Here is a 57,671-nt window from a genome sequence, read left to right on the forward strand (position 1 = left end):
CGCCACCGAACTTCTTGGACAGCACGGTCGCGATTGCAGCCGTCAGCGTGGTCTTGCCGTGGTCGACGTGACCGATCGTGCCCACGTTCACGTGCGGCTTGGTCCGTTCAAACTTGCCTTTTGCCATTTCTATTCTCCGAAAAGAGCGGATCGCCAGTCTGTTGGTTTAGCGTTTCCGTAGCACCCGTGGTTCCCGCCGACTGGCGAAGCGGGCGGGCCGCTACGAAGACGATTCTTTAGAAGCGGATCAGTTCTTGCCGCGCGCCAGGATGATGGCGTCGGCAACGTTCTTGGGCGCTTCGGCGTAGTGCTTGAACTCCATCGTGTAGGTCGCGCGGCCTTGCGTGGCCGAGCGCAGCGACGTGGAGTAGCCGAACATTTCGCTCAGCGGGACTTCGGCCTTGATGACCTTGCCGCCGCCGACCATGTCGTCCATGCCCTGCACCATGCCGCGACGGCTGGACAGGTCGCCCATGACGGTACCGGCGTAGTCTTCCGGCGTCTCGACTTCCACGGCCATCATCGGCTCGAGGATGACGGGGCTGGCGCGACGCATGGCTTCCTTGAAGCCCATGGAGGCGGCCATCTTGAACGCGTTTTCGTTCGAGTCCACGTCGTGGTACGAACCGAAGGTCAGCGTCGCCTTGACGTCGACGACCGGGAAGCCGGCCAGCACGCCGTTCGGCAGCGTGTCGATGATGCCCTTTTCCACGGCCGGGATGTATTCGCGAGGAACCACACCGCCCTTGATGGCGTCGACGAACTCGAAGCCCTTGCCCGGCTCTTGCGGCTCGAGCGTCAGCACCACGTGACCGTACTGGCCCTTACCACCGGACTGGCGAACGAACTTGCCTTCGACGTCGGTCGCGGTCTTGCGGATGGTTTCGCGGTAGGCCACCTGCGGCTTGCCAACGTTGGCTTCCACACCGAACTCGCGCTTCATGCGGTCGACGATGATTTCCAGGTGCAGCTCGCCCATGCCGGAGATGATGGTCTGGCCGGACTCTTCGTCGGTACGCAGACGGAAGGACGGGTCTTCCGCAGCCAGGCGACCCAGCGCCAGGCCCATCTTTTCCTGGTCGGCCTTGGTCTTGGGCTCGACGGCCTGCGAGATCACGGGCTCAGGGAAGATCATCTTTTCCAGCGTGATGACGCTTTCGGGGTCGCACAGGGTTTCGCCCGTGGTGACGTCCTTCAGGCCCACGCAGGCGGCGATGTCGCCGGCCAGAATTTCCTTGATTTCTTCACGCTGGTTGGCGTGCATCTGCAGGATCCGGCCGATGCGCTCCTTCTTGCCGCGAATCGGGTTGTAGACGGTCGCGCCCGACTGCAGCACGCCCGAATACACGCGAACGAAAGTCAGCTGGCCGACATAGGGGTCGGTCATCAGCTTGAAGGCCAGCGCCGAGAACTTCTCCTCGTCGGTACGCTGACGCGTGATCGGCTGGTCGTCTTCGTCCGTGCCCGAGACCGGCGGGATGTCCAGCGGCGACGGCAGGAAGTCGATGACGGCGTCCAGCATGCGCTGCACGCCCTTGTTCTTGAACGCGGTGCCGCACAGCATCGGCTGGATTTCCGTCGCGATGGTGCGCTGACGGATGGCAACCTTGATTTCCTCCTCGGTCAGGTCGCCCGTCTCGAGGTACTTGTTCATCAGTTCTTCGGTGGCTTCGGCGGCGGCCTCGACCATCTTCTCGCGCCATTCCTGGGCCACTTCGACCAGGTCAGCGGGGATGTCTTCGAAGGTGAACTTCATGCCCTGGGACGCTTCGTCCCAGATGATGGCCTTCATCTTGAAGAGGTCCACCACGCCCTTGAAGTTTTCCTCGGCGCCGATGGGAATGACCACGGGCACGGGGTTGGCCTTCAGGCGGGTCTTCATCTGGTCCACGACCTTGAAGAAGTTCGCGCCGGTGCGGTCCATCTTGTTGACGAACGCGAGGCGGGGCACCTTGTACTTGTTGGCCTGGCGCCAGACGGTTTCCGACTGGGGCTGCACGCCACCCACGGCGCAGTACACCATGCAGGCGCCGTCCAGCACGCGCATGGAACGCTCCACCTCGATGGTGAAGTCCACGTGTCCGGGGGTGTCGATGATGTTGAAGCGGTGCTCGGGGTAGGACATGTCCATGCCCTTCCAGAAGCAGGTCGTGGCAGCCGACGTGATCGTGATGCCGCGCTCCTGCTCCTGCTCCATCCAGTCCATCGTGGCGGCGCCGTCGTGCACTTCACCGATCTTGTGGTTCACACCGGTGTAGTAGAGGATGCGCTCGGTCGTGGTGGTCTTGCCGGCATCGATGTGCGCGGAGATACCGATGTTGCGGTAGCGCTCGATGGGGGTTTTGCGGGCCATGGTTTGCTCCAGAAGGCAGGAGCCGCCAGCGGGTTGGTAGAAACCCGAGGCGGCCGAAAGACGATGAGTTTAGAAGCGGAAGTGCGAGAACGCCTTGTTGGCTTCTGCCATGCGGTGAACTTCGTCGCGCTTCTTCATCGCGCCGCCGCGGCCTTCAGCGGCCTCCAGCAGTTCATTGGCCAGGCGTTGGGCCATCGACTTCTCACCGCGCTTGCGAGCGGATTCCTTCAACCAGCGCATGGCGAGAGCCATCCGGCGGACGGGGCGAACTTCCACGGGAACTTGGTAGTTCGCACCGCCGACACGGCGGGACTTCACTTCAACCATGGGCTTCACGTTGTTCAGGGCGACCATGAACACTTCCAGCGGGTCCTTGCCGATCTTCTTCTCGACCTGCTCCAGGGCACCGTAGATGATGCGCTCGGCAACAGCCTTCTTGCCCGATTCCATGATGACGTTCATGAACTTGGACAGATCGACGGAACCGAACTTGGGATCCGGCAGGATTTCGCGCTTGGGTACTTCGCGACGACGTGGCATGGCACTCTTCCTTTTTCTTCAGTTGGAGACGGCTTGATTGCCTGACTCCGCTGGACAACCACCGACATCTGGGGTTTATCCACTTACTCGGTCCACTGTGAATCAGCGACCGCAACAACGCTGGGTCAGCTACAAAGCTGAGCCCGAACAGACGATTTACTTCTTCGGACGCTTGGCACCGTACTTGGAACGGGCCTGCTTGCGGTCCTTGACGCCTTGCAGGTCAAGGGAGCCACGGACGATGTGGTAACGCACACCGGGCAGGTCCTTCACCCGGCCGCCGCGCACCAGCACGACGCTGTGCTCTTGCAGGTTGTGGCCTTCACCGCCGATGTAGGAGATGACCTCGAAACCGTTGGTCAGGCGCACCTTGGCGACCTTACGCAGAGCCGAGTTCGGCTTCTTCGGCGTGGTGGTGTAGACGCGGGTGCAGACACCGCGGCGCTGCGGGCAGTTCTGCATCGCAGGCGACTTGGACTTCGTGACTTCGGCTTCACGGCCTTGGCGCACGAGTTGATTGATGGTTGGCATAAAACGACTTGTTCCCGTTTGAAGTCAGTGAACTTCGCTTTTCAGGCGCGCAGCAATGCAGCGCCCAAAAGGCGAAGAGCCGGCGATTGTAGGCTGCGCAGGTCCAAACGGGCAAGCCCTGGGCTTTTCGGTCGGCTGGCGCGGCCGGGCTCAGCCGGGCAGGGCTACCGCCGGAGCGACCCAGCGAGCGGGGCTGACGATGGTCAGCCCCATGGGCCGCGCGCGCCGGGCCAGCGCCAGCACGGCACGGTCTCGGGAGAACAGATAGGTTGCGCCGATGGCCAGCGCGAGGTCGATGAAGCGCTGGTCGTCCCGGTCCCGGCAGACCAGGCCGTGCGGCGGCAGCCGTGGCGTGTCGACCACGCGGCAGCGCGCGGCGATGGCGGCATCGATGGCGGCGACGTCGGGCTGGTAGCGCGCCAGCGCGTCGCGGCCCAGCACGTGGCGCAGCTCGTCGAGCCCGCCGGGCTCGGCCACCCATTCCAGCGCGCCTTCGCGGATCTGGGTGGCCAGCGGCTGGATGGCGGGGTCGTCGAACAGCAGCCAGTCGAGCACGATCTGCGTGTCCAGCACGGCGCGCGCCGTCATGACGTCACCACCTGGGTCTCGAACCAGAGCGCCCCGTAGGAGTCGCGGCAGTCGCCGCTGCGGCACAGCGGCGCGCCGATGATGGCGGCGCTGGTGTCGCCGGTGATGGGCAGCCAGCCGTAGTTCTTGGCGCTGTGCTGGCCGAAGCGGGAGAAATCGCGCGGGTAGCGCGACAGCAGCAGCAGGAACGACCAGGTGCCGGCCGGCGCGGACGGCGCCAGCGCCACGCCCTTGGGCATGTCGATCTTCTGCCCGGCCTTGACCTGGTTGGACTCGAAGCCGTAGCTCGGGAAGATCAGGTTCAGCGCGCCCTCCTGGTCGAGGAACAGCAGGTAGGCGTAGGACTCGGTGCTGGGCGTGAAGCTGAAGGTCAGGCTGTCGCGGTCGACGACCAGCCGGGGGCTGGACAGCTGCAGCTGGGCCGTGACGGCCGGGTCGCGCTGTTCGTAGATCTCGCGCAGGCGCGCGGCCAGCGCGTCGCGCGGACTGGCGGCGGGCGCGGGGGCCTGCGCCGGCACGGGCGCCGGCGCCGCGGCTGCCGGCGGCAGCGCGGCCGAGGCGGCCAGGTCGGGGGCGGCGTCGCTGCGCCGCGCGCGGCTGGGCGACAGCACGGCGTACAGGCCGCCGCCCACCGCGGCCAGGCCGGCCACGCCGGCGGCGGCCACCCACAGGCGCCGGCCGGAGGCACCGGCGGGCGCCGGCAGCACGGCCGGGGCGGGTTGCGGCGCCGCGGCCGGCCGGGCGCCAGCAGCGGGCGGCGGTGCGGACCGGGCGGCGGAGGCCGTCGGCGCGGGCGCCGGCACACCGCCGTCCAGCCCGATCTGGCGCCGGAACTCGTCGATGTTCTGCGTGCGGTCCTCGGGCCTGACGCTCAGGCCGGCCATGACGGCCTGCAGCAGCCGCTGGCTGTGGCGCCCGGCCGGCAGCGAGGCCATGGACGTCAGCGGCACCAGCGTGTCGTTGAGCATGCGGCCCACGGCCGGCGGCGGCGTCTTGCCGGCGATGGCGTAGTACAGCACCGCGCACAGCGCGTAGATGTCGGTCCACGGGCCCTGGCGCATGTCGGGCACTTCGGCGTACTGCTCCAGCGGCGCGTAGCCGGGCTTCAGGATGACCGTCAGCGCCTGGGTCATGTCGCCGATGACACGCCGCGCGGCGCCGAAGTCCAGCAGCAGCGGCCGCCCGCTGCCGGCCAGCAGCATGATGTTGTCGGGCGCGATGTCGCGGTGGTACCACTGCTCGCCGTGCACGACGCGCAGCGCCTCGGTCAGCGGGTCCAGCATGGCCATCAGCCAGGCCTCGCTGGGCAGGCCGTTGGCCATCAGCTCGTCCTTGAGCGTGCGGCCCTCGTAGAACGGCATGGCCATGTAGGCGGTGCCGTGCGCCTCCCAGTAGCGGTAGACCTTGACCAGCGATGGGTGGTCGAACTGCGCCAGCGTCTTGGCTTCCTTGATGAAGCTCTTCAGGCCCAGCTCGAAGGTCTCACGGTAGCGCTCGGACTTGACGTAGACCTGGGTGCTGCTGCCGGCCCGCGAAGCCAGCGACGAGGGCATGTATTCCTTGACCGCGACGCGCCGCTCCAGCATGGAGTCCCAGGCCAGGTAGACGATGCCGAAGCCGCCCTCCCCCAGCACGCGCTGCAGCTCGAACTCGCCCAGCCGCGTGCCCGGCGGCAACGCATTGCCACCGGCGCCGCTGGGCAGCGTCGCGGCGGGTGCGGGCGCCTGCACAGGCGGTGGTGGTGGCGGAGGCGGAGGCGGCGGAGGTGTACTGGCACGCGGCTCGAAGACCGTGCGGTCGTCGCGCGGCTCGTAGACGGTGCGGTCCTCGCGCGGCTCCAGCCGGGTGGCGTCGGCGGCGGCGGGCAGGTGCGGGCGGCCGCCCGGCACGATGCGGGTCTTGTCTTCTTCGTCGGGCGACAAGGGGTCGGCGGGGGTCATTGCCCGGAGCTTAACGGCAGGTCGGCCGCGGCCAGCCCCTGCAGGCCGAACAGCCGGCCCGGCAGGTCGTCGCCCAGCACGCCCGGCGTGCTCAGCAGGCAGGGCCGCCAGGCCTCGGTGTGCGACCACCAGAACGCCTGCCCGGCCTGCTGCGCCAGCCAGGCCCGCCGCGCGAGCGCGTCCAGGCCCGTCACGAGGTCGGCCGCCGGCCAGTCGGCGGCGAGATCGCCCTCGACGGCCGCCACTTCAGGCACGACGGGCCAGGCGGCCAGCGGCACCTCGGCCAGCGCCGCCTGCAGCGCGTCGGGCTGCCATTCCTCGTCCAGCGCCTGGAAGCCCAGCGCCTCCAGCGCGGCCAGCCGCTCCAGCAGCTCGCCCAGCGGCTGCGCCGGCAGGCTGCCCGGCGGCAGGCCCACGGCCAGCAGCAGCGGGAAGTAGCGCCCCACGGCGTCGACCGACGGCAGCAGCACGCCGGCGCAGTCCTGCCCGGCCAGTGCGCCGGGGCCGCTGCCGGCGGGCCAGACGAAGCGCCAGGCCGGGCTGTCCAGGTAGGCCTGCAGCCAGCCGGCGGCGTCGTCGGCGCGGCGCCGGGCCAGCCACTGGCTCAGGGCCTCGTCGAAGGCGGCCTGCACGTCGGGCGGCAGGCCGCGGCCGACGAAATCGGCCTGGGCCGGCAGCTTGCCGAAGAAGCCCAGCCAGCGCGCCGGCGTCGTCATGCGGCCACCGTCACAGCGCACCGGGGCAGCGGAACTGCTGCATCTCGCGCAGGCGGAAAGGGTTGAAGACGGTGCTGGCCGTCACCTCGAAGCGGGCGCGCTTGCCGTCCAGGTTCACGGTGACCGAGAACTTCTCGGGCTGCGCGCCGGGCTGCACCTCGAAGCGGTCGAACATGCGGAACAGCGCCCACGGCCCCTCGAAGCTGGCCACCGCGCCGCCCAGGCTGAGCTTGAGCGTGGACGCCACGCGGCTGCTGGGCCAGCTCAGCGGCGCCGAGCTGCCGGCGCCGGCAAAGCGGCTGACCTGGCCGTCCCAGTCCAGCGTCACCTCCTTGACGCCGTCCGACACCTCCGCGAGGCGCATGTCCAGCCGGAAGCCGGGCGTCTTACCGCCGCTGCGGAAGAACACCTCGCGGATGCGCGCCGCACGCTGGAAGTCGGCCAGCGCCGCGGCGGCGGCCGGCTTGGCGCCGTCGGACAGCGGGCGGTAGCTCCACGGCGTGGTGCCGGTGTCCACCAGCGCGGCCAGGCGGCGGTCGAAGAACTCCTGCAGCTGCCCGCCCTGGCCGAACAGCTGGGCGAAGTCCTCCACCGGCACGTCGCCCTGGGCGCCGGCCGCGAACGGGTAGCGGCCGGCCACGCTGCGCTGGCAGAACTCGGTGATGGGCTTGAGGTCGCTGGTCAGCGTCTGGCGCTCGGCGTTGCGGCTCTGCGCCACGCCGGCGTCGGCCAGCGCCTCCAGCATGGAGCGGATGGGCTCGGGGTTGAGCCCGGCCTCGGCCTTGAGCCGCTCGGCCGTGCCGGTGGGCGGCGGCGGCGACTTGCTCTTCTGCGCAGCCTCCACGGCGGCCAGCTGCACATAGACCTCGTTGAACTTCTTCTGCACCTCGTCCAGCGGCGGCGGCGTGCCCTCGACGAGGCGGCGCAGCGGCGCGAAGTGGTCGTCGACGAACTGCTCGGGCTTGGCCGTCGGGCCGCTGGGCGCGGCGTCGCCGGCGCCGATCAGCGCGGCGATCTCCTTCTTGGCGCTGGCGGCCTTCTCGTCGATCTTCTGCGCCAGGCTGGCCGCCGGGCCGCCGGAGTCGACCAGCGAGGTCTCCTTGGCGGCCGCGCGCACGTAGCGCATCAGCGGCGAGTCCGGCGCCGCCAGCGTGCGCGCGATCTGCACGTTGCGCTCCAGCCCGCCCATGCGCACCAGGCGCACGTCGGCCAGGTAGGCGTCCCAGACCTTGATGTAGTCCTCCAGGTAGAGCCGGCGCACGGCCTGCGACACGGCGTCCTGCCCGCCCACGCCGCCTGGCAAGGCCAGCCGCGAGCGCTCCGGCGGCAGGCCCAGCACCCAGACCTCCTCGGCCTGCAGCTGCGTGCCGGCGCGGGCCAGCGCGGCCTTGAAGCCCTTGTGATAGCCGTCGCGGGTGAACAGCCCCGGCACGCCCTTGGTCAGCGGCTCGCCGCTGGCGCGCTCGAACACCTGGGCGGCCGTGGAGCCGGCCGCGCTGACGACGCTGAAGTCGGGGATGTCCGCGCCCATGCGCTGGCGCTTGAGGCGGCCGTACAGGCGCACCTCGGTCGGGATCTGCGCCAGCATGTCGCGCACCGAGCCCACCAGCGCCGCGTCGCTGGCGGGCGGCTGCAGCGGCGCGCCCAGCGCCAGCAGCGCGTCCAGATGCGCCTCCAGCTGCTGGCGCTGCTCGGCGGACAGCTGGCGGCCCTGGTTCTGCTCCCAGTCCAGCGCGATCCAGGCCTTCAGCGTGTCGGCGTCGAAGCGCTGCGGCGTGCGCAGCACCAGGTAGGCCTTGAGCGCCTCGTAGGCGAACTCCAGGTTGCTGCGGCTGGCGCTGCGCAGCAGCTCGTCGGTGCGCTGCGCCACGCGGGGCAGCAGCGCGTTCTGCAGCACGCGCTCGTAGGCGATGCGGGCGCCGGCGTCCAGCTTGTCGCCCTGGTACAGGCCCAGGCCGTGGCTCAGCGGCGGGTCCCGCAGCGACCAGCCCTGCGGCTGGGCCGCGTCGCGCAGCGCGTTGAGCGCATTCAGCAACCCGCCCAGGTCGGCACTGCCGGGCGGCGGCACGGCGGCCAGCGCCTGGCGCAGCGCCGGCAGCTTGTCGTCCACTGCCAGCGCGTAGCTCTTGTTGCGCAGCGCGCTGACGGTCCAGCCGGCCACCAGGCCCACGCCCACCAGCCCCAGCGCCGCGAAGCTGCCGGTGCGCAGCAGGCGCCGGGTGGCCTCGGCACGGCGGTTCAGGCCGGCAAGGCCCGCCTCGGCAAACACCACGTCGCGCAGCACGCGCAGCAGGAAGAAGCTCTTGGGCGTGCCGGCCAGCGCCGGCAGCGGGCGCTCCACGCCGTAGCTGCGCGCCAGCGCACCCATGACGCGGTCGATGGGCGTGCCCTCCTGCGTGCCGCTGGCGAAATAGACACCGCGCAGCAGCATGCGCTCCTCGAAGCCGCCGCCGCCGTCGAACACCTGGCCCAGCGTCTCCATCAACAGGCTGCGCACGCCGTCGAACTGCTGCGGGAACGCGAAGATGGCCGCGCGCCGCAGCGGCTGCGCTTCGGTCTGCATGACCGGCACGACCTGCGCCTGCAGCCGCTGCGTCAGCGCGCCGATGCCGGCGTTGACGGCGCTCAGCGCCGCGGCCACCTTGGCCTGTGGGTCCAGGTCCACCGTGAAGCCCAGCGCCTGCTCGCGCTCGTCGCGGCCCAGCTGGCCGAAGGTCTCGTTGAAGCCGGCGATCAGGTCGGCCTTGGTGACCAGCACGTACACCGGCAGCCGCAGGCCCAGCTGCTCGTTGAGCTCCTGCAGCCGCGCGCGCAGGTGGGCGGCATGGGCGGCGCGGGCGGCCTCGTTGCGCTGCAGCAGCTCAGGCACGCTGAGCGTCAGCAGCACGCCGTTGAGCGGCCGGCGCGGCCGGTGGCGGCGCAGCAGCTTCAGGAAGTTCAGCCAGCCGGCGGCGTCCGCGGCCGCGTCGGACTGCTGCGTCGTGTAGCGGCCCGCGGTGTCGATGAGCACGGCCTGCTCGGTGAACCACCAGTCGCAGTTGCGCGTGCCGCCCACGCCCTGCACCGCGCCCTGCCCCAGCTTGGCGGCGAGCGGGAACGTCAGGCCGGAATGCTGCAGCGCCGTCGTCTTGCCCGAGCCAGGTGCGCCGATGAACATGTACCAGGGCAGGTCGTAGACCGACTGCCCGCGGTCCAGCCAGCTGCGGCCCGGGCGCTGGCGCAGCAGCTTGAGGGCCTCCTCGAAGCGCTGCTTCAGCACCGCCAGCTCGGCGGCGTCGGCGGCCGGCGTGGCGGCGGGCGCGGCCGGCTCCTGGGCGGCGGCCAGCGCGCGCTCGGCCTTGCGGGCCTGCCAGGCGCGCCAGCCCTCACGGCCGGCGAAGAAGGCGACGACGCCGAGGATGAGCAGCAGCCGCAGCCACGCGGGCGCCAGCGGCCGGACGTCGGCGATGGCCACCAGCGGGCCTATCCACCAGATGACGGCGCTCAGGCACAGCAGGCCCAGCACCATCAGCGTGAGGCGATGTCGGAAGAACCGGATCAGGGGTTGCATCAAAAACCTCTCAGCTCAGGACGCGGCCGGGACGAACAGCGTCACCTCGACGCGCCGGTTGCGGGCGCGGCCGGCGGGGGCTTCGTTGGTGTCGACGGGCTCGGCATCGGCCCGCCCCTCGGCGCGCACGCGGCCGGCGGCCAGCTTGGCGTCCAGCACCGCCTTGACGGCCTGGGCCCGCGCCTGCGACAGGTGCCAGTTGGACGGGAACTGCAGCGAGCGGATGGGCTGGCTGTCGGTGTGGCCCGTCACGAGCACCGGGCCGGGCACGTCGTTCAGCGCCTCGGTGATGCGGTCCAGCAGCGGGCGCACCCGGCTGGCGACGTCGGCACTGCCGGGGTCGAAGAAGCCGTCGCCCTTGATCGTGATGATGGAGCGGTCGGCCAGGTCGCGCACCTCCACCAGGCCCTGCGAGATCTCCGCGGCCAGGAAGGTCGCCAGCCGCGGCTTGGGGGCCGGCGGCGGGGGCGCAGGCGGCGTCGCGGCAGCCACCTTGGGCACGTCCAGCGCGCGCAGGTCGTCGAAGACCGGGTCGGAATTGGCGTTGGTCGCGAAGCGGAACACCGCGAACAGCAGCAGCAGCAGCCCCGCCACCACCGCGGCCACCACCCACACGGGCCAGCCGCCACGCAGCACCTGCGCCGCGCCGGCGGCGGGCTGCCAGTGGGCGCTCAGGTCCTTGCCGGGCGCCACGTCGGGCTGCGCCAGCTTCTCGGCCAGGCGCTGGCGCACCGTGTCGAGCTGGCCGCGACCGTCGGGCAGCAGCCGGTAGCGCCCCTCGAAGCCGAAGGCCAGCGTGACGTACATCAGCTCCAGCAGCGCCCGGTTGCCGCGCACGTCCTCAGCCAGCTTGGACATCAGCAGGAACACCTTCTCGCCGCCGAAGGTCTCGTTGTGGAACTCCACCAGCAGGCTCTGCCCGGCCCACACGCCGGAGCCGCCCCAGGGCGTGCTGGAGGCCGATTCGTCCAGCAGCGTGCACAGCACATAGCGCGCCGCGATGACCTGCTCGTTGGGCACGCTGGCCGCGCGGGCACGGGCCTCGAACTGCCGGATGCCGTCCGCCAGCCCCTGGCGCAGCGCGCGCGGGTTGGCATGGCTGACGGTGTTGCGGATGACCGGCGCCGCGTTCAGCAGCGGCGCGGCAGCGGCCAGCAGCGGCTCCAGCCCGGCCTGCATGACGGCGTCCAGCGCCAGCGGCTCGGCCGCCGACTCCGGCAACGGGGCCCGGGCCGCGCCGCCACGCGCCATGCGCCCGGCCGACGGCTTGATGACGGTCTTCTCCGACGAATCGTCGGGCAACCCATCCTGGTTTGACATCTCTGCTCCCCCGAATCAGGCCAGTCGCGCACGTTCGCGCGGGCCGGATGCTAATGACCCCGGATGACCTACTGGCCGCGGATCGCCCAGAACTCCAGCTCCAGCCCCGGGAAGTCGCCGGCGATGTGCATGGCCAGGCCGCCCGAGCTTTCCAGCAGCTTCCACATCTCGTTGTGGCGCGTCTCCAGCTCGAAGTACGTGTAGCCGGCGTGGTACGGGATCTGGCGCGGCGCCACCGGCAGCGCCCGCAGCGCGACGCCCGGCAGCTGCAGGTTGACGAGGTCGCGGATGCGCTCGACCGGGCCGATCTTGATCTGGTTCGGGAAGCGCGAGCGCAGGATCTCGCCCGGCAGCTGCGCCGCCACGGCCAGCACGAAGCTGGCCGTGCGCTGCAGTTCCACGTCCGGGATCAGCGCCACGCGCACGCCGTAGTTGCGGTCCTGCAGCTCGATGGGCAGCACATTGCGCTCCAGCACATCCGACAGCGCCTGGCGCAGCTCGTCCATCACGCCGCGCAGCGTCAGCGCCAGGTCGTCGTGCACATAGTCGCTGAACGCCGGCGGCCGGCGCTTGCCGCGGAACGTGGCCAGGTCGCCCGCCAGGCCCAGCAGCGCCTCGTAGAGCCGCTCGGGGTGCAGCAGCGTCAGCCGCGTCAGGTGCGCGAACACCGGCTCCCAGCGGTTGACCGTCTGGAGCAGCAGGAAATCGGCGATCTCGCCCAGCCCCGCGCGCCCCGGCTGCGCCATCAGCGCCGCCAGCGCCTCGCCGCGCTGGTGCAGCAGCCCCAGGATCTCGCGGACATAGCCCTCCGGCACGCCATGCGCCGGCGCATGCAACAGCGGCGGGATGTACTGCGCGTCCAGCACGACGCGGTTGTCGGCCTGGCGCTCGATGACGCGCACCACGCCCAGCGTCGCGAACGCCTCGCCGGCGTCGCGCTCGCGCATCAGCCGCAGCTGCAGCCGCCCCAGCTGCACCGGCGCGGCGCGGCCCATGGTGTTGCCGTCCTTGACCTCGGCCTCCGCCACGCGAAAGCGCGGCCCCGGCGCGGGCGGCTCGTCCTCGGCATCGGTTTCGGCCAGGCCCTCGCGCTGCAGCGGCAGCGCCAGCACGAACAGCTCGGAGCGCGCATCGGCCGGCACGTCGATGGCCGCCGGCAGCGGGTCGTCCCCCGGCATGACGAAGGGCGTGCCGTCCGGCATCAGCCCGCTCGCGGCTCGCAGCGCCAGCTTGCCCATGGCCAGCGCCGCCTGGTCCACCTCCAGCGCCCGGAAGCCCCAGCCGTAGCCCGCCTGGGCCGTCTGCCGCTGGCGCATCTGCCAGTGCAGATGCCGGTCGTGCTGCTGGAAGTGCTGTGGCTGGAGAAACATCCCCTCCGACCAGACCACCCTGTTGTTCCACGTCATGGATAGTTGTCCCGCAAGTAAGCGCTCGAAGACGGCAGGTGCGGCCTCCCCTCACGGCCACCCCGACATGACACATCAATCACTGGCCGGCTTCGCCCCCAAAATCGGGGATGACCAACCTTGCATCCGGGCCCGTGGGTGCGAAAATCCGTGAAATGCTGCGCGCTCAGTGTAACGACGCGTCAGCCATCCGCAGTTGCTGTACGCCGCCGGTTCAGGACGGCTTTTGGGGGTTGGAAATGGTCAAGAACATCCGCACTTTCGCGATCACGGGCGTCGTCGCTGCGCTCGCTCTGGCCGGCAGCACGGCAGCGTGGGCGCAAGCCGCCGGCACCGAGGCCCGCGTGGTCGACGTCGGCAGTGGCGTGGTGGACGCCGAGACCATCAAGGAAGGCCTGTTCCCGCTGGAACATTGCGAGGAGCTGCGCAAGAACGGCTTCAAGTGCATGGGCGTGAAGCCCACCGTCACGTTCTCGCTGCCGGCCGTCGCGTTCGCTTTCGGCTCGGCCGTGCTGCCGCAGTCGCTGATGCGCCAACTGGACGTCTTCGCCGAAGTGCTGAGCGCCAACCGCACGCTGCCCTACACGATCCGCATCGTCGGCCACGCCGATGCCTCCGGCACCGAGGAAGGCAACCGCGTGCTGTCGCAGCGCCGCGCCGAGGAAGTGCGCCGCTATCTGGTGTCCAAGGGCGCCGATGGCGGCAAGCTGGACGTGGCGGGCGTGGGATCCAAGGACCTGCTGAAGCCCGACACGCCCACGTCTGCCGACAACCGCCGTGTGACGCTGGGCCGCTGAGAGGTTCTCCGCCAGCCGCGCGCACCGCTCAGCGCGGTGCCGGGCTGGCCCACAGCGTGATCGCGCTGTAGTTGTCGTGCCGCGGCTTGGCGGCCACGGCGGCCAGCAACTGCTGCTCCAGCCCGTCCAGCCACTCCTGCGGGTTGTCGGCGTCCTGCAGGCTCTGCTGCAGGATCTCGGGCGACAGGTATTCCCAGAACCCGTCGGTGCACAGCAGGAATGCATCACCCACCTCGATGCGCCAGGGCACAGCCGCCACGCCGGCCACCAGATCCTCGGGGGCGGAACCCAGCGCGCAGTAGAGCTCGCTACGCTGCGGATGGCCGTCGACCTCGTCTTGCTGCAGCTGGCCGGCGTCTATCAGCGCCTGCACGGTGCTGTGATCCAACGTGCGCTGGGCCAGCTGGCCGTAGCGGAACAGGTACAGCCGCGAGTCGCCCACGTGGCCCCAGGTCGCCGCCATCGTGGCCATGTCGACGAACAGCCCCACGACGGTGGTGTGCATCTGCGCCTGCCCCGGCGCGTCGGCGCGGCGGCGGCGGATCTCCTCGCTGGCCGCGCGCAGCGCCGGCTCGATGCCGCCCAGTTCGTCCAGTTCGCCGCGCGCGTAGCGCTCGATGAGGTATTGCACGGCCAGCCGCGAGGCGACGTCGCCGCCGCCGTGGCCGCCGGCGCCGTCGGCGACGACGCAGGCCAGCCGGTGGCCGTCATTCCAGTGGGCGCAGGCATCCTCGTTGCTGCTGCGCCCGCCGACCCGGCTCAGGATGCCGAGTTCGAACTGGATGGGACGGCCCTCAGGCTCCGAGGCTTCGGTCACGGCGCGCTCCGGTGCAACTCATCGATGTACTGTTCGTAGGCGCGCAGGAAGGCGCGGCCGAAGAGTTCCTGGAAATCATCCGACGCTTCGCCGCGCAGTTGCTGGAAGAGTTCGTTGAACAGCTCCCACAGGCGCGCCTTGCGGCTGGCCGGCAGCAGGCTGGCCAGCATGCCGGGCGGGCTGAGGCGGGACTCCAGTTGCGCCGGCTCGAAGCGGGCCAGCACGCCTTCCAACGCCGCCTTCATGCCGGCCATGACACCGAACTGGTGCGCGCGCAAGTCCTCGAAGGCATCTCGCATCGCCGGCAGCGGCGGCATGAAGCCGCGCACGGGCTGGCCCAGCAGGTGGCGCAGCGCGACATCGGCACTGGGCGAGAACTTGAGCGGGTTGTTCTCGGCGGCAGCGATGATGGTGACCTCGGCGCGGACCTCGCGCTTGAGGGCGGCGCGCGCCACCAGCAGGTCGATGCTGCCCTGCACCGACTCGCGCACCAGGCCGCCCAGCAGTTCCATCAGCACGGGGCTGAGCTGCAGGTCCAGCGACTCGTCCACGCCCAGGCCGCGGCGCAGCGCGGCGAGCAGTTCCGCGCCGCCCTCAACCGACGCGGGCACGCGCGCGACGGGCGCCTCGACTGGCCGGGCGGCCTCGGGCGTCGACGGCGCTGCCGGCGCCCGAGGCACCACCGGCCGGACGATGGTGCGCACGCCGCTGGCGCTGGCGTCGTCGCCCCAGGCCAGGCCCAGGTCGGCCGGCGGCGAAGCCGGCTGCACCGCGGCGGGATGCATGCGCGCTGCCGGGGCGGTGCGCGGCAGGGGCATGGGCGAGTAGAGATCGGAGCCGCGGTCCGCCTCGCTGGCGTCCGGCACTGGCGCCGCCAGCCCAAAGGCCCGCAGCGGGTCGGCGTCGGCCATGGTGTTGGGCGCGGACACGGGGCCGGACAGGGGCGAGCCGAACAGCGGGTCCCGCCCGCCGCCCGCGGGCGACAGGCCGAACAGGCCGTCCAGCGAGGCCTCAGCGCGCCCGAGGGACGCAGCGCCGGCCTGGCGCGGCTGCGGCGCCGGCGCGCCGGGCGGGGCGAAGGGGTCCCAGTCGTCCGGGATCTGCCCACCGGCCGGCGGTCCGGATGCGGCCGGTGCCCGCGGCGCGGGAGCACTCCACGGGGCGGCCGCAGCGGGAGGCGGTGGGGGTGCGAAGGGGTTGGCGAACGGGTCGCGCGCGCCGCCGGCGCCCGCGGCGGCGCCGAACAGCGCGGCGAAGGGGTCGTCGCGCGGCGCCGGCGGCGGTGGGGCCTGCACGGCCGCATCGACACGCAGCAGGTAGGCACCGATCTGCAGTTCCTCGCCGCCCTGCACCACGGCTTCCTGCCCGGGGGCGAGCAGGTTGCCGTTGATGGCAACCGGGTTGCTGCCGCGGTCGATCAGCAGGAACTGCCCGGCCCGGCACACCACCTCGACGTGGACCCGCGAGATGGTCTTCTCGGGGTCGGGCAGCACCAGCGCGTTGGTGTTGGCGCGGCCGACGGTACCTCCGGCGGGCCCGAAGCTGGCGGACAGGGGCGCACCCGCATACGGGGCGCCGTTGAACTGGGTGACGGTGAGCGTGATCATTCAAACCAGCGAAGTGGGTCGCGGCGGGCCCGGCGACCGGACAGGGGGAAGCCCCGTGGAATGATCGCACGCAGGCCCGACGACCCGATCACGGAATGACGTGCGTGGTCTGCCCCGCGGACGTGATCTCGATGACACCGGCCCACATGCACATGAGCTTGCAGTCGTTGTTCAGCGCGGGCGCGTTGTCGAGCAGGACGGTCGCCGACCCCGGCACCCATGGCGCGGGCGTGTTGGGGATGCAGGGCATGGGGGTCAGCGTGCCCATCGCGGCGGCGGTAGCCGCCGCGACGGTCGGGTTGGCCAGGCTCTTGCACATGCCAAAGGGCAGGACGTTGACCATGGGCTGGTGATCCATGATGTTGGCCGCCGGCTGGTTGCCGGACATCGTCATGTGCACGGGCAGCACGACCAGCATGCTGGGCGCCATGCCCATGGAGCACTTGAGCTGTGCGGTGTTGACGACTTGCAGGGGCATGGTGAATCTCTCCTGGGCGCCAGCCTACTCCGCAACGGGCAGGCCTTGTGCCTTCATTTGCTGGCGCATCTGCGCGGGAGGCGTGGCGGGGAAGCGCGCGCCGCGCTTGGACATCGCTTCCTTCAGCCGACCGAACTTGGTTGCCATCTCGGTTCCTGCGGCCAGATCCTCCAGCGCCAGCTGGACCGCCCAGGGCGGGGTGACACCCCGGCGCGTGGGCAGCGACACCTCCGCGCCCCGCTCGACGAGGTAGAGCGCCAGGTCAGGCTGCATCGAGGCGATCGCCTCGGACAGCGCGGTGCCGCCGATGCTGTCGCGCTGGTTGATGTCGGCACCCCGATCCAGCAGCAGCTTGACGTGCGCGGGCGTGCCTGACATGACTGCACGCTGCAGCATCGGCTTTTCGTTGGCGCGGGTGTGGTTGGGTGACAGGCCCCCATCGAGCAGGGCCGTGAGCAGCTGGAGCTCGCGCGACTCGAAGGCCGCGCCCAGCGGCGTTCCCAGCCCCTCGACCGGCTGCTCATCGGGCTTGGCGCCAAGCGCCACCAGCACCGTCACGCCCGCAAAGTTCTTGTTCGCGATGGCAAACCACAGCAGCGTCATGCGCTTGTTGCCCGGAACGTCCAGCGGCAGACCCTGCGCCAGTTGACGCACGCGTGCGAAGTCGTGGGCCTGCAGCGCCCGGGCGATGTCGAGGTAGCGGTCGGAGAAGATCTGTTCTGCGGTGGGGGTCATACGGAATCCGGTCAGGGAGAGCGCAGCCAGCGAGGCCCAGAAACAACGTCCGAGCCACGACCTACGGCTCGGCCGTGCAGCAGGTGAAGTGGTGGTGCTCATTGCATGATGGGGATACCCGTGGCTTTGGCGAGCTTGGCCTGATCCTCGCTCTTCTGGGACTCGATGCCTGCGATGACCTGATCCATGCCATGCCGGGCGACAGGGTTTCCGCCCGTGCTGGGCAAGGGGCGCCGCTCGCCCACAGCATCGTGCATACCGGCTGACAACCCCATCTTCGCCAACGCGCCGATGAGCGCGCCCACTGGCCCGCCGGCAAGAAAACCGACGCCTGCCGCCGCCAGCGTTCCCTTGAAACCTTGCTCCTGGAGTCCGGTCAGCACTTCGCCATCGACCTGGTAGGCCGTGATGGGCGGCGACAACATCTTGCCGCCGTACTTTGCAACCGTGTCCGGGTGCAGCCCGGCGGAATTGAACGTGGTGCCCACGCTGCCGCTGGCATTGGCCGCCGCCGATGCCATGCCGCCCCCCAGTGAGTGCCCGGTGATTTCGACATCGGCACCGCCCCCGCGCAGCTTCCGTCCAATGGTGACAGCCTGTTTGTAGTAAGGCGACTCCATGTTCAGCCCCTGCCTCACGTTGTTGCTCCAGTCCTCGCCACTGGTGGGTGTCGTGCCCTTGAACGCCACGACGGGCTTGAGGTCTTCCCCGAACACACCGGGTTGAGGCTCATAGACCTGGGCGCGGAACTCGGATCGCTCGATGCGGAGATCCTCAGGGGTGAGGTCGTACTTGGCGAGCGCAGTGGGGTTGTCGCTGATGTTGGTCCATCCCTCCGGTGCAGGCGGCGTCACCAGCTTGCCGTCAGGGCCTTTGACCGGATAGACATTGCTGGCCAGCTGCGCCTTCTCCACCGAATTGATGTTCTCGGCAAACCGCGTCGTCGCCTGATTCAGCTCGTCGCGCTCCTTGCCGGGCGGCATGCCGGCGAGCTTGTCCTGCGACGCCTTGATCTGGCGCTTGCGATTGGCGCGCCGCTCGGCCTTGGTGGACTTGCACGGCTGCACGGGCTTGTCGCCGCCATTGCAGCTGGCATCGATGTCGTCCTTGGCGGCCTGGTAGTCCCCGCCGCTCGCGCCGCCGCCCTGCGCGTTGTGCGCCTGGGCTTTCTTCAGCGCGTCGCTCACGCGCCGGCCTTCGCGGACTGCTGGCGCCGTTCCAGCAGCGCGGTGATGGCCTGATCCAGGAAGCCCTCCTTCTGCAACGCGGACCAGTCGTCGCGCGCCAGCGTGGGCTTCATGCGCGGCTCGATCTCGTCCGGGTACTGGCCCAGCATCAGCGAGCCGACGCTGTACTTGACGACCAGCCGCTCGCCGTCCATGTGCCAAGGCCTGAGCCGGCGGCGCACGGTCTCGACGTGTTCCTGCAGCTCCGCCAGCGTCAGCGCCTGCTGAACGTCGGTGCCGAGCAGGCCGGCACAGTGCTTCTGCAACTGCTCGGCGACGAGCCGCGTCATGCGGCTGACGGCGATGTGAGCAAGCTGGCGGTTGCTGACGGACAGCATCGGCGTCACGCCTGCGCCATCGCCACCGTGGCCACGCGCGCCCACTGCCCCATCGCATCGCGGTAGACCAGCGCCTCGAACGGCGCGAAGACCGGGCCGGTCAGTTCGGTGAGGCCGGCGCGCTGCAGGTCGTCGACGACGCGCGGGTCGTAGTAGCGGAAGAACAGCGGCTTGCCGTCGGCCGAGTAGACGACGTTGTACTTGCGCAGGTGGCGGTGCAGCACCGCGAAGTCGGGTGTGGTGCCCGGCTCGCCCGGTTCCGCCGGCGCCAGCCTGGGCACCAGCAGCATTGCGAGCTGCGCGTCCAGCAGTTCCTCCACGCGCGCAGCGGTCGCGGCGTCGGCCTTCACGATGCGGCCGAGGTAGCCGGCGGTGTCGGCCAGTTCGTCGCCCAGGTCGCCGGTCACCAGGCTTTGCAGGCGGTCGAACAGATCCTGCGGGATGGCGGAAAAGCCCTGCTCGAAGCCGGCGCAGTCCAGCAACAGGTAGACGGGCCGTTCCGCGCCGACCTGCAGCGCGCCCCAGAGTTCGATGAAGCGTTGCATGCGCGCTCAGCCTTCGCAGATTTCGCAGAAGGGCGCCGACTTGGCGCGGGCCGACTTCAGCGCCGCGGCCTTGGGGCTGACCTTGCGGGCCTCGGCCTTCGTGACTTTGATGGCCTTGTCGGTGCCGCCCTTGGAGTCGCGCGCCTTGTCGGCGGCGTCAGGCTTGCCGGGCGAGGCGCCGCTGCCCGAGCCGGCCGAGCCGCCCGAGTTCACCATCACCATGCTGCCCTTGATGAAGACGCCGCCGGGGTTGATGTCGATGAAGTTGCCGCCGACCTTGAGCGAGATCTGCGTGCCGCTCTCGATGATGACCGTGGTGCCGGACTTCAGGTGGATCTCGTTGCCGGCCTGGACGGCGAACTTCGGTCCGGTCTTGACCTCCCAGTTCTGCGTCACGGCCAGGTGGTAGTTGCCGCCCACCTTGTTGACGTCGTCGCCGGTGATGTCGGTGTGCACGTTGGCGCCGTGCTTGGCCTTGGTGTCCTTGGTGACCTGCAGGTGGCTCTCGCCGCCGACGTACTCGGTGCGGTTGTTCTTGGAGAACAGCGTCTGGTCCTTCTCGGCGTGCAGGTAGACCTCTTCCTTGCCCTTGTTGTCCTCGAAGCTGAATTCGTTGAAGTTGGAAGCGCCGCCGCCCTTGGTGCTGCGGCTCTTGAAGCCCCAGCGGGTCTTCTCGGCAGGCAGCGAGAACGGCGGGCGGTTGGTGCCGTTGTAGAGGCTGCCGGTCACCAGCGGCCGGTCCGGGTCGCCCTCCAGGAACTCGACGATGACCTCCTGGCCCACGCGCGGCAGCGACAGCGCGCCGTAGGCGTTGCCGGCCCAGATCTGCGCGACGCGGATCCAGCACGAGTCCTTGTCCTTGCCGTCGCCCAGGCGGTCCCAGTGGAAGTGCACCTTGATGCGGCCGTGCTCGTCGACGTGGATCTCGTCGCCAGCCGGGCCGACGACGAAGGCCGTCTGCGGGCCCTGCACGATGGGCCGCGGCGTGACGCGGGCCGGGCGGAATGGCCGGCGTGCCGGCATGGCCTGGAAGCTGCAATGAAAGCTCAGCCCGGCCGCGCCTTCGCTGGCGTCACCGGTGTCGTCCTCGCCGTGGATCTGCGTGCCGGTGACCAGCCAGTCCTGGCCGTTCTGGTCGCTGCGCGGATGGTCCTTGATCTTGAACTCGCAGCCGGTGACGATGCCGCGCACGTTGGCGCTGCCCTGCACGATCTCGTGGCCGGCCTGCAGCTCCTCCAGCCGCGCGCGGGCGTAGCGCTTGCCGTCGCCGCCGGTCTCGTACTCGCCGGGGTAGTCGTACATCTCGCCGCCGCTGGCCGCATGCTTGAACTGCTGGCGGTGCACGCTGTGCAGGTCGTCGCTGGGGCGCAGGAAGTTGAAGTCGCGCAGCGTGTACGAGGCCGGCTCGATGCGCTGCGTGAACTGCCAGCTGGACACCGCCTCCTCCTCGACGCCGCCCTGGTGCGACGGGTTGAACTGCAGCGTCTCGAACCCGGGGAACGGCTTGTGGGCGCTGGGGCTGTCCACCAGCGTCAGCGTGTGCTTGTCGGCCTCGTGCGTGAAGAAGAAGGTGATGCCCTCCTGCTCCATCAGCCGCATGACGAAGTTCAGGTCGGTCTCGCGGTACTGCACGCAGTATTCGCGCGGCGCGTAGCTGCCGGTCAGGCTGAGCTTGAACTGCGCATCGCCGTAGTTGGCGAAGACCTTCTTGATGATGTCCGGGATGCTCTCGGCCTGGAACATGCGGCAGTCGCTGTTGCGCGACAGCAGCCAGGTCCAGGGGCGCAGCACCAGGCGGTAGTGGTGGAAGCGGCTGTTCTCGCGCTGGCCTTCGTACAGGAACTCGGCCACATGACCATTGAAGTGGCGCTCGCCACCAGCCGGCAGCTCGACGGCCACGTTGGCCAGCTCGCCGAGGATCTTGGCCGGGTCCAGGTCGGGACGCAGGCTGACGGCCTCGACGACGTACTCGAAGCCGGCGCTCAGCGCCTCCTGCCCGCTGAAGGCGCGAAAGCGCAGGTCGGTGCCGAAGACGGTGTCGAGCGAATAGACCGTGCCGGTCTGCGAGGTAAGGGTGGCCATGGCGTAGTGTGCGGCGTGGGCTCGTCGAAAGTCTATGGCCCGGCCCGTCAGCGGGGGGTGTCCTCGGCCGGTCGGAAGGCCTCGACGACCAGGCCCGCGACGGGCCGCCCGGCCTCGGTGCGCAGGTCCACGGGGTCGAGCCGGATGCCCACGTAGCCCAGCTCGGCCAGGCAGCGGCGCACATAGGCCGCCGAGTGGGCGTAGCGGCCGTGGCCCATCAGGCGCCAGTCCTCGCCGGAGGCTGCGTCCAGCGCTTCCACGGTGAACAGCAGCAGGCCCGGCGGGCGCAGCGTCTGTCGCGCCGCGGCGAGCACGGCGCGCAGGTCACCGAAGTAACACAGTGTGTCCGCCGACAGCACAACGTCCCAGCGCGGCGGCGTGGCGGCGAGGAACTCGGTCAGCTCGCACTTGTAGAGGCCGTCGTAGACCCGCTTCTGCGCCGCCGACTGCAGCATGCGCGCCGACAGGTCCACGCCCTCCAGCCGCACCGCCCAGGGCCTGATGAGCGGTCCGCACAGGCCGGTGCCGCAGCCGGCGTCCAGCACGCTGAGCGACGCATCGGGCTCGCCGCAGCGCCGCGCGAGCGCGTCGCGCAGCAGCTCGGGTGCGCGGTAGGTCAGCGACGCCAGCTTGCTCTCGAAGCTGTCGGCAAAGCTGTCGAAGGTGGCCTCGACGTAGGCGTCGTCGGCCCGCTCGGGCACGTCGTCCCCCGTGCAGGCGGCCAGGTGGTGGCGGGCGGTGGCGCTGTCGGGCTCGGCGGCCAGCCAGTCGCGGAAGATCTGCGCGGCCTTGTCGCGCTCGCCCAGCAGCAGGTGCGCCGAGGCCAGCATGCGCCGCGTGCTGGGGCTCAGCGGCAGCACCAGCAGCGCACGGCAGAAGTGCGCCACGGCCTCGGGCACGCGGCCCTGGTCCAGACGCAGGTTGCCCAGGTTGTTGTGGACGTCGGGGTTCTCGGGGTCGATGTCCAGCGCGCGCAGGTAGGCCTGCTCGGCCTCGGCGTCGCGGCGCTGGGCGCGGCGCAGCACGCCGAGGTTGTTGAAGACCTCGACGTTGCCGGGCTCCAGCGCCACGCAGTGCTCATAGGCGGTGCCGGCCTCGTCGAAGCGGCGCTGCGCCAGCAGCACGTTGCCGAGGTTGTTCCAGCCGCCGGCGCGCGGCGCGATCTCCAGGCTGCGGCGCAGCAACGCGATGGCGCGGGCGCTGTCGCCGCGCTGGTGGCTGGCGATGCCCAGGAAGGCCAGCGCGTCGGGCTGGTCGGGCGCTTCGGCCAGCACGCGCTCGTACAGCGCCACGGCCGGGTCGAGCTGGCCCAGCTGGTGCAGGCGCGACGCGAACGCCAGCGTCTCGGGCAGGCTCAGGCCCTCGGGGAGTTCGAAGTCCGCCTCGTCGAGCTCGGGCGCGGCGGCGGTCGGGGGCATCGGGGTGTCAGGCATCGGAGAGCGGGTCGAGGAGCCGGTCTTCGGTGATGAAGGACATGGCGGCTCCTTGTGCAGATGACGCGGGAGTAGCGGTCAGTCGAACGCGTAGGCCAGGTTGCCGTCGGCCACGCTGACGGCGATGCGCTTGACCTCGACGCCCGACACCATGCGGTTGAGCAGCTCACGCGCGATGCTGGGCAGCATGGTGTTGGTCAGGATCGCGTCGATCATGCGCCCGCCGGACTCGCTCTCGGTGCAGCGGCTCACCACAAGTTTGATGACCTCGTCGCCGTACTCGAACGGCACCTTGTGGCGCGCCTCGACGCGCTTCCTGATGCGCTCGATCTGCAGCTTGACGATGCGACCCAACATCTCGTCGGACAGCGGGTAGTACGGGATGGTCACGAGCCGGCCCAGCAGCGCCGGCGGGAAGATCTTCAGCAGCGGCTCGCGCAGCGCCTTGGCCAGGCCCTCGGCGTCGGGCATCAGGTCGGGGTCCTTGCACAGGCCGGCGATGAGGTCCGTGCCGGCGTTGGTGGTCAGCAGGATCAGCGTGTTCTTGAAGTCGATCTGGCGGCCCTCGCCGTCCTCCATCCAGCCCTTGTCGAAGACCTGGAAAAACAGCTCGTGCACGTCGGGGTGGGCCTTCTCGACCTCGTCCAGCAGCACCACCGAGTAGGGCTTGCGCCGCACCGCCTCGGTCAGCACGCCGCCCTCGCCGTAGCCCACGTAGCCGGGGGGCGCGCCCTTGAGCGACGAGACCGTGTGGGCCTCCTGGTACTCGCTCATGTTGATGGTGATGAGGTTGTGCTCGCCGCCGTACAGCGTCTCGGCCAGCGCCAGCGCGGTCTCGGTCTTGCCGACGCCCGACGTGCCGGCCAGCATGAACACGCCGATGGGCTTGCTGGGGTTGTCCAGCCCCACGCGCGAGGTCTGCACGCGCTTGGCGATCATCTCCATCGCATGATCCTGGCCGATGACGCGCTCGGCCAGCAGCCTGGGCAGCTGCAGCACGGTCTCGATCTCGTCGGCGTTCATGCGGCCGACCGGGATGCCGGTCCAGTCCGCCACAACGGCGGCCACGGCCTGCTGGTCCACGGTGGGCAAGATCAGCGGCTGCTCGCCCTGCACCTGGGCCAGCTCGGCCTGCGTGGCGGCCAGGTCGCGCTGGGCCTGGGCCAGCGCATCCTCGTCTGTCAGGCGCTCGGCGCCGCTGAGCTGCTGGCGCAGTGCCAGCAGCTGCTGGACCAGGCCCTTCTCCTTCTCCCACTGCGCGTTCAGCCGCGCCAGGCGGGCGCGCTCGTCATCGAGCAGCTGCTGCACGGCGGCCTGGCGCTCGCGGGTGTCGATGCCCAGCTCGGCCTCGCGGCCGATGATGCCCAGTTCGGTCTCCAGCGACTCGATGCGCCGGCTGCTGTCGTCCACCTCGGCCGGCGTCGCGTGCAGGCTGACGGCCACGCGGGCGCAGGCAGTGTCCAGCAGGCTGACGGACTTGTCGGGCAGCTGGCGCGCAGGGATGTAGCGGTGCGAGAACTTGACCGCGGCCTCCAGCGCCTCGTCCAGGATCAGCACCTTGTGGTGCTTCTCCATCGTCGCGGCGACGCCGCGCATCATCAGCAGCGCCTTGGTCTCGCTGGGCTCGTCGACCAGCACGGTCTGGAAGCGCCGCGTCAGCGCGGGGTCCTTCTCGATGTGCTTCTTGTACTCGGCCCAGGTGGTGGCGCCGATGGTGCGCAGCTGGCCGCGCGCCAGCGCCGGCTTGAGCAGGTTGGCCGCGTCGCCCGTGCCGGCGGCGCCGCCGGCGCCCACCAGCGTGTGGGTCTCGTCGATGAACAGGATGATGGGCTTCTCGCTGGCCTGCACCTCGTCGATGACGGCGCGCAGGCGCTGCTCGAACTCGCCCTTCATGCTGGCGCCGGCCTGCAGCAGGCCCACGTCCAGCGCGCGCAGCTCGACGTCCTTCAGCGCCGGCGGCACGTCGCCGCGCACGATGCGCTGCGCGAAGCCCTCGACGACGGCCGTCTTGCCCACGCCGGCCTCGCCCACCAGGATGGGGTTGTTCTGGCGGCGGCGCATCAGGATGTCGACGACCTGACGGATCTCCTCGTCGCGGCCGACGATGGGGTCCATCGTCGCGGAGCGGGCCTGCGCGGTCAGGTCGGTGGTGAAGCGCTTGAGCGCCTCCTGCTTGCCCATCGCCGCGGGCGCGATGGCGCCGCTGGCCTCGCCCGGCTCGCCAGCGGCGGCGCTGCTGGCCACCGCATTCTGCTCGGACGAGCCGGCCACCAGGTCGCGCAGCTTGGCGGCGAGATCGTCACCGGCGATGCGCTCGAACTGCCGCGAGATGGCGAACAGCGCATTGCGCAGGTAGGTGGTCTTGAGCATGCCCAGCAGCAGGTAGCCGGTGCGCACGACGTTGTCGCCGTACATCAGCGAGCCGTAGACCCAGCCCCGCTCGATGGCGTTGCTGATGTTGTCGGAGATGTCGGAGATGGCCGTGGCGCCGCGCGGCAGGCGGTCCAGCGCGGCGGTGATGTCCTTGGCCAGCACGGCGTTGTCGATGCCGTAGTGCTTGAACAGCACGGGCCAGTCGCTGTCGGGCGACTGCACGATCTGCGCGATCCAGTGCTCCAGCTCGACGAACGGGTTGCCGCGCAGCTTGCAGAACACGGTGGCGCCCTCCACGGCCTTGTACGCCATGGGGTTGAGCTTGCCGAACAGGGACAGGCGACTGATCTCACTCATGCTGATCTCCCGAATCAGTGGGTTGGTGTTCTGTGGGCGGCGGCGGGCCGCCTGGCACGGCGCATCAGCGCCTCGGGCTCGACGCGCACGTCGGCGCATTCGCTGCGCGGCGTGGCGCGCTGCAGCCACGTGGAGCGGCCCAGCCGGTGGCCGCCGCCCAGGCGCGCGGTCGGCACCTCCTGCGGCAGCAGGCGCAGCGTCAGCCGCCAGCCCAGCATGTCGTTCACGTAGTCGCGCACGATGGACTGCAGCTCGGCCAGCTCCTGCGCCTGGTTGAGCAGGCTCTCGAAGCGCTCGAACCGGATCGGGCCGATGACGATGCCGAACTGGTGCTGCACGTCCCAGACGCTGCGCCCCAGCACGACGCCGGCGCCGAGCTGCTGGCCGCGGTCGGGCCAGCGCTTGAGCTGGCTGCGCTCGTCGCGCGGCAGCGCCAGCCAGGTGCCGACGAACTCCTCGATCTGCACCGGCACGCGGAAATAGGTGGCCAGCACGGCCTGCAGCCCGTCGGCGTTGCGCGCCTGCTGCGCGAAGCGGCCGGCGAAGAACAGCCGCAGGTGCGCCGGCGTCGCGTTCGCCGGCGCCGCGCCGGGCGCGCCGAAGCCGGCCAGCGAGGCGGCATAGGTTGCGAAGCGGTCGTCCTGCGGCCGGTCCAGCTGCACCGTGGGCTGGGCCTGCGCCCAGGCCCGGTAGAACAGCAGCAGCAGCCGGTGATGAAAGACGTTGGCGAAGGCGGTGAGCGTGGTGTCGCCCTTGCCCTGGCGCTCGTGCGCGTAGTCGCTGAGGTGGGCGGGCAGGCTGCCGTGCGGGCCGAACAGGCCGAAGAAGCGCACGTCCAGCCGCGGCGCCGTGGCGCGCGGGTCGCGCACCAGGCCGACGAGGTCGGACGGCGCGAAGCTCATGGACGGCGGCTGGCCCAGCCGGATGGGCTCGTCCGCCGGCCGGGCCGCCTGGCCCAGCGGCGGGTTGGGCGCGTTCAGCGCATCAATGCGGCGCAGCGCCGCGTAGAAGTTGTAGGCCCAGGGCTGGTCGGCCAGCCGCTGCAGCAGCGCCTGCAGCTCGGCCGGGCGCGCGCCGGGCACCGGCCCCTTGCGTGCCTGCACGGCCGGCGTGGCCGCGCCCGGCGGGTGCTCGGCGCCGTCGGGCGGCAGGTCGTCGGTCACAGCACCGCTCCCCGGCCCCAGCGCAGCGTGTCGCGCATCAGCTCGCCGCGCGAACTGGAGGTCAGCACGGTCTGCACCGCGGTGTTGATGGACGCGTAGCGCCGGAAGAAGCGCCCCAGCACGCAGCCCAGCAGGTAGGCGCTGCCACCCTGGAAGGCGCGCTCGTCCACCTCCACCTCCACCTCCAGCGTGCGCCCGTAGGTGATGCGGCTGTGGAAGGACTTGCCGCGCTCGCTGCCCTCGGCCTCGGGCAGGCGGCGCACGCGCGGCGTGACGCGCACGTGGCGGATGCCCTCGATCTGGCGCTGCGCCGCGGCGTCCTGGCTGTGGGCGTACAGACCCAGCAGCGTGCGCAGCGCGGCGGCGCCCTGGTCGGGGTCGGTGTCGCTGAGCGACAGGTGATTGAGGCTGAGGTGGTTGACCAGCTGCCACACATGCGAGGCGTCGCGCCCGCGCTGGGCCGGCTTGCTGGGGCCGGACAGCACGCGCACGCTGTCCACCGGCGCCGTCACCTCGAGGATGAAGTCCGTGCGGCCGACACCCACCGCCAGGTGCAGCGGCAGGTCGCGGTTGGTGCACAAGGCCTTGACGGCCAGCTGGCGCAGCCCGGCAGGCAGCGGCGCCTCGCGCGGGTCGACAAGGCTGAGGAAGACCTCGGCGCCGACGTAGCTGGAGCGCGGCCCGAGCTTGCGCTGACGCTCGGACAGCACGCGCGGCTCGCGCTGCTGGCAGTAATAGGCCTGCTGACCCCGGCCTTCGGTGTGGAAGGCCGAGTACAGCGGCAGGAACTCCTGCTCGCTGTCGCTGCCGGTGCCGTAGCCGTGCACCTGCTCGACCTCGAACACCTCGTAGTCCATCGGGTGGGCGACATCGGGCACGACGTGGAACTCGTGCATGCCCTCGCGCACGGCGATGCGGTCGCAGCGGTGCGGGAACAGGTTGATGGCCGGCGTGCAGTGCAGCGCGATGCTGCTGGCGTCCAGCACGCCCTCCAGCTGCGTGTCGCCCTGGTCGAGCAGGAACAGCAGCTCGACCTCCTGCGCCGGCCGCCCGGCGATGGCGGCGTCCAGCCCCTGCAGACGCGCGAACAGGAAGCGCTCCGGCAGCGCGAAGTACTCCTGCAGCAGCCGGTAGCCCTCGAAGCTGCGCGGCTCGTCCGGCAGCAGGCCCTCGGCGGTCTCGAAGCCCAGCGGCTGCAGCTGGCGCGCGTCCACCCACGACTGCCATGTGCCGCTGCCGCCGGCCGGGCGCACCAGCACCGCCAGCGTGTGGCCCAGCACGCGCTCGTGCAGCTTGAAGGCCACGCCGGCCTGGCCGCTGAAATGCAGGTCCAGCTGCGACAGCTTGAGCTGGTGCAGCCCCAGCGCCCCGACGGCGGCCAGCCGCACACGGATGCCCGCGCGCGCGCGGCTGCCGCTCAGTTGCGGTGGCAGGCCGGCGTCGGCGACGTGGCTGAGGTACTGCACCTCGCGCACCTCCAGCGGCCACAGCCGCACCGGGTGCGCGGTGCGGAAGCGGCAGGCCGTCTCCTCGCCCTTGCCCAGCAGCCCGCGCAGCTCCGTGCCACGCGCCACCTCGGGGCCCTCGGCCAGCGCCGGGTCGGCCAGGTTGGGCTGCAGCCGCACGATGGCCATGGACGGCACAGGCGCGAGGAAGTTCGGGTAGCAGATCTCCAGCAGACGGTCCGTGAAGCGCGGGAACTCGGCATCCAGCCGCAGCTGCACGCGCGCCGCCAGGAAGGCGAAGCCCTCCAGCAGGCGCTCGACGTAGGGGTCGGTGACCTGCAGGCCGTCCATGCTGAGGCGGCCGGCGATCTTGGGGTACTGGCGCGCGAACTCCTGGCCCATCTCCTTGAGGTGGCCCAGTTCGCGTTCGTAGAGTTCCAGCAGGCGCGGGTCCATGGCAGCTAGCGGTTGAGTTCCTGGACCTGCACCTGGCCGGACTCCAGGTCCAGCTCGGTCCGCAGCACCAGCTCCAGCGGCACCGGCTGCGCCCACAGCTGGGCCGTGATGCGCATGGCGACCAGGTTGTGGTGGTGCAGCACGTCCTCGCTGAACTCGGCCTCCACGCTCAGGCTGCCGGCGATGATGCGCGGCTCGAAATCGATGATGGCGCGGCGGATGGTGGCCTCCAGCCGCGGGATGTCCAGCGTCGAGGCCGTCAGCCCCGACAGGCACGGCAGCCCGAAGCACAGCACCGAGTTGCGCGTCAGCGGCAGCGCGTCCCAGTCCTGGAATCGGCCCAGGCGCTGCTCCTCCTCGGCGTTGTCGAGGTGGGCGCCCTGATCATTGAGCAACCAGTACGGCGCCTCGGGCCGCACGGCGTTGAACAGCCAGCGCAGGTCGCGCAGCACCGCCTGGCGCAGCGCGTGGGCATTGAGCACGCGCTGCTCGCGCGCTTCCACCTGCGTGCCGGGGTCGGTGTCGGTCAGGCGGTCGAGCAGCGACGGCTGGAGCCGGTCACGCGGAGCGGTCTGCGCCATGGCCCTGGCGCTCAGGCGTCGGCTGCGGGAGCGGCGGCCTCGGCCTCGTCGGCGGCGTCCTGGGCGTCGAAACGCAGCTCGCGGACCTCAAGCAGCGCCGTCTCGGCCTCCGGCGTCACGAGGATGCGCTGGCCCAGGCCGCGGTAGCTGTCACCGGCCCCCGGCAGCCACTCGGTGCGGCGGGCCATCAGCAGCGCGCCGTCGGCGTCGGCCGGCAGGTCGGGGTAGCGGTTGGGCAGCAGCGCCACCACTTCACCGCCGTTCGTGAACGACAGCTGGGCCGGCGCCCAGACGAGGTCACGCAGGTCCTCCGGCGCCTCGATGCTGACGGCGCTCAGGTGCGCGAACGGCACCCAGTAATAGCGGCCGTTGACGATGGCCTCCAGCACCGGGCCGATCCGGCCGTCGGCGTCAGCCAGCCAGTCGAAGGCACGACCATCCATCTGCCCGGGGTTGGCAGGCGCGGCGTCGAAGGCCTGGGCGCGCAGGCTGGCCGCCAGCGCCGTTTCGCCGCGCCCGTCCTGCAGCAGCGCCTCCACCAGCATCGCCAGCCAGGGCTCGGGTTCGCCGAAGATCATCGGCACACGCCGCCCGGCGAAAACCTCGCCGCGCAGCCGCTCACAGGCGATGGCTTCGCGGTAGGTCTGCACCATCGCGAGCGCGCCGGCGTCGAGCTGGCCAGCCACGTCGAGCTGGCTCAGCGCCTTGTCCCAACGTCCAAGAACGCACAGCAATTGGAACAGCGCCACGCGAAGCTCGGCCTTGCCGGGCTGCGCGCGCACGTCGGCCTGCAACAGCGCCAGCGCCGCCTCGGGCGTGCCGGCCTTGAGCGCCTGCTCGAAAGGGGTCGGGTTGCCCATGGGCTAGATCGCTTCCGCGTTGAAGGTCGTTGCGCCGCCGCCCGAACCGGAGGCATCCTGCGCCTTGTACTGGATCTCGATGGCCTTGAAGGTCAGGCTCAGCGTCTCGACCAGCAGCGCCGGCTGGGCCGGGTCGGATTGCAGGTCATAGGCCGTGATGCGGCCGTCCTTGATCTTGACCTGCATGTAGTCCAGCGGTGCAGCGCCGCCGCTGGCCTTGCGCACCGTGACGACCGCCTCGACGACGGCATCGTTGGTGCGCATGACGCCCATCAGGGCCGTGGACGCCCGGTCCACGTCCTTGACGATCTTGACGGAATCGAACGAGGTCTTGTTGGACGGCCCCTTCGCGCCCATCGCCGTGGTGGACTTCATTCCCCAGGCGATGGAGCGGATGTCCATCTCGTCCTTGTGCTGTGCGTCGGCGCTCTCGCCCTTGATGACGCCGCCCTTCAGGCTCTTGAGGCGCAAAAAAATATCACTCTTGGCCATGCCTTGCTCGCAGCTTTAGCAGGCGCAACGGGGTTGCGCCGATCACAGCACAGGGTCAGGTCATCAAGCGTCGGTGTTCTGCTTGATGTCCCACTTGGCGGTCTTGACCGCGCCCGCGGCACCGGCGGTGTCCTGCGGCGTGTACTCGTAGGTGAACTTGGCGAAGTTCAGCGTGATGTTCTCGGTCAGGCGGTCTTCGCCACCCGAGCCACCTTCCTGCACGCTGGTGACCAGCACTTCTTCCAGCTTGATCTTGATGTACTCCAGCGGCTTGCCGCCGGCCTTGCGCACGGTCAGCTTGGCTTCCTTGAAGTGCTTGCCGGAGCAGGCGGCCTGGATCAGCGCATGGCTGGCCGAGTCGATGTACTTGGTGATGGAGATGTCATTCACGTTGACCTTGCCGGCACCGCCGCCGCCGCCCACGTGGGTGGTGCCGCTGTTGCTCAGCGACCAGCTCCAGGCCAGCACATCGATCTCGTCCTTGTGGGCCTTGTCGGCGGACTCACCCTTGATGTCGCCGATCTTGATGAACATGTCTACAGCCATATCGCTCTCCTGTGTGTGAACGGGCAATCATGAAACGCCGGCCCGGCTAGCGGCTTGCGAAAAACTCTCAAGCGCCCTTGGTCGATGGTAGCTTCGACACCAAGCGCAACGAAACGCTCAATCCCTCAAGTTGATAGTGGGGCCGCAGGAAGAACTTGGACTGGTAATAGCCCGGCGCTCCCTCGACTTCCTCGACGACCACCTCCGCAGCGGCCAGCGGGCGCATGGCCTTGGTCACTTCGGAGGAGTGGGCCGGATCACCATCCACGTAGTTCATGATCCAGTTCTGCAGCCACAGCTGCATGTCGTCCCTCTCCTTGAAGGACCCGATCTTGTCTCGCGCCATCTGTTTCAGGTAGTGCGCAAAACGACTGGTTGCAAAGATGTACGGCAGGTTGGCCGCCAGCCGTGCGTTGGCGGTCGCGTCGGGGTCGTCGTACTCGGCCGGCTTGTGCAGCGACTGCGCACCGATGAAGGCGGCGAAGTCGCTGTTCTTCTTGTGCACCAGCGGCATGAAGCCGGCACGGGCCAGCTCGGCCTCGCGGCGGTCGGAGATGGCGATCTCGGTCGGGCACTTCATGTCCACGCCGCCGTCGTCAGTCGGGAAGGTGTGGGCCGGCAGGTTCTGCACGGCGCCGCCGGACTCGATGCCGCGGATGCGCGTGCACCAGCCGTACTCCTTGAAGGCGCGGTTGATGTTGACGGCCATCGCATACGACGCATTGGCCCACGAGAAGCGGCTGTGGTCCTGCCCGCCGGTGTCTTCCTCGAAGTTGAACTCCTCGACCGGGTTGGCCTTGGCGCCGTAGGGCAGGCGCGCCAGGAAGCGCGGCATGGCCAGGCCGATGTACTTGGAGTCCTCCGACTCGCGCAACGAGCGCCAGGCGGCGTACTCCGGGCTGGTGAACATCTTGTTCAGGTCGCGCGGGTTGGCGAGCTCCTGCCAGGACTCCATCTGCAGGATGGTGGGCGACGCGCCGGCGATGAACGGCGTGTGCGAGGCCGCGGCGGTCTTGGCGATCTCGCCCAGCAGTTCCACGTCCGGCGGGGTCTGGTCGAAGTGGTAGTCACCCACCAGGCAGCCGAAGGGGTGGCCGCCGAACTGGCCAAACTCTTCCTCGTAGATCTTCTTGAACAGCGGGCTCTGGTCCCAGGCCGTGCCCTTGAAGCGCTTGAGCGACTTGCCCAGCTCCGCCTTGGAGATGTTGAAGACCTTGATCTTCAACATCTCGTCGGTTTCGGTGTTGTTGACGAGGTAGCTCAGGCCGCGCCAGGCACTCTCGAGCTTCTGGAAATCCTCGTGGTGGATGATCTTGTTGACCTGCGCCGACAGCTTCTCGTCGAGCGCCGCGATCATCTGCTCGATCGTCGCGAAGACGTCCTTGCCGACGATCTTGGACTGCGACAGGGCCTGCATGGCCAGCGTCTGCACGGCCTGTTCGACGGCATTCTTGGCGTCGTCGGTCTTGGGTTTGAACTCGCGCTGGAGCAGCGAGGCCAGGTCGCTGCCTTCAAAGGCAACGCTGGTCAGCGCGGATGCTGAGGTGGAGGATTCGGCAGCCATCGAAAGGTCCTTTCTCGTGTCTTGCTCTGCAACGGGCGCGCAGCGCCCGATCAGCTGTTGCCGTCGGCGGGCTTGGCGTTGGCCGTCATGGCCTGCAGCAGCGCCGGGTCGGCCAGCAGCTTGGCGACGAGTTCCTCGGCGCCGGACTTGCCGTCCATGTAGGTGATCAGGTTGGAGAGCTGCTGGCGGGCTTCCAGCAGCTTGTTCAGCGAATCGACCTTGCGGGCCACGGCGGCCGGCGAGAAGTCGTCCATGCTCTCGAACGTCAGCTCCACCGACAGGCTGCCTTCACCGGTCAGCGCGTTGTCGACCTGGAAGGCGGCGCGCGGCTTCATGGCCTTCATGCGCGCGTCGAAGTTGTCGACATCGAACTCCAGGAACTTGCGGTCGGCCACCGGCGCCAGCGGCTCATCGGACTTGGGCTTGCCGGACAGGTCGGACAGCACGCCCATCACGAAGGGCAGCTGCACCTTCTTCTGCGAACCGTACAACTCCACGTCGTACTCGATCTGAACGCGCGGGGCGCGGTTGCGAGCGATGAATTTCTGGCTGCTACTCATGATGGTGTCTGCCTGTGGTTTGAAGAGTCATTGTTTCCCAAGTTGCCGGTCTCAGGAGTCCTGCGTCGTCACGGTTTCAGGGTCCACGCCCATGACGCGGGCCACCTCGGCGAGCGCGTCCGGCGCCAGCTCCTTCATCAGCTGCAGGAAGTTGTGCCCGATGAGGCTCTTGGCGCGGCGCAGCAGCAGCTGGGCCGGGTTGGTGGGTTCGTGCTGGTCCAGGTAGCGGCAGATGGCGTCGATGGCCTGGATGGCATCGGCCCGCGACTGGATGGCGCCGGGCGTGCGCGCCGCGGGACGCGCGCCGCCTGCGCTGGCGCCGTCCGCCGCAGAGTCGCCGTCGACGGACTCGCCTTCGGCCGCAGCGGCCTCCGCAGCCGGGAAGAGCTGGCCGAGTTGATACAGCCACTTGCTCAGCGGCGCCAGGTCCAGCCCCGGCGTGCCGGCGAGCCGGTCGTCCAGCGCCGACGACAGCGTGCCGAGCTCGGCCCGCAGTCGGGCCGGCAGTTCGGCCAGCTCCGGGGACTGCTCGTAGGCTTCCTGCAGCATCAGCGCCAGCGACTCGCGGCTGGGCGGAGATTCGTCGTCACGCGGGGCCAGCCCGCCCCAGGCGAGCTCGAAGGTGCGCCCCAGCAGCGCGCCGACGCGCCGATCGGCATAGACGGGGCTGGCGCGCAGGTCGCCCAGCAGGTACTCGGGGCTCGCGAGCGCGTTCAGCGCGTTGACCCGGGCAAAGTGGTCGCCGTCATCGGGTTCGGGGTGCAGCGCGTCCCAGTTGCCCGACACCAGGCCGTTGAGCAGACGCAGGCCGTCGAGCAGGGCGGCCGCACCGTGCAGGCGCACGGCCGCGCGTATCCAGGGCACCGCCACGCGCAGGTCACGGGTCTCGTCCATCAGGGCCGAGGCGCGTGCGTAGACGTCGCTCCAGTCGGGCGGCTCGGCGGCGCTGTGCTGGGTCTCGGGCTTGCCGGCAGCGGCCTGCTCCAGCTCCAGGAAGGAGCCCGCATACTCGAGGTTAGGCCCGCAGGGCGTGCCATCGGCCGCCGACGATCCCAGCCAGCGTTCCACCAGTTCCTGGCGTTCCCGCACGTCGTCCAATCTGTCCCCCCTGCGCGATGCGCATCAGCTTGTGCCGGCGCAGCCTATCACCGCGATCATGTCGGCTCAATTGCCGGCCACCCGGTGGCGGGTGGCGGGCTCATCACTTTCGCTTATTGTCGAGCGCCGGTGGCGGCGTGAAGCCCAGCGAACGCGCGGACTGCTCGTAGCGCGTGGCCAGTTCGTCCTGGCCGCGCGCCCGGTACAGCAGCGCGAGGTCGTAGCTGGCGATGCCGTTGCCCAGCGCGGTCGCGTACTGCAGCCAGCCTTCGTAGCGGCCACGCGCCTTGTTGACGTCCAACGCGGGGTCGACGGCGCTGTCGAGGTAGGCCTGGCCCAGCCGCTTGGCCGCATCCTTGTCGCCGCGGGCCGCGCGCTTGAAGTCGCGCTGCATGGCCGCGCTGGCGCTGGCGGGCGGCTGGAAGGAGCTGCGGTAGAGCTTGATGTCACTGCGCTGCAGCAGCTTGGCAGCCTCGCTGGAGCCTTCCAGCGCGACCATCGCCGGCTGCACGCGGCGCCCCTGGGGGAACAGCTCCAGGTAGCGGCTGGCCAGCTTGACGAGCTCGGGCGGCCAGATGCTCTGCTGGATCTGCGCCCACAGTTCCTCCTCGTCCTGCTGGCTGGACGCCGGCGCGGCCGCGTCGGCGGGCCGGGGACGCCACAGCACCGGCGCGTGGGTCTGCACGTTGTCGGCGATGAACGGGTCCTGCGCCAGCACGCGCACCGCGTTGACGGGGTGGTTGAGCATGGTCTCGCGCACGTCGCGGCGCACCAGCCGGAACATGTCGGCAAAGCTGGTTTCCTCGCCCACCGAGTTCAGCACCTTGACGAGCGAGGCGGTGTAGAAGGTGTTCTGGTTCTCGGAGTCGGGCGAGATGGCGGGCTTGCCGGCGCCGGTGGAGAACGCGATGAGGCAACCCGGCGGCGCCTCGACCTGGTTGAGGCCGTCCTTGTCGCGCACGGCCGCGCGAATGGCGACGCGGCAGCTGTCCAGCACCGCGTAGGTGGCGCCGGCGGCGCGCGGCGCCAGCGGCCCCACGACGTCCTGGCTGAGCTCCAGGCTGCCCTTCTGCACGTCGGCCACCACGCCGGGGTTCACGCCGGCGGCGATCAGCAGGTTGCGCGCCTCGTCCTGGACGCCGTGGCCGCTGTAGTAGAAGAACACGGTCGCGTCGGGCGGCGCGGCCGCGACGACCTTGCCGAAGGCCGCGATGGCGGCGCGCGAGCGTGCCACGTCGAGGTTGAGCGCGTCGGTGACCGCGAAGCCCTTGGCCTCCAGCGCGGCCTTCAAGTCGCGCAGGTTCTTCGGGATGGGCGGCAGCTCCTGATCGGCCGGGTAGTCGCGATTGCCCAGCAGCAACGCCAGACGCACCGGCGCACCGTCGGGCCGCGGCGGCTGGGCCCGGGCCGTCGCGGCCGACGCAACCCACGCGCCGGGCATGGCCCCCAGCGCCGCGCCCCGCTTCATCAATGCGCGCCGCGCGCGTGCGCGCTGTCCCAAGCTCTCGTTCACGTCACTGCCTTTTCTCGCTGCGAGCGCCGATCTTGCCAGACGCCCAGGTCATGCCTCAGGGCTTGCCGTCGCCACCGGCGTCACCGGCAGCGCAGCCCAGCTGCGCCCCCACGGGCGCGCAGGAGCGCGGCGGCTGCGTACCGGCGCTGCCCTCCGTCGCGGGACGGCCGGGGCCGACCTCGGTGATGACACCGCCGCGCAGCCGCGAGGCGACGTTCTCCGTGCGCACCGCCTCCTCGAAGCGGTCGCGGCGCGCGGCCTCCGACACCGACGCGATGGACGACAGCGCGCCGTCCGCCTGCGGCGAGCTGGGCGCATAGCCGTTGTACTTGACGAGGATGGCCGACTCCTTGCCCGCACCGTCGTAGAAGAACAGGTAGCCCGCGGAGCCTGTTTCCGGCCCGGTGAGCAGGATGACGGCCTTGTTGCGGATCAGCGCCGCGGTCCCGGTCGGGTCGCCGCCCACCTTGGGCAGCACGGTGATGTAGCCGGAGTTGATGCCCGCCGTCGTACCGGCGGCGTCGCCGCGGCCGATGTCGACGGCCACCTGGCCGAACGGCGCGCCGCCGCCATCGAAGGCCGTCGGGCCGATGCTGATGGCCAGCGCCGGCAACTGGATGTTGGTGCCCAGCGTGTTGCTGTAACTCAGGCGCGACTTGATGACGGCCGGGTCGGTCGTGCCCAGCGCATCGGCGTTGAAGAAGGCCATGTCGGCCTCCACGCCGGCGCCGGCCACGTTGACCTGCTTGCCCGTCACGCGCAGCAGCGACCGCGCCGGCGCGTCGCTGGCCGACGCGGCCGGCACCGACGCCAGCTTGGCCGACAACCCGCCCACGAACTGGTTGCCGGCCTGCATCAGGCTGGCGGAGCCGCCGGCATCGGCGACGAGATTCAACCGCCCCTGCGCCGCCACTGCCAGCGAGCCCGAGGTCTGCACGATGACGTCGGCCAGCACGCGGATCTGCTTGCCCAGCGCGTCCTTCAGCACCACCTCCTTGGCGATGCCGATGGACTGCTGGTAGGTCGACAGCAGGCCGTCATCAACAGCGGCGGGCTTGTTCACGGCCAGCGTGAGCGCACCCTGGTTGACCTTGATGTCGCCGCCCAGCGAGAACACCGGCACGCTGACTTTGCCGTCGGTCAGCGTGGGGCTGGCCACCGTGATGCTGCCGCCGTTGACCTGCACCAGCGGAGCGCTGGTGTTCAGGCCCTCGAACACGGCGGTGCCCGCGCTGTTGCCCAACGTGACCTTGCCGGCCCGCGTGACGCCGTCGACGGCGCCGACAGCGGTGATGTCGAACGCCCCGGCGTTCGTGAACGTCACGGCGCCGTCGGCCGCGGCATCGCCGCGGGCCACCGCAACCTGCTTGACCTGGTTCGCGGCATCGCCCAGCGTGAAGCTGCCCGATCCCTTCAGCACCAGGCCCGCGGCGGCAATCGCCTCGCCCGCGGCCTGTGTCACGGCACCGGCTGTCTGCTCCAGCGTGATGGCCTTGCCGGCCGCCGGCGCCGCCACGCCGCTCGCGGCAGCGAACAGCGTGCCATCCGCGGCCACCGCGCCGACTTGATAGCTCGCCCCGTTCTTGAACAGCACGTCACCGGTCGCCGCATGAGCGGCCAGGCTGCCGGACACCGCATTGGCCTGGCCCAGGCTGATGCCGTTCTGCGCACGCACACCCAGCGCGCCACTGGTGGTGATGCTGCCACCGGACTGAGTGACACCGCCTGCGGCCGACGCCAGCCTCAGCGTGGCCGCGCCGACGTCGATCGACTGCGCCAGCGTCAAGTCACCCGTCAGATTGCGCAAGCTCACGCTGCCGCTGCGCGTGATGCCCACCGAGTTGACCGTGCCCACTGCCAGCGCGTTGGCGTCCACGTACTGGATCGCCCCAGCGCCCGCACCCGCCGCCAGGCGGGCCACGTCGTTGGTCGCCTCGGCCAGCGTGAAGCTGCCAGCTCCCTTGAGCTCCAGCCCGTCGGCCGTGATGGCCTGGCCGGCCGCCTGCGTCACCGCGCCGGCCGATTCCAGCGTCAGCGTCGCCGCGCCCACGTTGACCGCCCGGTTCAGCGCCATGTCCCCCGTGAGGTTCTTCAGGCTGACGTTGGCGCTGCGCGTGATGCCCGCCGTGTTGACCGTGTCCACCGCCAGCGCGTTGGCGTCCACGTACTGGACCGTTCCCGTGCCCGCCGCCACCGCCAGCCGGGCCACGTCGTTGGTCGCCTCGGTCAGCGTGAACGCCGCGTTGCCCTTGAGCTCCAGCCCGCCGCCGGTGATGGCGCGGCCGGCCGCCTGCGTCACCGCGCCCGTCGACTCCAACGTCAACTGGGCGCCGCCCACGTTGACGGCCTGGCTCAGCGTCAGGTCGCCGCTGAGGTTCTTCAGGCTGACGTCACCGCTGCGCGTGATGCCCGCCGTGTTGACGGTGCCCACCGCCAGCGCGTTGGCGTCCACGTACTGGATCGCCCCCGCGCCCGCAGCCGCCGCCAGGCGGGCCACGTCGTTGGTCGCCTCGGCCAGCGTGAAGCTGCCCGCTCCCTTGAGCTCCAGCCCGTCGGCCGTGATGGCCTGGCCGGCCGCCTGCGTCACCGCGCCGGCCGATTCCAGCGTCAGCGTCGCCGCGCCCACGTTGACCGCCCGGTTCAGCGCCATGTCTCCCGTGAGGTTCTTCAGGCTGACGTTGGCGCCGCGCGTGATGCCCGCCGTGTTGACCGTGTCCACCGCCAGCGCGTTGGCGTCCACGTACTGGACCGTTCCCGTGCCCGCCGCCACCGCCAGCCGGGCCACGTCGTTGGTCGCTTCGGTCAGCGTGAACGCCGCGTTGCCCTTGAGCTCCAGCCCGCCGCCCGTGATGGCGCGGCCGGCCGCCTGCGTCACCGCCCCGGTGGCGGTTTCCAGCGTGATGTTCTTCGCAGCGCCCGTGGCCGAGATGCCATTCACGGCAGACAGCAAGGCGGCGTCGGCAGCCACCGTGTCGACCTGATAGCCGTTGACCGCCTTGAACTGCACATGCCCACCGCTGGAATCCGCGGCCAAGCTCGTCACCGCGTTGCCCAGGTTCAGTGCGATGTCACCACCGGCCCTGACCCCCAGGGCCGCAGCCTCGACGGTGCCGGCACCGTTTTGCGACACGGTGCCGGCCGAGGCCTGCAGCCGCAGCGCGTTGGCGCCCACGCTCACCGCCTGGCCCAGCGACAGGTCGCCGGCGATGGTGCGCAGCGAGACATCGCCGGTGCGCGTGATGCCCGTCGTGTTGACGGTGTCCACGCTCAGGCCCCCGGCCGCGTCGACGAAGCGGATCGCGCCGTCGCCGGCACCGCCCGACGCAGCGGCGATCCTGCCCACGTTGTTGGCGGCGTCCAGCAGCTCGAAGCCACCGGCCCCCTTGAGCTCCAGCCCCCCGCTGGCCGACGTGCTCAAGGCCTTGCCGCTGGCCTGGCTCACGGTGCCGGCGGTGGTCTCCAGCGTGATGACCTTGCCGGCACCGAGCGCCGCGATGCCATCCACCTGGCTGAACAGCGCCCCGTCGGCCGCCACGGTGTTGATGACGTAGCTGCGCGTGTTCTTGAACAGCACGTCCTGGCTCGTCGACTGAGCACCGACATCGCCCGCCACCGCATTGGCCTGCCCCAGGCTGATGGCGTTGGCGGCGTTCACGCCCAGCGTGCCGGCCGTGATGCTGCCGCCGCTCTGGGTGACCGCGCCCGCCACCGACTGCAGCCGCAGCGTGTTGGCGCCCACGTTGGCCGCCTGCGCCAGCACGAGGTCGCCCGTGACCGTGCGCAGCAGCACATCCGCCGCGCGCGTGATGCCCACCGTGTTCACCGTGCCCACCGTCAGCGCGGTGGCATCCACATACTTGACCGCGCCGGCGCCGGTGGCGACGGCCAGGGTCGTCACGTCGTTGCCGGCATTGGTCAGGGTGTATGCGGCAGCCCCCTTGAGTTCCAGACCCGAGGCGGTGATGTTGTGGCCCGCCGTCTGAGTGACGGTGCCTGCAACCGTGTCCAGCGTGACGAGCTTGCCAGCGGCCGCCGCCGAAACGCCGTCCACGGCACTGAACAGCGCACCATCGCCGCCCACCGCGCCGATGGCATGGCCGATGCCGTTGCGGAAGCGGATGTCCTGCGTGCCGGACCTGGCGGCGAAGGTGGTCGCCACCGCATTGGTCGCGCCCAGGGTGATGGCATTGGCCGCATTCACGCCCAGCGCGCCGGCCGTGATATTGGCGCCGCTTTGCGTGACCGCGCCCGCTGCGGATTGCAGCCGCAGCGCGCTGGCGCCCACGTTGACGCCGGCATTCAATGTCAGGTCGCCGGTCTCGTTGCGCAGCGTCACGTCACCGCTGCGGGTGATGCCGCCGATGCCCGTTCCGCCGGCGGCGCCCACCGACAGGGCGTTGGCGTCCACATAACGGATGACACCATCGCTCGCGCCGCCGCTGGCGGCGGCCAGCACCGCCACATCGTTGCCGGCATTGGTCAGCGCGTAGGCCGCTGCCCCCTTGAGCACCAGCGCGTTGGTCCGCAGGTCGGCCCCTGCCGACTGCGTCACCGCCCCGGCAGCCGTGTCGAGCTGGATGATTTGCAGGCCCGCCGTGCCGGTGGTCGACACCCCGTTCACCGCACTCGTGAACACCGCATCAGCGCTCACCGAGCCGACGTTGTAGCCGTTGACGGCCTTGAACGACACGTAGTCGTCGGAGGTGGCCGCCAGCGTGGTGACCGAATTGGCCAGATCCAGGTTGACGGAGCCGCCACTGGCGTTGGCGCCCAGGGCGCCCGCGCTGATGCTGCCCGTGCCGGTCTGGTACACCGCGCCGCCCCCTGCCTGCAGGCGCAGCGTGCTGGCCCCGACGCTGACAGGGCGGTCCACGTCCAGGAAGCCCGCAACCGACCGCAGCGACACGTCGCCGGTGCGGGTGATGCCGCTGGTCGCATTGATGGCGTTGACCACCATGCTGTTGGCGGTGACGTAGCGGATCGCACCGTCGCTGGCGCCGCCGCTGGCCGCGACAAAGCTGCCGGCGTCGTTGCCCGGGTTGGTCAGCGTGTAGGCCGCCGAACCCTTGAGCTCCAGCCCGGTGCCGCGGAGGTTCTTGCCGGCCGCCTGCGTGACCGTACCGGCGGCCGTGTCCAGCGTGATGGCGCCGGGCACGCTGGCGCCGGCCGTGATGCCGTCCACCGCGGTGAACAGGCTGCCGTCGGCGGCCACGCCGTTGACCTGGTAGCCGTTGGCGTTCTTGAAGACGATGTTGCCGTCGACGGCGGACGCGGCGGCGAAATCACCCGACACCGCGTTGTTCTGGCCCAGGCCGATGCTGTTGGCCGCGTTCGCGGTCGACGTGGTGACCTTGGTGCGGGCGTTCACGCCCAGCGTGCCGGCGGTGAGGAGGCCGGCGGTCTGGTAGACGCCACCGCTCTGCGACTGAAGGCGCAAGCTGTTGGTGCCGACATCCACCGACGCGGCCAGCTTCAGGTCGCTGGCCTGGTTGTTCAGCGTGACGTTGCCGGTGCGCGTGATGCCCACGCTGTTGACGGTGTCCACCGCCAGCGCATTGGCGTCCACGTAGCGCAGCCAACCGTCGCCAGCGCCGCCCGAGGCGGCGGCGAGCGTGGCCACGTTGTTGCCCGCATTCGTCAGCGTGTAGGCCGCGCTGCCCTTGAGCTCGAGCCCGGCCGCGGTGATGTTCTTGCCGGCCGACTGCGTCACCGTGCCGGCGCCGGTGTCCAGCGTGACATTGCTGGCGCCGCCGTTGGCGGACACACCGTCCACCGCGCTCAGGAAGTTGCCGTCCGCCGCCACCGAGCCGATGTTGTAGCCGTCGACCGCCTTGAAGCTCACCTGTCCGGGCGCGGTGGCCGCCAGCGTCGTCACCGCATTGCCCAGGTTCAGCGCGATGCTGCCCGCGGCATTGACGCCCAGCACGGCGGCGCTGATGGTGCCCGCGCCGCTTTGCGAGATGTCGCCCGCAAGGCCCGGATCCGAGGTCTGCAGGCGCAGCGTGTTGGCGCCCACGTTGACGGCCTGGGTCATCGTGAGGCCGCCGGCCAGGCTGCGCAGCGAGACGTCGCCGGTGCGGGTGATGCCGACGGTGTTGACCGTGTCCACCACCAGACCGTTCGAAGCCACGTAGTGGATCGCGCCGTCGCTGGGGCCGGCCGAGGCGGCAGCGATCCTGCCCACGCCGTTGGTGGCTTCCAGCAAAGCATAGCTGCCCGCGCCCTTGAGCTCCAGGCCGCCGCTGGCCGAGGTGGTCAGCGCCTTGCCGCTGCTCTGGGTCACCGTGCCGGCGGTGGTGTCCAGCGTGATGTTCTTGCCGGCGGCGGTGGCCGAGACACCATCCACCGTGGACAGGAAGGCACTGTCGGCGGACGCCGAGCCGATGTCGTAGCCGTTGACGGCCTTGAACTGCACGTTGCCAAGCGCGGAGGTGGCCGCCAGCGCCGTGACCGAATTGCCCAGATTCAAGGCGACGTCACCGGTGGCGTTGACGCCCAGGTTCGCCGCGGTGATGGCGCCCGCGCCGCTCTGCGTCACGCCCGCCTGCGTCGCACCGAGCCCGGCTTGCAGCCGCAGCGTGGCGCTGCCGACGTTGGCGGCCTGCGTGAGCGACAGGTCGCCGTTGAAGCTGCGCAGCGAGACGTCGCCGGTGCGCGTGATGCCCACGGTGTTGACCGTGTCCACGGCCACCGCGTTGCGGTCCACGTACCGGACCGCGCCATCACCGGCGCCGCCCGAAGCCACCGCGATCCGCGCCACGTCGTTGCCGGCGCCGGTGCCGACGTCCAGGTTCGTCAGCGTGTAGGCCGCGCTGCCCTTGAGCTCCAGCCCGGTGGCCGTGATGTTCTTGTCGGCCGCCTGGGTGACGGTGCCGGCGCTGGTGTCCAGCGTGACGTTCCTGGCCGTGCCGGTGGCCGAAACTCCGTCCACCCGCGTGAACAGCGCGCCGTCGGCGGCCACGGTGTTGATCGTGTAGCCCCCGGCATTCCTGAACAGCACATCCTGCGTCGTCGACTGGGCGGCGAAGTTGCTCGCCACCGCGTTGGACTGGCCCAGCGTGATCGCGTTGACGGCGTTCACGCCCAGGGTGCCGGCCGTGATGCTGCCGCCGCTCTGCGTGACGGCCCCCGCGTCAGACTGCAGCCGCAACGTGCTGCCGCCCACGTTGGCCGATTGCGCCAGCGTCAGGTCACCCGTGACCGTGCGCAGCAGCACATCGCCCGAGCGGGTGAGGCCCACGCTGTTCACCGTGCCCACCGACAGCGCGTTGGCGTCCACATACCTGACGGCGCCGGCGCCGGTGGCGGCGGCGAGGGTCGTCACGTCGTTGCCGGCGTTGGTCAGCGTGTAGGCGCCGGCGCCCTTGAGCTCCAGCCCGGTGGCCGTGAGGTTCTTGCCCGCCGACTGCGTCACGGTGCCGGCGCTGGTGTCCAGCGTGACGGACTTGCCGGCGGCCACGGCCGAGACGCCGTCGACCGTGCTTAGGAAGGCAGCGTCGGCGCTCAGCGAGCCGACGTCATAGCCATTGAGTTCCCTGAACTGCACGTTCCCACCGCCGGACGTCGCCGCAAACGTGGTCACCGCGTTGCCCAGGTTCAGCGTGACGTCACCCGACGCGTTGGCGCCCAGCGCACCGGCGCTAACGGTGCCCAGGCCGCTCTGCGACACGTTGCCCGACGAGGCCTGCAACCGCAGGCTGGCAGCGCCCAGGCTGGCGGCCTGCGTGAGGGACAGGTCGCCGGTGACCGTGCGCAGCGAGACATCACCCGATCGGGTCACGCCCACCGAATTGACCGTGGACACGGCCAGGGCGTTGGCGTCGATGTAGCGGATCGCGCCATCGCTGCCACCGCCGCTGGCGGCCGCGAAGCTGGCCACGTCATTGCCCGCATTGGTCAGCGTGTAGGCCGCGGCCCCCTTGAGCTCCAGTCCGGCCGCCGTGAGGTTCTTGCCGGCCGACTGCGTGACGGTGCCGCTGGTCGTCTCCAGCGTGATGTTCTTGCCAGCGCCGCCGGCGGTGACGCCGTCCACGGTCGCGGTGAAACCACCCTGCGAGGACACGCTGCCGATGGCATAACCGCCGGCGTTCCTGAAGACCACGTGGCCATTGCCCGACACGGCGGCCAGGTTGCCCGACACCGCGTTGGCCTGGTTGAGGCTGATCTGGCCACCGGCGTTCAAGCCGAGGTTCACCGCGGTGATGATGCCGGTTTCCGTGATGTTGCCGCCGGCCTGCAACCGCACGGTGCTGCCGGTGATGCCGCCCACACCGGTCACGCTCAGCGCGCCGGCCGTGACGTCAGCGACGGCGCTCACGTTCAGATCGCCACTGGTCGTGAAGGTCAGGTCACTGCCCGGGCTCTCCAGCGCGATGTTCAGCGTGCTGCCCGTGGACACGCGGCTCAGCGAATTGGTGCCTCGCACGGCCAGGGCGCCGGTGGTGATGACGCCCGTCGCGCCCAACTGCGTGGCCGCGCCATCGAACAGCACACGCCCTGCGGTGAGGTTGACCGTGTCGGCGATCTGGATCGTCGTCGACTGCAGACCGATCCCGGTGCCATTGACGCTGGAGCCGGTGGAGATGGGCTGGTTGACGTTCAGCTGCGTCGGCGCGACCACCACCGCATTGCCATTGGCCGTGGTGATGCCAGACACGCTGGCGAAGTGGCCGGCGGACGTGGGGTCGTCACCCACGATGCCCACCGTAGTGGCGCTGGCCGTGGTGTTGTTGAAGCCCACATCGCCGCTGGCGCTGGCGGCGGCGAAGGTGCCCGTCCCGCCCGCGTTCTGCACCACATTGCTGGTGCCCAGTGCGATGCCGGTGCCGGCCCGCACACCCACCGCTGCGGCAGTGATCGTTCCCGTGGTTTCGCTCACCGCACCGACGGCGTTCAGCCGCACCGTGCCGGTGGTGCCGGCCGCGAGGTCGCTGGCCAGCGTCAGGTTGCCGGCGGTCGTCTTCAGCGTGATGTCGTTGCTCGTCGCCGCCGCCTTCACCGCCGTGACGCCGGTGGCGCCCGTGAAGCTGCCGGCCGCCGTCACCGCGCCGACCGACAGCGCGCTGTTGTTGACCAGCTTGAAGTCGCCATCCGAGGCCGTGCCGGCCACCGTGCCGACGGCGTTGCCGCTGTTCAGCAGTGTCACTTCCTTGCCGGCGTTGGCACCCAGCGCGGCCGCGGTGATGGTGGCGCTGCCGCTTTCCTGGATCGCGCCACTGGCCGTCAGGCGCACGGTGCCGGTCGCCCCCGCACTCAGGTTCTGCGCCAGCACCAGGTCCCTGGTGGCGCCGCTGGTCTGCAGCGTGAGATTGCCGCCGGCGGTGGTGGCCCCGGTGGTGGACGCGAAGAGGCTGCCATCCGCCGCCACGGTGCCCACGGTTGTCTTGTCGGTGTTCCTCACGTCGACCGCGCCACCCGACGCGTTGAGCGCCAGCACGCCACCGGCCGCCGTGCCGTCGCTCACCACATTGGCATTGGTCAGGCTGACGCTGGCGCCGCGAGCGCCCAGCGTGCCGGTGGTGACCTTGGCGCTGACGCCCGACACCCCGATGTTGCCGGCGGCGTTCAGGCGCACGGTGCCGCTGGTGGTGGTGCTCAGGTCCTGCGCCAGCGTCAGCGCGCCGGTGACCTGGGCCGTGATGTCCTTCGCCGCCGTGGCGGTGGCGATGCCGGTAGTGCCACCGAACAGCGCGCTGTTGGCGTCGGCACCGACACTGCCGACGGTGGTGGTGGCGGTGGTGTTTGCGAACTTGAAGTCGGAGCCCGCCGTGCCGGACCAGTTGCTGGCCGCATTGGCCTCGGTCAGCGTGACGTTGCCGCCGCCGACCACGCCCAGGCTGCCCGCCGTGACGATGGCACCGGCCGCCTCGCTGATGTCCCCCGTCGCGTTGAGCCGCACCGTCCCCGAGCTGCCGTGGGCGGTGATGCCCTTGCTCAGCACCAACGCGTGCGTGACACCCCCGACAAACACCGTCACCGCCTTGCTGGCGCTGCTGGCGGTGATGCCATCGGTGGCAGCGAACAGGCTGCCGTCAGCGCCGACGCTGCCCACCGTGGTGTTGGCCGTGTTCTGGAACTTGAAGTCGCCGCTGGTGCTGCTGCCGGCCACCGTGCCGCCGGTCGCGGTGCCGTCGGTGATCACGTTCGCCTGGGTCAGCGTCACGTCGCCGCCGCCGTTGGCGCCCAGGGCCAGACCGGTGATGGTGCCGCTGGCACCCTGGCCGATGGTGCCGCCTGCGGTCAGCCTCACCGTGCCGGCGGTGCCCGCGTTCACGGCGTTGTTCAACGTCAGGTTGTCGGTGACGGTCTTCAAGCTCACATCGCCCGTGCGAGCGATGCCCACCGTGTTGACCGTGTCCACCGCCAAGGCATCGGCATCCACGTACTGGAGTGCCCCCGCGCCCGTGGCTGCCGCGATCTTGGCCACGTTGTTCTCGGGATTGGCCAGCGCGAAGCTGCCATTGCCCTTCAACTCCAGCCCGGCCGCCGTGATGGCCTTGCCCGACGTGCCCACCTGCGTCACCGCGCCGGTAGCTTCCAGCGTCAGGTTGGCCCCGGCGGCGTCCAGCTTTTCGTTCAGGCCCAGCGTGCCGGTGGTCTTGATCGACACGTTGCCGGTGCTGCCGGTGCGCGTGATGCCGGTGGTGCCGTTGACCGATCCGACAACCAGGTTGCCGTTGTTGACCAGGTTGATCGTGCCGGCGCCACTGCTGGCGGCCAGCGTGCCCACGGTGTTGGCCTGGGTCAGAGTGAAGTTGCCGGGCCCGCCAAGCGCGAGCCCGCCGGTGCCCGAGGTGGTGATGGCAGCCGCCTGGGTGACGGCGCCGGCGCTGACGAGCGACAGGCTCTTGTTGGCGGCCATCGTGACCGCGCCGGTCAGCGTGATGTTGGCCGCGGCATCGCCGTTCAGCAACGTCAGATGATCCTGCGGCGCCAGGGCGGCGCCGACCACGATGGTGCCGCTGCCGTCGAAGCGGCCCACGGTGATGCTGGAGAAGCCGGCAGTGAAGTTGTCGGTGAAGTAGCTGGCCGGCAGCTGCAGCGTGCCGGCTCCACCAGCCAGGCCGATCGTGGCGGCTGCGGCTCGCGGCGCCAGGGTCAGAGAGCCGCTGCTGGTCAGCGCGACGGAAGAGTCAGCGATGTTGAGGCTGTTCGCATTCAGCCGGATGGCACCACTGGTGCTCTGCACGCTGGCACCCGGCGCCAGGCTGACGTCGTCGACGCCGCTGCCCGTGCTGCCGGTGCCGGTGACCGTGATGGAGCCCGAAGCGCTGCTGACGGTGCCGCCGCTCACGCTGACGCCGTCGTTGTTGTTGCTCGCGCCGCCCGAACCACCGCCGTTGCCGACGACGGTCACCGTGCCGGTGCCGTTGGCTCCGATGCGGGCGATGGCGCCCCCCGAGGACAGCCAGACCCCATGGTTGTTGCTGCCGGTGGCCGCGCCGCCAGTGCCGGTGATCGCCACCGTGCCGCTGCCGGTGACGGACGAGGCCGTGCCGGCGGAGGACTCCACCGCCACGCCGAAGTTGTTGTCGGTGGTGCTGCTGGACGAACCCATGCCGGTCACCGTGACATTGCCCCCGGCCACGCTGGATTCGAGGATCCGCACGCCGACACCGGACGTTGCCCCGCTGGCCTCGCTCTTGCCCGTCATGGCCAAGGCGCCGGTGCCGGCGTCGATCGTGGCCTGGGTGAGCAGGATGCCGTGCGGCGAGCCGACCGCCTCGTTGCCCGCGCCCGAGGCGCCGGGGGTGGGCACACCGCTGCCGCCGGCCAGCGTGATGGAGCCGTTGTTGCTGACGATGCTCGCGCCGCTGGCCAGCGTGATGCCGCCGCCGGTGGCGCCGCCCGAGTTCGACCACAGCAGCGTGTTCAGCTTGGTGCCGCCCGCGCCAACGATGTCGGACGCGCTCGTCGACAGGCTGATGGCACCGGTGGAGACGAGGCTCAGCGTGCGGTCGGCGCCGCTGTTGGGCTTGTTGATGCCCCGCACCACGGTGATGTTGCCGCCCGCACTCAGCGACACGTCGCCACTGCGGGTGATGCCGTCGGTGTTGACCACATCCACCGCCAGCGCGCCGGAGTTGGCGAAGCTGATGGCGCCGTCGTTCAGGCCGCCGCCGGTATCGGCGGCGATCTTGGTCACCGTGTTGGCTTCGGTCAGCGTGAAGCTGCCGGCGCCCTTCAGTTCGAGCCCGGCTGCGGTGATGGTCTTGCCGGCGTCCTGCGTCACGGCGCCGGCACTGTTCAGCGTCAGGTTGTTGGCGCCGACATTGACGCTGCCGCTGAGCGTGATGGCGCTGCCGTTGAGCAGGGCCAGGTGATCCACGCCGGTCAGGTTGGCGCCCACCCTCACGGTCCCGGTGCCATCGCTGCGCCCCACCGTGATGCTGGAGAAGCCGTCGAAGAACTGCGTGGCGCCGGTGAAGTAGCCGACTGGCAGCAGCAGGTTGCTCGACGAGGCCCCGCCAATGCCGATGTCCCGGCTGGCGGTGAAGGGCTCGACCGTCAGCGTGCCGGTCGACTTGATCGTGGTGTTCGCGAGGTCGACCGAGTCGGCGCGCAGCAGGATCGGGCTGGCGTAGATCGTGGCGCCGTTGTAGCCCATCGTGAGCGCCGTGGCGCCTGAGGCGATGCCTTCATCGCCCGAGGTGTTCGCACCATTGCCGATCAGGCTGATGGCGCCGGCTCCCGTGGAATAGATGGCGGTCGTGCCGCTGCCAGCACGGATACCCGCCAGCTTGGCCGTGCCGCCACTCAGCGCCCCCTTGGCACCGGTCAGTGTGATCGTCCCGTTGGCGGACGAAATCGTGGAGCCCGCCAGGATGATCCCGTGTGCATCCGACGTGGCATTGCCGGACGTGGTGCCGCCGGTGCCCGTCAGGTTGATAGCGCCATTCGCCGACGTGATCGTGGTGCCAGCCAGCTGGATGCCGTCAGCATGCGAGTTGTTGCCGGATGTGTTGCCGCCCGTGCCAATCAGCGTGATCGTGCCGGAACCGCTGGTAGTGATGCCCGAGCTGCCGGTCGTGACGATGCCGATGGGCGACTCACCCGAGTTCGCCGCACCCTGCCAGCCCTTGCCGATGATGGAAATATTGCCGCCACCGGCATTCAGTGTGGCGTTGTTGAGCGTGACGCCGGCCGCCGCCGCACCGTTGTCGGCCGAGCCGCCGGCGGCACCGACCAGCGGGTTTACGCCGCCACCCAGGGTGATAGCACCGCCGTTGCTCGTGATCGTGGTGCCGCTACCCAGTTCGATGCGGCCAGTGTTGTTCGCATTCGTGTCGGCATGGACCACGACTCCCAGCTGGCCGGTGGTCGACTGGATCGTGACGTTCGTGCCGAAGATGATGCTGCCCGATGCACTCAAGGTCAGGGTGGCATCGCCACCCGCGGATTTCGTGATGTTGACGTTGTTCGAGACCGTCATGTCGCCGGTGACGTCGTTCACGACACTCGTACCGGAGTTGAGCGTGCTCTGATAGCCACTCGCCACACCCGCACTGACCGTGGTGTCTGCAGGGTCGATCAGCCACAAGCCGCCCTTGCCCGACGGTGCCGCTGCCGTCACACGGATGCCTTCCGTGTTTACCGTGTGGCCGGATGTCTCAATCGCACCGCCGTTGCCTGCAGAAGGCCCCGCCTTGGCCTGCAGGGTGCCGAAGGCATTGGTCACGGCGTTGACGTTGTGGATGTCGCTCCACACCACCACCTTGCCGCCATTGCCCGCCTGCGTGGCCGAGGCATCAATGCTGGTACCCGACTCCATCGTCGCCTGAGCCGCCTGCCGCACCCCGTTCGAACCCTGCCAGTCGCCGCCCACCAGCACCGTGCCGCCACCCGCCGCACCACGCGCGTCCACGGCGGCCGTGCCCAGCAGGCCGACGCGCTCGCCGAGGATGCTGACGCGGCCTCCGCGCTCCCCGGGGTTCAGGCCGCTGACGTCGATGTTGCCGCGCACCAGGGTGTCGCCGGACGCGCCACCATCGACGAATACCTGACCGACCACGGCACCGACGGACTTGGCCTGCACGATGCCGTCCACGTTCAGCACCGTGTCCGCGATACCCGCCCGCGCCGCGGCGCGCAGGTCCACCACGCCGCCGTCGGCCTGCAGCCGGCCCAGCACCTTCAGCCGGGCCTGCAGCCCTTCGTCGTTGCGCGGGTTGAAAAACACCAGGCCGTCGCCGTCCACGTCGATCTGCACCTGGTTGGCGGCCGCGGCCGCGATGCGCTTGGCGTCGATGACGCCGTTCAGGCTGATCTGCGGCCCGGCAAAGGCGACCGTGCCGGAGGAGCGGATCTGGCCGTCCACGACGATCTCGCCCGGCTGGGTGTCACCGCCGTTCAGCGCGTAGCGGCCCGGGTTGAACGGATCGGCCGTGATGGACATCGTCGTGGCCAGCAGCCCGCCCACGTCGACCTGCGCATCCCGGCCGAACACGATGCCGCGCGGGTTGGTCAGGAACACGCGGCCGTTGGCATCCAGGCGGCCGAAGATCTGGCTGGGGTCGGAGCCGGTCACGCGGTTGACCAGCACCGAGCTGCTGGACGGCTGCAGCACGCGCAGGCTCTCGTTGGTGCCGATGGAGAAGCTGTTCCAGTCGATGCTGGCGCGGTCCGTGCCCTGGCGGATCTCCATCTTGTTGCCGGCCGGCTGCGTGATCTGGGCCGTGCCCTGCGTGACCTTGGCGCCCTCGGGCAGCGCCACGGCCACCTGGCTGCCGCCGGTGGCCAGCAGGCAGGCCAGGCAGACGGGCGTCACCGTCAGGTAGCGGCGCGTGAGCGGCTGGGAGGAGGTGTTGCGGCTGGCTTGCATGGCTGTCCCTTGGATCTCGCTGCGGCCCCCGACGCACGGGAGCCTGGAAGGCACTCTGGTGGCGGGCGCGCGGCCCGCGGGGCTCAGAAGAACGCGCTGAACTGCAGGTAGGCGCGCGGGTTGGGCTTCTTGGTGTCGCTCTTGGGCTCGCCGATGGTGGGCGACGCCAGGCTGGCGCGCAGCGCATAGGCGCCCGGGCGAGACCAGGCGATCGACACGCCGTAGCCGGCGTAGCGGGCCCGGTTGTCGAGCCCGGCCAGCGTGGTGTCCTGGTCGCGGTCGTGCCGGTAGTAGATGGTGCCGTGGTCGTAGAACAGCGCGACGACGGTCTCGCGTCCCCAGCGGCCGAACACCGACGCGGGCAGCGGCGCACGCAGTTCGGCGGTGACGATGAAGCCGGCGTCGCCGGTGCCCTCACCGTTGGCGAACGCACGCACGCCGTCGGGGCCGCCAAGGCGGAACTGCTCGGTGGTGTCGAGGTTCTTGAAGGCGTACTGGCCGCGCAAGCTCACGTAGCCCAGCAGGTCGCCGGTCAGCACGTTCTGGATGCGCGCGAACGAGCCGCTGACCTTGGTGTAGTTGGGGGCGTCCAGCAGGCCCGACGGCCGGCCGCCGTCGTAGCTGACCGAGCCGCCCGAGACGCCCACGTCGTAGCTGTTGACGCCGCCGCCCATCAGGTTGTCGCGCACGTCGCCGTTGAAGGCCAGGCCCAGGCTGCGGACCGTCTTCTTGGTCTTGGACTGCGAGGCGTCCTCGCGGTCGTCGTAGCGCTTCTCGTCGAAGGCCAGCAGACCGTAGAGGTTGAGGTTGCGGGAGCGGATGACCGGGTAGAGGCCGAACAGGTTGGCGTTGAGCGCCGTGCCGTGCCGGCCGATGGGGAAGGCCTCGCGGTCCAGCTCGTAGCGCACGGCGGACACCGCGCCGCCCAGCCGCAGGCCGCTGACGCCCACCGGCAGGTTGTAGCCCGCCAGGAAGAAGCGCATGCCGCTGTTGTAGGAGGTCAGCGCGCTCAGCGACAGGCTGTCGCCCTTGCCCAGCGGGTTGCCGATCAGCATCTGCGCGCCCAGCCGCTCCTGGCCGATGAACCGGGAGCCGTTGATGTCGGCATCGACGCGGTACTGGAAGCGCTGCTCGGGCTGCACGCGCACGATGACGTTGGCCGTGCCGGGCTGGCCGCCGGGCTCGATCTCGAAGCGGGCGTTGACGCCGCGCAGGTCGTTGACCAGGAACACCACGCGCTCGACCTCGGACACGGTCAGGATGGCGCCGGGCTTCAGCTGCGCGAGGTAGCCCTCGACGATGCCGCGGTCGATGGCGAGGTTGTCACCCCAGACCAGCTTGACCCGGTCCAGACGGCCTTCCAGGATGGCGATGTCGACGACGCCGCCGGCGGCCTTCTGCGCCGGGATGTAGGCGTAGCCGAGGTAGTAGCCCAGCTCGCTTTGCAGGTAGCGCGCCACGGCGTCCTTGGCGTTGACGAGGTCTTCCCAGGTCTTGCCCTTGCCGACATAGGGCGCCGTGATGGCGGCGAGCGCCTGGCGCAGCTTCTCAGGCGCCGTGTCGGGCAGCCGGTAGGCGGTGACGTCCAGGACGATCTCGTCCTCCGGCTTCTGCAGTTCGGGTGCGACGGCCCGCTCGGGCAGCGCGGCATCCTGGGCCTGCGGTGCCGGCTTGGGCGCCAGGTCGGTCGCCCGCGGCACGACGGGCGGTGTCGAAACGGGTGCGCCATCGGCGGCCTGGACCCGCCCCGCGGCCAGCATGCCCGCCGCCGACAACGCGCACACCAGCCCCGCCCCCTGCCACCCGCGCCATGCTTTTTTCATCGCATTTGTCCGTTGTTTGCCGGCCGATACCAGAAACAGAACGCAACGAGCCGGCCTTCAAGGATGTTAGCCAGAAGCTCATGACCGACCGGCAAAAACTGATGGGACGGACCTACACAACCCTGGGGATGACCGTCCCCTTTCTGCGGGACGCCATCGCGTCGACATGCGGCTGGCGCGCGCATGAAAAAGCCGCCCGCGGCCGAGGCCGGGGCGGCTTGAGGGGCGCGGGGGCCCCGTGGCTTATTCGCCCTTATTCGGCGGAATGGCCGGCGTCGACGTCCGCCATCTGCGCGGCAGCCAGTTCCTCGGCTTCCTGCAGGGCGATGGCACGGCGCTCGGCGTCGTCCATGGCTTCCTTGGCACGACGGGCGTCGTGGAAGGCCATGCCGGTACCGGCCGGGATCAGGCGGCCGACGATGACGTTTTCCTTCAGGCCACGCAGCTCGTCGCGCTTGCCCATGATGGCAGCCTCGGTGAGCACGCGGGTCGTTTCCTGGAAGGAAGCGGCCGAGATGAAGGAGTCGGTCGACAGCGAGGCCTTGGTGATACCCAGCAGCACGTCGGCATGGGTGGCAATCATCTTGCCTTCCTTGCGCATGCGGTCGTTGGTGTCCAGCAGCTCGGAGCGCTCGACCTGCTCGTTCAGGATGTAGTGCGTGTCGCCCGGGTTGGTGATGACCACGCGACGCAGCATCTGGCGAACGATCACCTCAATGTGCTTGTCGTTGATCTTCACGCCCTGGAGTCGGTACACGTCCTGGACTTCGTCGACGATGTAGCGCGCCAGCTCCTCGATGCCCAGCAGGCGCAGGATGTCCTGCGGGTCTGCCGCGCCGTCGACGATCAGCTCGCCGCGGTTGACCACCTGGCCTTCGTGCACCAGGATGTTCTTTTCCTTGGGCACGAGTTCCTCGTGGACCTTGCCGTCCGGATCGGTGATCTGCAGGCGGATCTTGCCCTTGGTCTCCTTGCCGAACGACACCGTGCCGGTCTGCTCGGCCAGCACGCCGACGTCCTTGGGCGAGCGGGCTTCGAAGAGCTCGGCCACACGCGGCAGACCGCCGGTAATGTCACGGGTCTTCTGGCCTTCGACCGGGATACGGGCGAGCACTTCACCGGGCAGCAGTTCCTGGCCGTCGCGGACCTGGATCAGCGCGCCGACCTGGAAGCCGATGGTCACCGAGTGGTCGGTGCCCGGGATCTTGACCTCGTGGCCTTGCGCGTCGAGCAGCTTGACCTGCGGGCGGATGATCTTGGCGGCACCACGGCGCTTCGGGTCGATGACGACCAGCGTCGACAGGCCGGTCACTTCGTCCACCTGCTTGGCGACGGTCACGCCTTCCTCGACGTTCTCGAACTTCGCCTGGCCGGCGAATTCCGTGATGATCGGGCGGGTCAGCGGGTCCCAGTTCGCCAGCACCAGACCGGCCTTGATGACCTGGCTGGGCTTGATGTTCAGGATCGCGCCGTAAGGCACCTTGTGGCGCTCGCGCTCGCGGCCGTGCGGGTCGGCAATGATGATCTCGCCGGAGCGGGAAATCACGACCAGTTCGCCCTTGCCGTTGGTCACGTAACGCATCGTGGCGTTGAAGCCGATGATGCCGTCCGACTTGGCTTCCACGCTCGAGGCGACGGCAGCGCGAGATGCCGCACCACCGATGTGGAACGTCCGCATCGTCAGCTGCGTACCCGGTTCGCCGATGGACTGCGCGGCGATGACGCCGACAGCTTCACCGGTGTTGACCAGGCCGCCGCGGCCGAGGTCGCGGCCGTAGCACTTGGCGCACAGGCCGAAGCGCGTGCCGCAGGTCAGCGGCGTACGGACCTTGATCTCGTCGACGCCGGCCTGCTCCAGCACGTCGAGGGTGTCCTCGTCGAGCATGTTGCCGGCCGTCAGCAGCGTGGCCTGCGTCTCGGGGTGGACGACGTCGATCGCGGCGACGCGGCCGAGGACGCGGTCGCGCAGCGATTCGATGACCTCACCGCCTTCGACCAGGGCACGCATGTTCATGCCGTTGTCGGTGCCGCAGTCGTCTTCCGTCACGACCAGATCCTGCGTCACGTCGACCAGGCGACGCGTCAGGTAGCCCGAGTTCGCGGTCTTCAGCGCCGTGTCGGCCAGACCCTTACGGGCGCCGTGCGTCGAGATGAAGTACTGCAACACGTTCAGGCCTTCACGGAAGTTCGCCGTGATGGGCGTCTCGATGATGGAGCCGTCCGGCTTGGCCATCAGGCCGCGCATGCCGGCCAGCTGGCGGATCTGGGCTGCGGAACCCCGCGCGCCCGAGTCGGCCATCATGTAGATCGAGTTGAACGACTCCTGATCGACGGTCTTGCCGTGGCGATCAATCGTCTTCTCGACCTTCAGGTGCTCCATCATCTTCTTGCCGATTTCGTCACCGGCCTTGCCCCAGATGTCCACCACCTTGTTGTAGCGCTCGCCAGCGGTCACGAGACCCGAGACGTACTGCTGCTCGATCTCCTTGACCTCGCTCTCGGCGCGCTCGATCAGCGTGTGCTTCTGCGCGGGCACCAGCATGTCGTCGATGGCGATGGAGATGCCGGCGCGCGTGGCCAGCTTGAAGCCGCTTTGCAGCAGCTTGTCGGCCAGGACGACGGTTTCCTTCAGGCCGCACTTGCGGAAGCTCGTGTTGATGAGACGCGAGATTTCCTTCTTCTTCAGCGCCTTGTTGATGTTCGAGAACGGCAGGCCCTTGGGCAGGATCTCGGACAGCAAGGCACGGCCCACGGTGGTGTCCACGAGCTTGGTCTCGGGCTCGAATTCGCCCGTTTCCTTGTTCTTGGTCCACTCCGTCAGGCGAACGCTGATCTTGGCGGTGATTTCCACGGCGCCGTTTTCCAGCGCGCGGATGATCTCGGGGATGTCCGAGAACACCAGACCTTCACCCTTGCCGTTGGTGCGCTCGCGGGTGGCGTAGTACAGACCCAGCACCACGTCTTGCGACGGGACGATGGACGGCTCGCCGGACGCGGGGAACAGCACGTTGTTGGAGGCCAGCATCAGCGTGCGGGCTTCCATCTGCGCTTCGATGGACAGCGGCACGTGGACGGCCATCTGGTCACCGTCGAAGTCGGCGTTGAAGGCCGAGCAGACGAGCGGGTGCAGCTGGATGGCCTTGCCTTCGATCAGCACGGGCTCGAAGGCCTGGATGCCCAGGCGGTGCAGCGTCGGAGCGCGGTTCAGCAGGACCGGGTGCTCCTTGATGACCTCTTCCAGGATGTCCCAGACCACCGGCGTGCCGGATTCGACTTCCTTCTTCGCAGCCTTGATGGTCGTCGCGATGCCCATGGCTTCGAGACGGCTGAAGATGAAGGGCTTGAACAGTTCCAGCGCCATCAGCTTGGGCAGGCCGCACTGGTGCAGCTTGAGCGTCGGGCCCACGGTAATGACGGAACGACCGGAGTAGTCGACGCGCTTGCCCAGCAGGTTCTGACGGAAGCGACCGCTCTTGCCCTTGATCATGTCGGCCAGCGACTTGAGGGCACGCTTGTTCGCGCCGGTCATCGCCTTGCCGCGACGGCCGTTGTCCAGCAGCGAGTCGACGGCTTCCTGCAGCATGCGCTTTTCGTTGCGCACGATGATCTCAGGGGCCTTCAGCTCCAGCAGACGGGCCAGGCGGTTGTTACGGTTGATGACGCGACGGTAGAGGTCGTTCAGGTCGGAGGTCGCAAAGCGGCCGCCGTCCAGCGGCACCAGCGGACGCAGGTCCGGCGGCAGCACCGGCAGCACGTCCATGACCATCCAGTTCGGCTTGATGCCGGACTTCTTGAAGGCCTCCATGACCTTGAGGCGCTTGGAGTTCTTCTTGACCTTGAGCTCCGAGCCGGTCATGTCGTTGCGCAGGCGATCGATCTCGATGTCGAGATCCATGTCCTCCAGCAGCTTCTTGACGCCTTCGGCACCCATCAGCGCGATGAACTCGTCACCGTACTCGACGCGCTTGGCGTCGTAGTCGTCCTCGCTCATGATCGAGAACTTCTTCAGCGGCGTCATGCCCGGGTCGACGACGACGTAGGCTTCGAAGTACAGCACGCGCTCGATGTCGCGCAGCGTCATGTCGAGCACCAGGCCCAGACGCGACGGCAGGCTCTTCAGGAACCAGATGTGCGCGCAGGGCGCGGCCAGGTCGATGTGGCCCATGCGGTCACGGCGAACCTTGGTCTGCGTGACTTCAACGCCGCACTTCTCGCAGATGACGCCGCGGTGCTTGAGGCGCTTGTACTTGCCGCACAGGCACTCGTAGTCCTTGATCGGGCCGAAGATCTTGGCGCAGAACAGGCCGTCACGCTCGGGCTTGAAGGTGCGGTAGTTGATGGTCTCGGGCTTCTTCACCTCGCCGAACGACCAGCTGCGGATCTTCTCCGGAGACGCCAGGCCGATCTTGATGGCATCGAAATGCTCATCCGGGGTGAATTGCTTGAAAAGGTCGAGTAGTCCCTTCATGGTGTCTTCCTTTTCCTTCCTTAGTTGCGCTCGAGCTCGATGTCGATACCGAGCGAGCGGATTTCCTTGACCAGCACGTTGAACGATTCCGGCATGCCGGCCTCGATGGCGTGCTCGCCCTTGACGATGGACTCGTAGACCTTGGTGCGGCCGTTCACGTCGTCGGACTTGACCGTCAGCATTTCCTGCAGGATGTACGAGGCGCCGTAGGCTTCCAGCGCCCAGACTTCCATTTCACCGAAACGCTGGCCGCCGAACTGGGCCTTGCCGCCCAGCGGCTGCTGCGTGACGAGCGAGTACGGGCCGGTCGAGCGGGCGTGCATCTTGTCGTCCACCAGGTGGTGCAGCTTCAGCACGTGCATGTAGCCGACCGTGACCGGGCGCTCGAACTGCTCGCCGGTGCGGCCGTCGCACAGCCAGGCCTGCGTGCGCGTTTCGGTCAGGCCCTTCTTGGCGGCGATGTCGTCCGGGTAGGCCAGCTTCAGCATGCCGCGGATTTCTTCTTCCTTGGCACCGTCGAAGACCGGCGTCGCGAACGGCACACCCTTG

Annotated in this window: 35 protein-coding genes (1 of these 35 running past the window's edge); 1 reads left to right on the top strand and 34 read right to left on the bottom strand. The window is 69.7% G+C overall.

Annotated features, from left to right (window positions below):
* From ACG04Q_RS25105 to tssK, 10 genes are all read right to left on the bottom strand, one after another.
* Positions 1-127 (bottom strand): GTP-binding protein (locus ACG04Q_RS25105; protein ID WP_229427325.1); only part of this gene is annotated, 127 nt, incomplete at its 3' end.
* A 120-nt stretch (positions 128-247) separates the two neighbouring features.
* Positions 248-2,353, bottom strand: a complete 2,106-nt coding sequence (gene fusA, locus ACG04Q_RS25110) for an elongation factor G (protein ID WP_394514557.1) — start codon at positions 2,351-2,353, stop codon at positions 248-250.
* Positions 2,354-2,422: 69 nt separating this feature from the next.
* Entirely contained in the window at positions 2,423-2,893 is a 471-nt protein-coding gene (gene rpsG, locus ACG04Q_RS25115) for a 30S ribosomal protein S7 (protein WP_056194782.1), read from the bottom strand.
* 156 nt (positions 2,894-3,049) lie between these two features.
* Complete coding sequence (rpsL, locus tag ACG04Q_RS25120) at positions 3,050-3,424, bottom strand: 30S ribosomal protein S12 (protein ID WP_233395045.1); 375 nt, start codon at positions 3,422-3,424, stop codon at positions 3,050-3,052.
* Positions 3,425-3,574: 150 nt separating this feature from the next.
* The gene (locus tag ACG04Q_RS25125; RefSeq protein WP_394514560.1) at positions 3,575-4,012 is read right to left on the bottom strand and encodes a putative toxin-antitoxin system toxin component, PIN family; all 438 of its coding nucleotides are present in this window, start codon (positions 4,010-4,012) and stop codon (positions 3,575-3,577) included.
* Positions 4,009-5,952, bottom strand: coding sequence for a serine/threonine protein kinase (locus ACG04Q_RS25130; protein ID WP_394514562.1), 1,944 nt, complete (start codon positions 5,950-5,952; stop codon positions 4,009-4,011). Before ACG04Q_RS25130 ends, ACG04Q_RS25125 begins: the two co-directional genes overlap by 4 nt.
* Complete coding sequence (tagF, locus tag ACG04Q_RS25135; protein ID WP_394514564.1) at positions 5,949-6,668, bottom strand: type VI secretion system-associated protein TagF; 720 nt, start codon at positions 6,666-6,668, stop codon at positions 5,949-5,951. Before tagF ends, ACG04Q_RS25130 begins: the two co-directional genes overlap by 4 nt.
* A gap of 10 nt (positions 6,669-6,678) precedes the next feature.
* Positions 6,679-10,218 carry a type VI secretion system membrane subunit TssM gene (tssM, locus tag ACG04Q_RS25140; protein ID WP_394514566.1) on the bottom strand — a complete coding sequence of 1,180 codons (3,540 nt, stop codon included), beginning with the start codon at positions 10,216-10,218 and terminating at the stop codon, positions 6,679-6,681.
* Between the two features lie 15 nt (positions 10,219-10,233).
* On the bottom strand, positions 10,234-11,538 hold the full coding sequence (locus ACG04Q_RS25145; protein WP_394514568.1) for a DotU family type VI secretion system protein: 1,305 nt from the start codon (positions 11,536-11,538) through the stop codon (positions 10,234-10,236).
* A 68-nt stretch (positions 11,539-11,606) separates the two neighbouring features.
* Positions 11,607-12,944, bottom strand: coding sequence for a type VI secretion system baseplate subunit TssK (tssK, locus tag ACG04Q_RS25150; protein WP_394514570.1), 1,338 nt, complete (start codon positions 12,942-12,944; stop codon positions 11,607-11,609).
* A 239-nt stretch (positions 12,945-13,183) separates the two neighbouring features.
* Here tssK and ACG04Q_RS25155 point away from each other — a divergent pair, with 239 nt between their 5' ends.
* The gene (locus tag ACG04Q_RS25155) at positions 13,184-13,741 is read left to right on the top strand and encodes an OmpA family protein (RefSeq protein ID WP_394514572.1); all 558 of its coding nucleotides are present in this window, start codon (positions 13,184-13,186) and stop codon (positions 13,739-13,741) included.
* Positions 13,742-13,769: 28 nt separating this feature from the next.
* Here ACG04Q_RS25155 and ACG04Q_RS25160 read toward each other — a convergent pair whose 3' ends face one another.
* The 24 genes from ACG04Q_RS25160 to rpoB form a co-directional block, all read right to left on the bottom strand.
* Entirely contained in the window at positions 13,770-14,558 is a 789-nt protein-coding gene (locus tag ACG04Q_RS25160) for a PP2C family protein-serine/threonine phosphatase (RefSeq protein WP_394514574.1), read from the bottom strand.
* Positions 14,555-16,165, bottom strand: a complete 1,611-nt coding sequence (gene tagH, locus ACG04Q_RS25165) for a type VI secretion system-associated FHA domain protein TagH (RefSeq protein WP_394514576.1) — start codon at positions 16,163-16,165, stop codon at positions 14,555-14,557. Before tagH ends, ACG04Q_RS25160 begins: the two co-directional genes overlap by 4 nt.
* An 88-nt stretch (positions 16,166-16,253) precedes the next feature.
* On the bottom strand, positions 16,254-16,643 hold the full coding sequence (locus ACG04Q_RS25170) for a DUF4280 domain-containing protein (protein ID WP_394514578.1): 390 nt from the start codon (positions 16,641-16,643) through the stop codon (positions 16,254-16,256).
* A gap of 24 nt (positions 16,644-16,667) precedes the next feature.
* The gene (locus ACG04Q_RS25175; RefSeq protein WP_394514580.1) at positions 16,668-17,378 is read right to left on the bottom strand and encodes an ankyrin repeat domain-containing protein; all 711 of its coding nucleotides are present in this window, start codon (positions 17,376-17,378) and stop codon (positions 16,668-16,670) included.
* Positions 17,379-17,476: 98 nt separating this feature from the next.
* A complete protein-coding gene (locus tag ACG04Q_RS25180) occupies positions 17,477-18,565 on the bottom strand; it encodes a Tle-like phospholipase domain-containing protein (protein WP_394514582.1) in 1,089 nt (362 codons plus the stop codon).
* Positions 18,562-18,951 (bottom strand): hypothetical protein, encoded by a 390-nt coding sequence (locus ACG04Q_RS25185; protein ID WP_394514584.1) that lies wholly within the window; start codon positions 18,949-18,951, stop codon positions 18,562-18,564. Before ACG04Q_RS25185 ends, ACG04Q_RS25180 begins: the two co-directional genes overlap by 4 nt.
* Positions 18,948-19,487, bottom strand: coding sequence for a DUF4123 domain-containing protein (locus tag ACG04Q_RS25190; protein ID WP_394514586.1), 540 nt, complete (start codon positions 19,485-19,487; stop codon positions 18,948-18,950). Before ACG04Q_RS25190 ends, ACG04Q_RS25185 begins: the two co-directional genes overlap by 4 nt.
* A 6-nt stretch (positions 19,488-19,493) precedes the next feature.
* Positions 19,494-21,569, bottom strand: coding sequence for a type VI secretion system Vgr family protein (locus ACG04Q_RS25195; protein ID WP_394514588.1), 2,076 nt, complete (start codon positions 21,567-21,569; stop codon positions 19,494-19,496).
* A gap of 47 nt (positions 21,570-21,616) precedes the next feature.
* On the bottom strand, positions 21,617-22,987 hold the full coding sequence (locus ACG04Q_RS25200) for a tetratricopeptide repeat protein (protein ID WP_394514590.1): 1,371 nt from the start codon (positions 22,985-22,987) through the stop codon (positions 21,617-21,619).
* Between the two features lie 93 nt (positions 22,988-23,080).
* A complete protein-coding gene (gene tssH, locus ACG04Q_RS25205; RefSeq protein WP_394514593.1) occupies positions 23,081-25,732 on the bottom strand; it encodes a type VI secretion system ATPase TssH in 2,652 nt (883 codons plus the stop codon).
* A 14-nt stretch (positions 25,733-25,746) separates the two neighbouring features.
* Entirely contained in the window at positions 25,747-26,895 is a 1,149-nt protein-coding gene (gene tssG / locus ACG04Q_RS25210) for a type VI secretion system baseplate subunit TssG (RefSeq protein ID WP_394514596.1), read from the bottom strand.
* Complete coding sequence (gene tssF / locus ACG04Q_RS25215; protein ID WP_394514598.1) at positions 26,892-28,796, bottom strand: type VI secretion system baseplate subunit TssF; 1,905 nt, start codon at positions 28,794-28,796, stop codon at positions 26,892-26,894. Before tssF ends, tssG begins: the two co-directional genes overlap by 4 nt.
* A gap of 5 nt (positions 28,797-28,801) precedes the next feature.
* On the bottom strand, positions 28,802-29,377 hold the full coding sequence (gene tssE / locus ACG04Q_RS25220; RefSeq protein ID WP_394514600.1) for a type VI secretion system baseplate subunit TssE: 576 nt from the start codon (positions 29,375-29,377) through the stop codon (positions 28,802-28,804).
* A gap of 11 nt (positions 29,378-29,388) precedes the next feature.
* Complete coding sequence (locus ACG04Q_RS25225) at positions 29,389-30,237, bottom strand: type VI secretion system accessory protein TagJ (RefSeq protein ID WP_394514603.1); 849 nt, start codon at positions 30,235-30,237, stop codon at positions 29,389-29,391.
* Positions 30,238-30,240: 3 nt separating this feature from the next.
* Positions 30,241-30,729, bottom strand: a complete 489-nt coding sequence (locus tag ACG04Q_RS25230; RefSeq protein WP_394514605.1) for an Hcp family type VI secretion system effector — start codon at positions 30,727-30,729, stop codon at positions 30,241-30,243.
* Positions 30,730-30,792: 63 nt separating this feature from the next.
* Positions 30,793-31,275, bottom strand: a complete 483-nt coding sequence (locus ACG04Q_RS25235; protein ID WP_394514607.1) for an Hcp family type VI secretion system effector — start codon at positions 31,273-31,275, stop codon at positions 30,793-30,795.
* A gap of 67 nt (positions 31,276-31,342) precedes the next feature.
* Positions 31,343-32,839 carry a type VI secretion system contractile sheath large subunit gene (gene tssC / locus ACG04Q_RS25240; RefSeq protein WP_394514609.1) on the bottom strand — a complete coding sequence of 499 codons (1,497 nt, stop codon included), beginning with the start codon at positions 32,837-32,839 and terminating at the stop codon, positions 31,343-31,345.
* A gap of 50 nt (positions 32,840-32,889) precedes the next feature.
* The gene (gene tssB, locus ACG04Q_RS25245; protein WP_474103968.1) at positions 32,890-33,402 is read right to left on the bottom strand and encodes a type VI secretion system contractile sheath small subunit; all 513 of its coding nucleotides are present in this window, start codon (positions 33,400-33,402) and stop codon (positions 32,890-32,892) included.
* A gap of 48 nt (positions 33,403-33,450) precedes the next feature.
* Positions 33,451-34,488 carry a type VI secretion system protein TssA gene (locus tag ACG04Q_RS25250; RefSeq protein ID WP_394514613.1) on the bottom strand — a complete coding sequence of 346 codons (1,038 nt, stop codon included), beginning with the start codon at positions 34,486-34,488 and terminating at the stop codon, positions 33,451-33,453.
* A gap of 112 nt (positions 34,489-34,600) precedes the next feature.
* Positions 34,601-35,965, bottom strand: coding sequence for a caspase family protein (locus ACG04Q_RS25255; RefSeq protein WP_394514615.1), 1,365 nt, complete (start codon positions 35,963-35,965; stop codon positions 34,601-34,603).
* A 100-nt stretch (positions 35,966-36,065) separates the two neighbouring features.
* The gene (locus ACG04Q_RS25260; protein ID WP_394514617.1) at positions 36,066-50,831 is read right to left on the bottom strand and encodes a filamentous hemagglutinin N-terminal domain-containing protein; all 14,766 of its coding nucleotides are present in this window, start codon (positions 50,829-50,831) and stop codon (positions 36,066-36,068) included.
* 83 nt (positions 50,832-50,914) lie between these two features.
* Positions 50,915-52,654 carry a ShlB/FhaC/HecB family hemolysin secretion/activation protein gene (locus ACG04Q_RS25265; protein WP_394514619.1) on the bottom strand — a complete coding sequence of 580 codons (1,740 nt, stop codon included), beginning with the start codon at positions 52,652-52,654 and terminating at the stop codon, positions 50,915-50,917.
* Positions 52,655-52,907: 253 nt separating this feature from the next.
* On the bottom strand, positions 52,908-57,122 hold the full coding sequence (rpoC, locus tag ACG04Q_RS25270) for a DNA-directed RNA polymerase subunit beta' (protein ID WP_394514621.1): 4,215 nt from the start codon (positions 57,120-57,122) through the stop codon (positions 52,908-52,910).
* A gap of 20 nt (positions 57,123-57,142) precedes the next feature.
* A protein-coding gene (gene rpoB, locus ACG04Q_RS25275; RefSeq protein WP_394514623.1) for a DNA-directed RNA polymerase subunit beta crosses the window boundary here: on the bottom strand, positions 57,143-57,671 show its 3' end. Its footprint extends 3,593 nt past the window's final position; 529 of the gene's 4,122 nt are visible here — the last part of the coding sequence; its start codon lies beyond the right edge, outside the window; its stop codon occupies positions 57,143-57,145.

The sequence above is a fragment of the Pelomonas lactea genome (assembly GCF_043555885.1).
GTDB lineage: Bacteria > Pseudomonadota > Gammaproteobacteria > Burkholderiales > Burkholderiaceae_C > Pelomonas > Pelomonas lactea.

Excerpts from the sequence above, each read along its gene's own strand:
- fusA (WP_394514557.1), bottom strand. The coding sequence starts at position 2,353 with ATGGCCCGCAAAACCCCCATCGAGCGCTACCGCAACATCGGTATCTCC.
- rpsG (WP_056194782.1), bottom strand. The coding sequence starts at position 2,893 with ATGCCACGTCGTCGCGAAGTACCCAAGCGCGAAATCCTGCCGGATCCC.
- rpsL (WP_233395045.1), bottom strand. The coding sequence starts at position 3,424 with ATGCCAACCATCAATCAACTCGTGCGCCAAGGCCGTGAAGCCGAAGTC.
- ACG04Q_RS25125 (WP_394514560.1), bottom strand. The coding sequence starts at position 4,012 with ATGACGGCGCGCGCCGTGCTGGACACGCAGATCGTGCTCGACTGGCTG.
- ACG04Q_RS25130 (WP_394514562.1), bottom strand. The coding sequence starts at position 5,952 with ATGACCCCCGCCGACCCCTTGTCGCCCGACGAAGAAGACAAGACCCGC.
- tagF (WP_394514564.1), bottom strand. The coding sequence starts at position 6,668 with ATGACGACGCCGGCGCGCTGGCTGGGCTTCTTCGGCAAGCTGCCGGCC.
- tssM (WP_394514566.1), bottom strand. The coding sequence starts at position 10,218 with ATGCAACCCCTGATCCGGTTCTTCCGACATCGCCTCACGCTGATGGTG.
- ACG04Q_RS25145 (WP_394514568.1), bottom strand. The coding sequence starts at position 11,538 with ATGTCAAACCAGGATGGGTTGCCCGACGATTCGTCGGAGAAGACCGTC.
- tssK (WP_394514570.1), bottom strand. The coding sequence starts at position 12,944 with ATGACGTGGAACAACAGGGTGGTCTGGTCGGAGGGGATGTTTCTCCAG.
- ACG04Q_RS25155 (WP_394514572.1), top strand. The coding sequence starts at position 13,184 with ATGGTCAAGAACATCCGCACTTTCGCGATCACGGGCGTCGTCGCTGCG.
- tagH (WP_394514576.1), bottom strand. The coding sequence starts at position 16,165 with ATGATCACGCTCACCGTCACCCAGTTCAACGGCGCCCCGTATGCGGGT.
- ACG04Q_RS25170 (WP_394514578.1), bottom strand. The coding sequence starts at position 16,643 with ATGCCCCTGCAAGTCGTCAACACCGCACAGCTCAAGTGCTCCATGGGC.
- ACG04Q_RS25175 (WP_394514580.1), bottom strand. The coding sequence starts at position 17,378 with ATGACCCCCACCGCAGAACAGATCTTCTCCGACCGCTACCTCGACATC.
- ACG04Q_RS25190 (WP_394514586.1), bottom strand. The coding sequence starts at position 19,487 with ATGCAACGCTTCATCGAACTCTGGGGCGCGCTGCAGGTCGGCGCGGAA.
- ACG04Q_RS25195 (WP_394514588.1), bottom strand. The coding sequence starts at position 21,569 with ATGGCCACCCTTACCTCGCAGACCGGCACGGTCTATTCGCTCGACACC.
- ACG04Q_RS25200 (WP_394514590.1), bottom strand. The coding sequence starts at position 22,987 with ATGCCCCCGACCGCCGCCGCGCCCGAGCTCGACGAGGCGGACTTCGAA.
- tssH (WP_394514593.1), bottom strand. The coding sequence starts at position 25,732 with ATGAGTGAGATCAGTCGCCTGTCCCTGTTCGGCAAGCTCAACCCCATG.
- tssF (WP_394514598.1), bottom strand. The coding sequence starts at position 28,796 with ATGGACCCGCGCCTGCTGGAACTCTACGAACGCGAACTGGGCCACCTC.
- tssE (WP_394514600.1), bottom strand. The coding sequence starts at position 29,377 with ATGGCGCAGACCGCTCCGCGTGACCGGCTCCAGCCGTCGCTGCTCGAC.
- ACG04Q_RS25225 (WP_394514603.1), bottom strand. The coding sequence starts at position 30,237 with ATGGGCAACCCGACCCCTTTCGAGCAGGCGCTCAAGGCCGGCACGCCC.
- ACG04Q_RS25230 (WP_394514605.1), bottom strand. The coding sequence starts at position 30,729 with ATGGCCAAGAGTGATATTTTTTTGCGCCTCAAGAGCCTGAAGGGCGGC.
- ACG04Q_RS25235 (WP_394514607.1), bottom strand. The coding sequence starts at position 31,275 with ATGGCTGTAGACATGTTCATCAAGATCGGCGACATCAAGGGTGAGTCC.
- tssC (WP_394514609.1), bottom strand. The coding sequence starts at position 32,839 with ATGGCTGCCGAATCCTCCACCTCAGCATCCGCGCTGACCAGCGTTGCC.
- ACG04Q_RS25255 (WP_394514615.1), bottom strand. The coding sequence starts at position 35,965 with ATGAAGCGGGGCGCGGCGCTGGGGGCCATGCCCGGCGCGTGGGTTGCG.
- ACG04Q_RS25260 (WP_394514617.1), bottom strand. The coding sequence starts at position 50,831 with ATGCAAGCCAGCCGCAACACCTCCTCCCAGCCGCTCACGCGCCGCTAC.
- ACG04Q_RS25265 (WP_394514619.1), bottom strand. The coding sequence starts at position 52,654 with ATGAAAAAAGCATGGCGCGGGTGGCAGGGGGCGGGGCTGGTGTGCGCG.
- rpoC (WP_394514621.1), bottom strand. The coding sequence starts at position 57,122 with ATGAAGGGACTACTCGACCTTTTCAAGCAATTCACCCCGGATGAGCAT.